Genomic DNA, 56,921 nt, shown 5'->3' with positions numbered 1-56,921 from the left:
ATCATGCTCGACTGCCGCCAACTCACGCGAACCTACAGCGAAGGCCCGCAGGATCTCACCGTGCTGGATCACCTGGACCTGCAGGTAAGAGCCGGAGAGAGAGTGGCCGTCGTCGGGAGTTCCGGCTCCGGTAAGACCACGCTGCTCAACTTGCTGGGCGGTCTGGATCGGCCCAATGGAGGCGAGGTCGTCATCGGCGGGCAATCGCTGGCGGGGCTGAATGAGTCGGCGCTGGGCAGCTTTCGTAACCGTTATATCGGTTTCGTCTATCAGTTCCACCATCTGCTGGCGGAGTTCACCGCGGCGGAAAACGTCGCTCTGCCGCTGATCATTCGCGGGCAGAGCCGGAAGGTCGCCGTGGAGAAGGCCCAGAAGCTGCTGGACCGGGTCGGCATGGCGCCACGTGGTGCCCACAAGCCCGGTGAACTGTCGGGCGGGGAGCGCCAGCGCGTGGCCATCGCCAGGGCGCTGGTCACCGATCCCAGTCTGGTATTGATGGACGAGCCGACGGGAAATCTGGATCAGACTACCGCGGCCAACATCCTCGCGATGATGGACGAGCTGGCGGCGACCACCGACTGTGCGTTCGTGGTGGTGACCCACGACATGTCGCTGGCGGCGCACCAGGATCGCACCATGCGTCTGGACAAAGGCCGACTGACCGCCGTATGAGCTGACGCAGCGAGTTGTCGCATGGCCTAAAGCTGACGCCGCTCTGGACGATCAACAGTCCAGGGCGGCGTTTTTTTGCGTCAGTGCGAAATCGCCAGAGGGGTCGGAGGCCGAAACGGTCGGAAACGACAGTCGAGCCGGCCGTCGGTTGGGGCAGTCGGGTCAGTCGATGGCGAGTTTAATGTTGTTGCCGGCGCTGGCGGCGTTTCGCGCGTCGCCGCCAGCTGCGGTAGATCTGGAAGCGCCAGATGAGCCGTACCAGAACGTTGCTGACGAGGGCCAGAACCAGGCCAACGAGCACCGAGCCGACCGCCAGCGGCAGAACGATGTGCGCCATCTGTTCGGCGATCCACATCGTGGTGATGTGATCCGGCACCTTGCGGGCCGGGTAGTCCAGCACCCATGCCCCCACGCGGTAGTTGAAATAGAAGACTACCGGCATCGTCAGCGGATTGGTCAGCCAGACCAGGCTGACGGATAGCGGCAGGTTGCCGCGAAAGTAGTAGGCGCCAAAGGCGGCCAGCAGCATCTGGCACGGGATCGGCAGCATGGCGGCGAACAGGCCGACCATGCAGGCGTTGGCAACGCTATGACGAGATAGCACCCACATCGCCGGATCGCCCAGCATATGGTGCATGAAACGCAAAGAGCGAGTGCGCTGCAGCCTCTCCTGGCTGGGAATGTAGCGTTGTAACCATCGACGAGACATGAGGCCGCTCGCTGAACGAAGAAGGCCCATTATCCATACAACTTCAAGGCCCCGCCATGTTAAGTCCGCTTATCGGGAATGCCGACGTTGATAGCGACTGATGCCGCGAGTCGGGTCGCCGTGCTGGCGAGACGCCCCGGCTGGGCGATGCCACTGGCACTGGCGGCGCTAGCCGGCTCGTTCGTCGGGTATCGAAGCGGGGGTGGGGAGTCGCTGTTCGGAATCCTGTCTGTCACGACCGCCGCCTCGCTGCTGGCGGTTGCGCTGTGGCGACGCTCGCTGTGGGGCGCGCTGACGGTTCTGGCCTTCCTGAGCTGCGCGCATCAGGTTGGCCAGCAGCGTGCGGGAGAATTTCCGGCATCGCTCGCCGGCCACGACTTCAGGCTGACGGGCCGAATCCATGCGCTGGATGTCGATCCGCGTCGGACGCGCTTTCGCTTCGAGGTGGATTCCTGTCGCCCCAGGGCTTCCGGCGACGTCTGTCCTGCCAGCACCCAACTGCGGCTGTCCTGGTATGACGCGCCTGCGCTCCACGAGGGAGAGCGCTGGCAACTGACCGCCCGTCTGCGTCAGCCGCTGGGATTCGCCAATCCGGATACCTTCGATTACGGCGGTTGGCTCTGGCGCGAAGGGATACAGGCGCTGGGTTACGTCCGCGACGACTCGCCGAAGCGGATGGCCACTGCTCTTTTTTCTCTACGGCAGGCCGCCCTGGATCGACTGGACGACGCCGACATCTCGCCGCTGGGCAAACGCTGGCTGGCGGCCTTGACGCTGGGCGCCGGCGAGCGTCTCGACGACGATGACTGGGACTTGCTGAACGCGACCGGCACGACCCACCTGATGGTCATCTCGGGGCTCCACATCGGTCTCGTGGCAGCGCTCTGCCTGTGGCTGTTGAGGCGCGTGGCGCGTCGGGTGCAGCCGTTGTCCTGGCGGATGACATCCTGGCCGTGGCTGGGAGCCGGGCTGGCGGCCTTCGCCTACGCGGGATTGGCGGGCTTCGAGCCACCGGCGGTACGGGCAGCGATCATGGCTGCAATCGGCCTGTGGGCGGCGAGCGGTCGTCATGCGCCCGGCTGGTGGCAGGCCTGGTGGCTGGCGCTGGGGCTCGTGGTGGTTGCCGACCCGCTGGCGCCGTGGCGTCCCGGGCTCTGGCTGTCGTTCGCGGCGGTTGCCGTGTTGATCCTCGCCTGGTCGGGCCGGCCCCGACCTTCGGGAGGGCGGGGGTGGTGTCTCGCGCTGCTGCGCAGTCAGTGGCTGCTGGCCCCGATCATGGCAGCGGCGGTATTGCTCGCCTTCGGACGGTTGTCGCCGCTGGCGCCGTTGATCAACCTGGTCGCGGTTCCGCTCGTGAGCAGCCTGATGGTGCCGCTGGGATTCGTCGGCTGGCTGTTCGCGATCTGGCCGACGTTGGCCGGTTGGGCCTGGTGGCCCTTCGATCAGTTGGCCAATGGGTTGGCTGGTGTCCTCGCGCAGGCCGCCGACAGTCTGCCGCTCTGGACGCCAAGCCCCTGGTGGCGCTGGCCGACCGCTGTCGCGCTGCTGCTGTGGGGGCTGCTCTGGCTGCTGCCGGGCGTGACACGACTGACGCGAGCGTGGGCCTGCCCGTCGCTGCTGGTTCTGGTGCTGCTGCTTCGGCCGCCCAGCCTGGACCGGGGGGAATTGGTCATCACGGTCTATGATGTCGGGCAGGGGCAACTGGTCGAACTTCAGACACGTGACCGACGCGTGCTGGTCGACACCGGGCCGCGCTTCGGATCGGGCTTCATGCCGGCCAGCCTGCTGTGGCCCGCCGGGCAGCGATTCGACGATGTCATCGTCACGCATAGCGACACCGACCATTCGGGCGGCATCGCCGCGCTGCGCCAGGATCATCGGGTCGAGCGCTGGTGGGCGCCCCGCGGCAACGATCTGCAGTTGCCATCGCGGCCTTGCGAGGCAGGCGGCGGCTGGCGGGACGAAGGCGTCTCCTGGCGGTTCCTGTCCCCGCCTGTCGGCGATATTGCCGCGAATGCCAATGACCGTTCCTGCGTATTGCTGGTCACTCAGGGCAAGCGCCATGTTCTGATTACCGGTGATGCCGGGGTGAATCGGGAGCGCGAGTTCGTCGAGACACTCGCGAGCGGGCCGCTCGAACATCGCCGGCTCGACGTGCTGGTGGCCGGTCATCACGGCAGTGCCACCAGTTCGTCCCAGGCGCTGGTGGCGGCGACGCGGCCCGCCGAGGTCATCTTCAGCAGCGGCCGCGGCAACCCGTTCGGTCACCCGGCGCCCTCTGTCGTCCAGCGGTTCATCGACGCCGGCAGCCGGGTCTGGAATACTGCCTATGATGGCGCTGTCCGGGTCACGCTGACCCCGTCCACGCGGGACGTTCACGCACAGCGTCATCCCGGTTGGGAGCGTCGGCTGGCTGTCGATGGCGGGGATGTTGGGGTAGAATCCAGCCCCTGAAAGCGCCCGCGCTGCACGATGACGAGCCGGCATCGATACCGCTTGCTCGACGCCTCGCCCGCGCGGCAGGCGCAGCGCCGGGAGCCAGACCCTTTTCCAGTCGAACGGAGTTACCGTGTCACAAGCTTCCAGTCTGGCGCTCTATCGACGTCTCCTAGAATACGTCCGCGTGGAATGGCGTTCCTTCGCCCTCGCCGTGGTCGGCTATGCCATCTATGCCGCCTCGAGCACGGCACTGGCGGAGATGATGAAGCGGCTGATCGACGGGATTCAGCAGCCGGATGCCGCCTTTCGCTACTTTCTGCCACTGTTCGTGATCGGCATGTTCGCGGCTCGCGGCATCGGTACCTTCCTGGGCACCTACTTCATGAGCAACGTGGCGCGTAACGTGGTGCACAAATTGCGCTGCAACGTCTTCAACCACATGCTGCACCTGCCCGGTCGCTTCTTCGACATGCACTCCAGCGGTCATCTCATTTCGCGAGTGACCTATCACGTCGAGCAGGTGACAGGGGCGGCCACCAACGCGATCACGATCATCCTGCGGGAAGGCCTGTTCGTGATCGGTCTGATCGGCTATCTGTTCTGGACCAACTGGTTGCTGACGCTGATTTTCATGGGCGTCACGCCGCTGATCGGGCTCGTGGTGCGCTACACCAGCAAGCGTTTCCGCAAGATCTCGCGGCGCATCCAGAATTCCATGGGTGACGTGACGCACGTCGCCTCCGAGGCGCTGACCGGTTATCGGGTGGTGCGCACACACGGGGCGGAAGAGTACGAGAAACGCCGCTTCGAAGCCGCGAGCAACTACAACCGTGAGCAGAGCATCAAGGAGGCGATGACCAAGGCGACCAGCACGCCGGTCATTCAGCTGCTGGTGGCGCTGGCGCTGGCGGGGCTCGTGTGGCTGGCGATGGCGCCGGAGCTGATGAATGCGATGACGCCCGGGGAGTTCGTCGCCTTCATCACCGCCGCGTCCCTGATGGCCAAGCCCATCCGGTCGCTGACCGACGTCAACAGCATCATCCAGAAAGGGCTTTCGGCCTCGCAGGAGCTCTTTGGTCTGCTGAGTCGGCCGACGGAGAAGGACGAGGGCGAGTACCTGCCGACTCGCCTGGAAGGGCGCGTACGCTTCGAAGGCGTGCGGTTTGCCTATGACGAAGATCAGCCGGAAGTGCTCAAGGGCATCGATCTGGACGTGCCCGCAGGCCAGATGGTCGCGATCGTGGGGCGTTCGGGAAGCGGCAAGTCGACCCTGATGGGATTGCTGCCGCGGTTCTACCAACCAACCGCCGGACGCATTCTGATCGACGATATCGATATCCAGGAGTACCAGCTGTCGCCGCTGCGCCAGCAGATCGGGCTGGTCTCCCAGCAGGTGACGTTGTTCAACACCACGATCGCCGACAACATCGCCTACGGCGTGCCCGATGCCAGTCGCGAGCAGGTCGAATCCGCGGCGCGGGCCGCCTACGCGCACGAGTTCATCGAACAACTGCCGAAAGGGTACGACACGCTGGTCGGTGACAACGGGGTCATGCTTTCCGGCGGCCAGCGCCAGCGCCTGGCGATTGCGCGAGCCATCTTCAAGGATGCGCCGGTACTGATTCTGGACGAGGCGACCTCGGCGCTGGACACCGAATCCGAGCGCTATATCCAGCGGGCGCTGGAAGTCGTCTGTCGTGACCGCACCACGTTTGTCATCGCCCACCGCCTGTCGACCATCGAGCGCGCCGATCGCATTGCGGTGATGGATCAGGGCAATCTCATCGAGAGTGGCACCCACGCCGAGCTGCTGGAAAAGGGTGGCGCCTACGCCTCCCTTTACCAGTTGCAGTTCCAGGAGGAGGCGTGACGCCGATCGAGCGCGCCTGGTATCGCGGATCGCGATGGCTGACGCTGCTGGCGCCGCTGGAAGCGCTTTACCGACAGATCGTCGTGCGTCGCCAAGAGGCCTACCGCGACGGTCGCCGCGAGGTCTGGCAGTCGCCGGTCCCGGTGGTCGTCGTGGGCAATCTGTCGGTGGGTGGCACCGGCAAATCGCCGCTGGTTGCCTGGCTGGTGCGCTGGCTGACGGACAACGGCTGGCGGCCGGGCATCGTCTCTCGGGGGTACGGCGGCAAGGCCCCATCCTATCCGCTGGCGGTGACGAGCCAGACGTCCGTGGCGCTGAGCGGTGACGAACCGTTGATGCTGGCACAGCAGACCGGCGCGCCGCTGGCCGTCGATCCCGATCGGCCGCGGGCGGCACGCTGGCTCATCGAACATTCCCGTTGCAACATTTTGATCGCCGACGACGGTCTGCAGCACTACGCCCTGGGGCGATCGCTGGAACTGGTCGTCGTCGACGGCGTGCGAGGATTCGGCAATCGCCACTGCCTGCCGCGAGGCCCCTTGCGGGAACCGTTGCAGCGCCTGGCCGACGCCGACGCGCTGATCGGCAACGGCGGTACGGCATCGCTTGCCAGCACCGACGGTGAAGGCGTCCCGCGCTTTTCGATGACCCTCGTGCCGACGGCGTGGCGCCACCTGGTCAGCGGCGAGCGCTACCCGGTCGAGCAGCCGCCGTTCGGGCTCGATCGCCCCGTTGCGGCACTGGCGGGAATCGGGCATCCGCAACGATTCTTTGACACGCTCGAGGCGCTGGGCGTGCCTCATGAAGGAATCGCATTCGGCGATCATCACCAGTTTTCCGTCGCCGATTTGCCCGCTGCCCCGAGAGTCGTGGTCATGACCGCGAAGGATGCGGTCAAATGTACCGGCTTCGCCGATGACCGTTGCTGGGTGCTGGATGTCGAGGCAGAACCCGAACCGGCCTTCGCCGAGTGGTGGGCCGAGCGAGTCGAGGGTTGGGCGCGATCCTAGGTGCTGTCTGAAAAGTCGACGAGCGAAGGCCAGGCAAGGCAAAAATCGGCGAAAGCGCGGAGTTTACCGGGTGTAAATGAGCATTTTGACCGGGCTGGCGCTCCAGCCGATTTTGAACGCCGCATGGGCGAGCGCAGTACTTTTCAGACAGTGCCTAGGGTCTGTTGACGTTTCATGCACGGCCGCGCCGGAGCCAGTTTTTGTGCGGGGCAAGGCGTGAGGAGCGTAGTTTGGTCATTCCAAATGAACGACGAATAACGCAGCACCGTGAAAAAACTGGCCCGGCCCTTCTGGTTGCGCGGCAAATGGCGCCATGCGGCGTTGCGGGATTGGAAAAGGGAACCACCCTTCTCTGCATCCCGCGCCTGGCCTGGCGCCATTTGGCGCAGCAACGCGGTTCGCGCTGAAACGTCAACAGACCCTAGATACCCTCTCTTCTCTGCCATGTAAGCCTCACTGGCATGGAAGCCCCTCTGGAATGAAAGCCCCTCTGGCATGCAGGCGTCGATGGCGCGATCATGGTCGCAGATTTCCGCGGGTCGTTTTCGTCTGGCTCGTGGTGGCGTACACAGGCATCGTTGATAAGGAAGAATCATGGATAAGGAATTGATGGCAATGCTGATCTGTCCGGTCAGCCACAGTGAACTGACCTACGATCGCGAGCGTCAGGAGCTCAAGAGTTCGGTCAGCGGGCTGGCCTATCCGGTTCGGGATGGGATCCCGGTGATGCTGGAAAACGAAGCCCGTGTGATGTCGACCGAGGAGAAGCTCGGCAAGGCAGCGCCGGCACCATGAATGATTTCGTGGTGGTGATTCCTGCTCGGTATGGGTCCAGCCGCCTCCCGGGCAAGCCGCTGATGGACATCGATGGCTTGCCCATGGTCCAGCACGTGTGGATGAGAGCCAATGACAGCGGCGCCTCGCGCGTCGTGATCGCGACCGACGACGCCCGCATCGAGCAGGCCGCCCGGGCATTCGGCGCCGAGGTGGTGATGACTCGCGATGATCACCCTTCGGGCACCGATCGCCTGGCCGAAGTGGCCGCCAGGCTGCAATTGCCTGACGAGACCATTGTCGTCAACGTGCAGGGTGACGAGCCGCTGCTGCCGGCCAGCGCGATCGACCGTGTCGCCGTGCGGCTCGCGGCGGACGGCCGGGCGTCCGTATCGACGCTGGCCGAGCCGATCCATGACGTGGATACGCTGTTCAACCCGAACGTGGTCAAGGTCGTCACCGACCTGACGGGGCGGGCGCTCTATTTCTCGAGGGCGCCGATTCCCTGGGATCGCAACGCCTGGAAGACGCAGCCGCCGACGCTGCTGGAGACGGATGCCTGGTTGCGCCATATCGGTCTCTACGCCTATCGCGCCGGATTCCTGGCCGAGTATGTCAATTGGCAGCCGGCACCGCTGGAGCAGCTCGAACAGCTCGAACAGTTGAGAGCGCTGCAGCACGGTCATCTCATTCAGGTGGCAACGGTCACGTCGTCGCTGCCTGGCGGTGTCGACACGCTGGAGGACCTGGAGCGCGTGCGTCAGCATTTTGCGCGACTAAGTGACGAGAAGCGGAGCGAGGCATGAGCGATTCGCGTCCCGAATGGCGAATCCTGTTCGTCTGCATGGGCAATATCTGCCGTTCGCCTACGGCCGAAGGCATGCTGAGGAAGCGACTGGAAGATGAGGGTATCGCCGACCGCGTGGCGGTGGACTCCTGTGGTACCGGCGCCTGGCACGTGGGCCAGCCGCCGGACCCGCGCGCGCTCCGGGCCGCCACCGACCGGGGCATCGACCTTCGTGAATTGCGCGGGCGCCAGCTGACCGTCGAGGACTTCGAGCGGTTCGACGAGATCCTGGTGATGGACAGCGACAATCTCGCGGGCGCGCTCGCGCTGCAGCCGGCTGGCAGCCGGGCTCGCGTATCGCGCTTGCTGCATTACGCCGGGCAGCCCGATGAGGACGTGCCGGACCCCTATTTCGGCGGCGAAGCCGGGTTTCAGCAGGTATTGGACCAATTGGAAGACGCCGTGGAAGGGCTCGTGGCATCGTTGCGTCAGCGGCTGGGTATCCTCTGATGCGGGAAGCCGAGGTTGACGGTCTGGAGGTCGATCATGATCTCTCCGATGCCAATACGCTGGCGTTACCCAGCCGGGCAGCGCGTTTCTGGCGCGCCCGGACCGAAGGTGAGGTCGTGCAGGGGCTGCAATTGGCCAACGAGCACGGGTGGGAGATGACGGTGCTGGGCGGCGGCAGCAATGTGCTGTTGCCACGCCGTATCGAGGGGCTCACGCTGCGTGCGGATCTCGAAGACGTGTCGTTCGCGTCGGGTCGCGGCGATGCGGTTCATGTCGAAGTCGGTGCCGGGGTCGGCTGGCACGCGCTGGTCGAATCCTGTGTCGAGCGCGAGCTATGGGGAATCGAGAATCTTGCCTTGATTCCCGGATTGGCCGGCGCTGCGCCGATCCAGAATATCGGCGCGTATGGTGTCGAGATCGCCGACGTGCTGGATTGGGTCGAGCTCGTGGACCGGCGGGACGGCAGGCGGCATCGCCTGGATCGCGACGCTTGCGAGCTGGGCTATCGCGATAGTGTGTTCAAGCGCGAGCTGGCGAATCAGGTCGTCATTACCCGGCTTGGTCTGACGCTCTCCTCGCGTCCCGCGCCCAGGCTCGATTACGGGGTGCTGAGTGAGCATGTGACCGCGCCTGCAAGCGCGCGGGATGTCTTCACGGCCGTCTGCGCCATACGTCGTGAGAAGCTGCCCGATCCTGCACGTACGCCCAATGCCGGCAGCTTTTTCAAGAACCCGTTCGTCTCCGAGGCCCAGGCGTCTCGCCTGCTGTCACGGATGCCGTCGATGCCGCACTATCCGCAGCCGGATGGGCGGGTGAAGCTGGCCGCAGGTTGGCTGATCGATCAGTGTGGACTGAAAGGGTACCGGCAAGGCAGTTTTGGCGTTCATGATCGCCAGGCCTTGGTACTGGTCCACTTCGGCGGCGGGACGCTGGAAGGGCTATTGGCCTTTGCCGACCAGATCGTTGAGGTCGTTCATGCCCGGTTCGAGGTGGCGCTGGAGCGCGAGCCGCGCTGGGTCGGGGAGCGCTCGGCCGGGTAGCGAGCGTGATGACAGAGCAAAATGGCCGAGAGAGGTAACGTCCTCGAAGAGGCTAATCTCCCGAGACAGACGCTGGCGAGCGGCCAAGAAAAAGCCCAGACAATATTGTCTGGGCTTTTCGCTTTCTACGGCAGCTGTCGTGACCGATCAGCTATCGTTCTGGCCGGACTCGCGACGACGCATTTCACGCGGGTCGTTGTGGGCCCGACGACGACGTGGCCGACGTGGCTCGCTGCTGCCTTCTTCGCCGGAAGCGTCGGCACTCGGCGTCTTGGCTGCCGACGCAGACTCGCTGGATTCAGCGTTGTCGGGTGTCGCATCTGCCGCTTGGTGGTCGCCGGCTTCGACCTGGCTGGATGCCGTGTCCGGTGTCGTCGGCTCGGTTGCTGCGGCGCTGGCGGTCTCGGAAGCCGGTGCCTGCTCCTGGGCCTCGGATGAAGCCGGCACGGCAGACGACAGCATGGTCGTGCCTGCAACCGGCGTTGCTGGCGCTTCCTGAGCCTTTTCTACGCCAGCTTCGCGCTCGGCCGCTGACTTCGCCTTCGCAACCGGCTCGTCCTTCTCGCCAGGAATTGCGCCTTCAGCGGCCGCCGCCGGTGCATCCGCGGTCGGTACGTTGTCGGCGGTCTTGGATGCCGGCTTTTCCGGTTGCGGCGCGCGATCACGCTTCTGACGAGACGATTCTTCGCTAGACGGCTCTTCACGAGACTGTACGGGCTCGGGCTCGGCTGTCGTCTCCGGCAAAGAGGATTCGCTCGCTTGAGCCGCCGTTGTCTCCTGGCGGGGCCCTTCGGCTTTGACGCCGTCATCGGTCGTCCTGGTCGCGACATCGGGCTTACCGTCGCTTGGCGGCGTGGCAGGCGCTTCCGCGGGACGCTCGGCGGATTCCGCCGTCGTCTCGGCAACATCGGCGGCTGCGCTCATCGGCTGGCTGGCGGTCGGGGTGGCGTCCGCCTTGCCGACGTCTGCTTCCTGCCGCTGGGCAGTCTTGCTCGGCGCCGTGTCGGTCTGGTCAGCCTGGGGCTTCTCGGCGGCCAGTGGCTTTTCGGCAGCTACCGGCTTCCCGGCCGACTGCTCAACAGGCTTCGTATCCGCATTCGTATCTGCCTTGGGAGCCGCGGGCGTGGCCGTGGGCTTGTCGTCCTGTACCGACGGCTGCGGTGCCGTGGAGGCCTTGGTCTCGACGTTCGTCTTCGCCTCGTCGGTCGCCTTGGCTTCACCGGTTGCCTTGGGCTCAGCAGCCGTCTTTGCCTCGCCGGCCGTCTTGGCTTCGTCAGTTGCCTTGGCTTCGACTGCCTTGGCCTTGGCTTCAACCGAGTCGTCGGCTGCGGTCGGTGTCGCTGCCTCGGCCGCGCTGGTATCCGTCGGCGCCTCGGCCTGCAGACGCTGCTGCTCTTCGACCGCCGCCGGATTCAGCGCATGCTTGCGCGAGCGATTGCGCGGATTGTTGCGCGTGCGCTTCGGCTTGCTGTCGACGGCTTCCGTCGCGGCGGCTGGTGCCGTCTCGCGGGTCTCGGTGCGCGAAGGCTTGACGTCGCTGGACGGCTTGCTGCTGTCGGGCTTCGAGGTGTCGTTACGCCGATCGTTAGCTGTTTTATCGGCTTTTTCGGCCTTGTCGGCTTTTTCGACCTTATCGCTACTGCGGTTATCCGGGCGGCTCTCCTGCCGATTATCCTGGCGCGGCTGACGAGGCTGGCCCTGACGGTCGTCCTGGCTGCGGCGCCGGCGGTTATTACCTTGCCGATTGCCGTTGTCGTTGCGACTGTTGCCGTCGTTCCGGGAATTGCTGTCGCTACGAGCGTTGTCGGCGGTTTTGGCGTTGCCGTCGTTGCGCTTGGCGCCGCCGTCACGATCGTTCTTCTGGGAAGGCGAGCGCGACGGGCGTGAATTGCTCGCGCCGTTGCTGCCGCTGGCGCCGCCACGGGGCGTGCTCGTCGATTGGCCGCCGCTATTGGCGCTTTGGCCTCGCTGGCTGGCTGTGCCATTCGGCTTCGAAACTTCTTCGTCGGCACGGTGACGTCCGAACAGACCACGGAAGAGCTGCAGCAGGCCGCCGGAACTCTGACCCTGCTGAGAAGTCGCGGTGGACGGCGTTGGCGCACTGGGTGCACTCGGTACTTCCGGTACCTTCTCCGGCTCCTGGTGGAGCGAGTCCGGGGCAGGTGCGGTGTGCTGAACGGTCTGCACGGCGGCCTGAGTGCGCTGAATCGGCTTGGCGAGCGTCGTCTCCGGCTCCTTGAGCAGTTCGCTGTCGACGGAAAGTTCGAAGCTCGACTTGGTGTCGTCGCCGTCTTCGGAAACGTGATCATCGCGGAAACGCTGGACTTCGTAGTGCGGCGTATCCATTTCCGGATTCGGCAGCAGCAGAACCTTGACGCCCTGGCGGCGCTCGATGTCGGAGAGCACGTTGCGCTTCTCGTTGAGCAGATAGGTCGCCACGGGTACCGGCAGGATGGCGCGAATCTGGGCGCTGCGCTCCTTCATTGCCTCTTCTTCGATCAGGCGCAGGATCGACAGTGCAATGGAACGTACGTCGCGGATGGTGCCCTGACCATCACAGCGGGGGCAGACGACGCCGCTGGTCTCGCCGAGAGAGGGGCGCAGACGCTGGCGCGACATTTCCATCAGGCCGAAGCGCGAGATGCGGCCGATCTGGACGCGTGCGCGATCGAGCTTGAGTGCATCACGCACGCGATTCTCGACTTCGCGCTGATTGCGCGCGGGCGACATGTCGATGAAGTCGATGACGACCAGACCGCCAATATCCCGCAGACGCAGCTGGCGGGCGATCTCGTCGGACGCTTCCAGGTTGGTCTGCAGGGCGGTCTCTTCGATATCGGCACCGCGGGTAGCGCGTGCCGAGTTGATGTCGATGGAAACCAGCGCTTCGGTGTGATCGATGACGACCGAGCCGCCGGAGGGCAGTTTGACTTCGCGCTGATAGGCCGTCTCGATCTGGGATTCGATCTGGAAGCGCGAGAACAGCGGTACGTCGTCGGTGTAGAACTTGATCTTCTGCTGGTAGGACGGCATGACCTGGCGAATGAAGCTGAGGGCTTCTTCATGCACGTCCTTGCTGTCGATCAGCACCTCGCCGATATCCTGGCGCAGGTAGTCGCGCATGGCGCGAATGATGACGTTCGACTCGCGGTAGATCAGGAAGGGGGCCGGCCGCTTGACCGCTTCGGTCGTGATGGCGTCCCACACTTGCGCCAGGTAGTCGAGGTCCCACTGCAGCTCTTCCGGCGAGCGGCCGATACCCGCAGTGCGCACGATGACGCCCATCTTGTCGGGAAGCGTCAGTTGGCCCATGGCCTCCTTGAGCTGGCTGCGCTCTTCACCCTCGATACGACGAGAGATGCCGCCGGCGCGAGGATTGTTGGGCATCAGGACCAGAAAGCGGCCGGCCAGGCTGACGAAGGTCGTCAGCGCCGCGCCCTTGTTGCCGCGTTCTTCCTTGTCGACCTGGACGATGACTTCCTGGCCTTCCTTCAGGACTTCCTTGATGTTCGGCCGGCCTGACGGCTCCTTGGAGAAGTACTCGCGAGAGATCTCCTTGAGCGGCAGGAAACCGTGACGTTCCGCGCCGAAGTCGACGAAGGCCGCTTCCAGGCTGGGTTCGACGCGAGTGATCTTGCCTCGATAGATGTTGGCTTTCTTCTGCTCCCGGGCACCGGATTCGATGTCCAGGTCGTAAAGGCGTTGTCCATCGACGAGTGCGACGCGCAGCTCTTCGGGCTGTGTCGCGTTGATGAGCATTCTTTTCATACGGTCTCGCTAATTGAGCGTGCCGGTGGAAGGCGTGCTGCAATCGGCGACGACGAACCGCTAGCGGTCGTGCTGTGCTCGCGCACATGGGTGGAGCGACCCGGCAGGGCAAACAAGCGCGGCGTGTGTCAGAACGGGTTCAACGTGCAACACGTGCGAAACCCGCGTCAGGGACTCGAGGAGGAGGTCCGAAAATCGCTTGTCATGTGGCACGAAATGCCCATTGATGCGAGTTCGAGTCGACGCTCGTCGAGCCCAGTAACGTGCCTGCTCATTGCCATTACATCTTTGCTGTCGTTACCTGCTTTTATCGGGTGCTACACGAACATGGGTCGAGTACGAAACGGTGGCAGGACATGTCACGGTGCGCTTTTTCGTTGGCGCATCCGGTCCTGCAGACTGCCGTCTATATCACTTGGCATTGTTCGGTTCGGCGACGCCTTCCACTGGTACCTGTGGATTTTCCCGCGAGTCTGGCGAGCTGAGACTGTCAGTCGCGCCGTCGAGTCGAGGGTCTGGCGTTCCAAACGTGTTTTGATCATTCCAGCAGCCGTGAGCGGTAGGCTTCGTTAACTCTCTGGAAGATCGAGACATTTTTTCACTTCGGCCAGCGTATCCAGTGGCTGGCGCCTGAATGGGCAGAGCCCACCGAGTGAGCTCGCAATATAACAGTAATGCCGAGGCAGCGGCAATTGAGCTCGCGCTGCCGGTGCGGTGCGTTAGAATGGCGCCCGGCGGCGCGCGGGTGTCGCCATGGAGCGCTGTCGAGGGGAGTCAAGCATGGCCGAAGGCCAGGAAGTTCAGTTCATCGAGGTCAGCGAGTCGCAGCATGGGCAGCGAATCGACAATTTCTTGCGCACGCGGCTCAAGGGGGCGCCGAAGTCGTTGATCTACCGCATCGTTCGCAAGGGCGAGGTGCGCGTCAACAAGAAGCGCATCAAGGCGGATTATCGCGTCCAGGCCGGCGATGTCGTCCGTGTGCCGCCGTTGCGGCTGGCGCCGGAAAGCGCCGTCAAGGAAGCCAGCGAAAGCCTGCGTAACCTGCTGGCCGGCAGTGTCGTCATCGAAGGCCCTGACTGGCTGGTGATCAACAAGCCTTCCGGGCTGGCGGTACATGGCGGGAGCGGGGTCAAGATCGGACTGATCGAGGCGCTGCGCCAGGTGCGGGAAGACCTGGATTTTCTCGAGCTCGTTCATCGTCTCGACCGCGATACCTCGGGCTGTCTGCTGCTGGCGAAGAATCGTGAATCGCTGCTGTCTCTCAACACCGCGCTGCGCGAGCGTCGCATGGAGAAGGGCTATCTGGCGCTGGTCCAGGGGCGCTGGCCGGCGCGTCGCGATTACGTCAGTGCGCGGCTGGAACGCTATGACGCCGGTAACGGCGAGCGACGAGTGCGGGTGGATGACGGCGGCAAGGTGTCGCGGACGCGCTTCGCCGTGCGGGAAACGTTCCCGAAGGTCACGCTGGTCGAGGCGGAGCCGGTCACTGGTCGCACTCATCAGATTCGTGTTCATGCCGCTCATGCCGGTCACCCGCTGCTAGGCGACGACAAGTACGGCAGCGCCGAGGGAGCCTATCTTGCACGCTCCCTGCGCCTGGATCGGCTGTTCCTCCATGCGCTGACGCTGACTTTTCCTGACCCCAAGACCGGCCGTCTGGTGCAGGCGAGAGCGCCGCTGGAACCGGGATTGGAAAAGGTGCTGGAGCGTGCCCGTCATGGCGGTTGAAACGAGCGCGGTCGAAATGCTGCCGGGCCAGGCGTCCCGGCGCTGCCGTTATTCGCTGGTCATCTTCGACTGGGATGGCACTCTGATGGATTCCGCGGCGCGTATCGTCGCCTGCATGCAGGCCGCTGCGCGTGAACTGCAATGGCCGGTGCCGGATGATGCTGCCGTTCGCGACATTATCGGGCTAGGGCTGCCCGAAGCGGTCGCCGTACTGTTTCCGGGCGTGACGCTTTCGGAGCAGGATCGGTTGCGCGAAGTCTATGGTCACCAGTTTCGGGCCGTCGATCGGATACCGACGCCATTCTTTCCCGGCGTAGCCGAGGGTATCCGGCGCTTGCGGGATGATGCTGCATGCCGGCTGGCGGTCGCGACCGGGAAAAGTCGCCGCGGGCTGGATCGTGTCTTCGGTCACGAATCCTGCGGTAACTGGTTCGTTGCCAGTCGCACCGCCGATCTCACCCGCTCCAAGCCGCATCCTCTGATGCTGGAAGAGCTGGTGACCGAGTGTGGCGTGCCGGTGGCCGAGGCGGTCATGGTCGGAGATACCGAATATGATCTGGAGATGGCCAGGGCCATCGGCATGGATCGCGTCGCGGTGACCTACGGAGTTCACGAGCGTCAGCGGCTGATGCGTAGCGAGCCGCAATTCGTTGCCGACGACTTTTCATCGGTCGTCGAGTGGCTGCTGGCTTGAGAGCGTCGTTGTCGGTATCGAGGCGATACCTGATCCCGCCGGCATGACGGATGCCGGGTCGCCACCGCGTGGTGGCATTCAGCAAGGAGAGGATAATAGATGAGCGACGAGCGACGGGATGACTGGACGCAGGGGCCTGAGCTGAGCCGGGAGGAAGTCGAGCGACGCCGGGCGGCAGCGTCTTCACGCGGTGACGAGTCGGCCAATGCCGACTCGGTGCGATTGGCCGAAGTGCAGATGATGGATCGCTGGATCGGCGGCGTCCTGAAAGAGCAGCGGCGATCACGACGCTGGAAGATCTTCTTTCGCCTGCTGTTCGCGCTGATCGTGATCGCGAGCCTCTGTCTGAGCGCCTATGCCATGTTCCTGGCGCAGGGGGAGGGAGCGTCTGCCAGCCGTCGCCATCTGGGTATCGTCGAGGTCAGCGGGCCCATCGATGCGAACGGCCAGGCCAGCGCGGAGCGCATCATCGAGGGCTTGCAGCAGGCCTGGCGGGCCTCGGACGCCGATGCCGTCGTGCTGCATATCAATAGTCCCGGCGGCAGCCCGGTCCAGTCGCAACGAGTCTACGACGAGATTCGCTATCTCCAGGGGCAGGGCGATAAGCCGATTCTGGCGGTGATCGAGGATATCGGTGCCAGCGGTGCCTACTACATGGCTTCGGCAGCGGATCGCATCTACGCTTCGCCAGCCAGTCTGGTCGGCTCCATCGGCGTCATCAGTGCCGGGTTCGGCCTCCAGGAGGCGATCGACAAGGTGGGCGTCGAGCGGCGGGTCTTCACTGCCGGTGAAAACAAGGCCTTCATGGATCCATTCTCCGAGATTTCACCGCCGCAGCGCGACTTCTGGCAATCGGTGCTGAACACCACGCATCGGCAGTTCATCGATGCGGTCAAGGCTGGGCGTGGCGACCGCCTGAGCGACGATCCTGCACTCTTCTCGGGTCTGATATGGACCGGTGAACAGGCAAAAGCGCTGGGGCTGGTCGATGACATCGGCAATCTCGAGCAACTGTCTCGCGCACGCCTGGGCGAGGTGAGTCTGAAGGATTATACGCCGTCGCTGGACCCCTGGGCGCTGGTCTCCGACAAGCTGACCAGCGCTGCCGCTCACTGGCTGGGGCTGAGCAACGGCGCCTCGCCCGTACGCTATCAGTTGCCCTGACCCGCGAGGGGGTTCAGCCCTGCCTCTCTCAGAAGTTCGCAGAGCTTGATGAGGGGCAGGCCGATCAAGGTGTTGGGGTCGTTGCCTTCGAAGCGCTGGAACAGTGCAATGCCGAGGCCTTCCATGCGGAAGCTGCCCGAGCTGTCGTAAGGCTGATCGCGGGAGACGTAGCTTTCGATCTCCTCGTCACTCAGGTCTCGGAACCAGACGTGGTAGGTGTCGTGCACGACACGATGACGCCCGGCGCCGGTGTCGATCAGGGCGAGACCGGTCATGAAGCTGACCCGGTGGCCCGAAAATCGGCGCAAATTGGCGCAAGCCGTATCGAAGTCGCCGGGCTTTCCCAGAATGTCTCCCTCGAACAGCGCCAACTGGTCGGAGCCGATGATCAGGTGATCGGGATAGTCGGCCGCGACCGCCTGCGCCTTGGACAGCGCCAGGCGGTGCGCCAGAGTGACGGCGTCCTCGCCGCCGCGCCGGGCTTCGTCGATGTTCGGTGCAGCCCATTGATAGGAGAGATCGAGCCGATCCAGTAGCTGGCGGCGATAGCGAGAGCTGGAGGCGAGTACCAGACGAGACATGGGCTTCCTCTTTGGAGTCGGATGGCTGTCGCGCCGGGCTTCCGGCCCGAGACCCGCAGTCGGCGCATTCCGGCAACAGGATAGCGTGCTTCATGTGCTTTGACAGGGGCACGGTGAGTCCCTATTATGTCGCGCCTATGTTGACCAGACGACTTCCCCCGACCGTTGAGCCTTATCGAGCAGCGGCTAACCAAGAAATGATCGAGGGTCTTGTCGACCTCGAGAAACTGGTGCGCCTGCAGGACGAGATCGGGCCGCAGCAAGGCAGCGCTAGCGTGAGGCTGCAGTTCGACGTCGACACGCAGCGGCGTCATCTCATCGACGGCGATCTGGAAGCGGATCTCATGGTGCCGTGTCGGCGTTGCCTGCAGCCCATGGCGGTATCCGTCGCGAGCCACTTCAGGCTGGCCATCGTCAGTGACGATGCGTTGGCGGCGGAGGTGCCCAGCGACTACGAGCCGGTTCTGGTCGACGAAGAACAGCTTGACCTGCTGGGGGCGATCGAGGACGAGCTGATTCTCAGCCTGCCCCAAGTGGTCTATCACGATGAAGCGGATTGCGCGGTTTCTCGTGAGCAAATGAGCAGCGGTGATGCCCCGATTGAAGAGGTCTCCCGCCCTGACAACCCCTTCGACGTCCTGAAGTCGTTGAAGGGAAAACTCTGAATCTGAAAGACATTGACGTTGGAGTCGTATCATGGCCGTTCAACAAAACCGTAAAACCCGTTCCAAGCGTGGCATGCGTCGTGCACACGATGCCCTGACTTCTCCGGCTCTGTCCCAGGATCAGGAAACCGGCACCACGCATCGTCGTCATCACGTCGCGCCGGACGGCTACTATCGTGGTCGCAAGGTCATCGACGTTTAACGAGACCTCGAGCGTTTCGCTAGGCAATGCGCATCGCTATTGATGCCATGGGCGGGGACTTCGGTCCCCGCGCCACTATTGGTGGTCTGTTTCTGGCGTTGGCGCGCCACCCTGATCTCGAACCGTCGGTGTTTGGCCCGCAGGTAGAGCTTTCCGCTCTGGTTGCGGAGCTGGCCAAGGCCTCGGGGGAGCCGTCCCTCGCCAAACGCGTCAGGCTGGTGGATGCGCCGCGTGTGGTGCTCCAGTCCACGCCGCCGATGGATGTGTTCGACGACCCTTCTGCCACCAGCCTGTACGGCATGCTGGAAGCCGTGCGCGAACATGAAGCCGAAGCCGGTATTACCTGTGGCAATACCGGCGCGCTGGTCGCCTTGGCGCGGCGTGAGCTGGGGACGGTTCCCGGCATTTCGCGACCTGCCATCAGTACGGCGGTGCCGACCCGAAAGGGCGGGCGCTGTTATCTGCTGGACCTGGGCGCCAGTGTCGACGTCCATGCTCGTCATCTGTTCGACTTTGCCCATATGGGGGCGCTGATGGCGCGTGTCGTGGACGGCATCACAGTGCCCAGGGTGGCGCTGCTGAACATCGGCGTCGAGGCCAGCAAGGGGGTGGCTCGCGTGCGCGAGGCCGATGCGCTGCTGAGAGCTCGCGGTGGCAGCGACTTCGAGTACATCGGATACCTCGAGGGCGATGCCATCTTTTCCGGCCAGGCCGACGTGGTGGTTTGCGACGGCTTCGTGGGAAACGCCGTGCTCAAGGCGAGCGAGGGGGTCGCCCAGATGCTGCTCAAGCGTCTGCAGGAAACCTTCGAGTCCCACTGGTCGACGCGGCTGGTCACGGCGCTGGCAAGGCCGGCGTTGATGCGGCTCAAGGCGCAGCTGGATCCGGTGCGGCATAACGGCGCCAGCCTGCTTGGTCTGAACCGCATCGTGGTCAAGAGCCATGGTAACGCCAGCGCCCAGGCTTTTGCTTTTGCCATCGACCGGGCAATACGGGAAGTCGAAGTCGGGCTTCCGGAGCACTTCCGCGCTGCATGGTCTCAGGATGTAGCGACGCCTGTTATCTCGTCGACCGTTGCGAGCGGCCGAGTGGATAGCGGGTCTCGCGATATGACGAGTTCCGACGGTCCATCATTTCAAGGGTGAGCGCGATGACGCAATCACTGGCTTTGGTCTTTCCGGGGCAGGGTTCCCAGCAGGTCGGCATGCTGCGGGAACTCGCCGAACGTTATAGTGTCGTGCGCACGACATTCGATGAAGCATCGGAAGCGCTGGGCTATGATCTCTGGCATGTCGTTCAGGAAGGTCCGGAAGAGAAGCTCAACGCAACGGCCTGTACGCAACCTGCGCTGCTGACTGCCAGCGTGGCGATCTGGCGCGTCTGGCAGGAACTCGAAGGGCCGCGCCCCGACATGATGGCAGGACACAGCCTGGGCGAATATAGCGCCATGGTCTGCTCCGGCGCCCTGGGCTTTGCCGAGGGGGTGCGTCTCGTGCGTCTGCGTGGCGAAGCGATGCAGCAGGCGGTGCCGGCCGGCGTTGGCGCGATGGCCGCAATCCTAGGCCTGGATGACTCGGCGGTGGAAGCGGCCTGTCGCGATGCGGCCCAGTCGGAGGTGGTGTCGGCGGTGAATTACAATTCGCCGGGCCAGGTCGTCATCGCGGGGCATCAGGGTGCTGTCGATCGCGCCATTGCGCTGTGCCAGGAAGCGGGTGCCAAGCGTGCGCTGCCCTTGCCGGTTTCGGTCCCATCCCACTGTGCCTTGATGCAGCCCGCGGCCGAGCAGGTTGCCCAGGCAATGGCGACGATGGAATTCAAGCTGCCGCGTTACGCCGTCTACCAGAACGTCAATGCACAAGTGCCGCAGACGACGGAGGTGCTCCAGCAGCGTCTGGTCGAGCAGCTCTACCGTCCGGTACGCTGGACCGAATGCGTCAATGCCATGTTCGACGATGGCGCCGGCGTCTTCATCGAATGCGGGCCGGGCAAGGTTCTGACCGGACTGAACAGGCGGATCCAGCGCCAGGCCAAGGGGCTCGCAGTCAACGACCCTGATACCCTGGCTTCGGCGCTGGAGCTGGCGCGTGATGCGCTGGATGTACAAGAGCCTTAAAGGATGGATGACATCATGACCGAACGTAGAGTCGCGCTGGTCACGGGAGCGAGCCGGGGTATCGGGCGCGCGGTCGCGCACGAGCTGGGGCGGCAGGGGCGAATCGTCGTCGCCACCGCGACCAGCGAAAGTGGCGCTGCGAGGATCGACGAGGATCTCAAGGCTCAAGGCATCGAAGGGTTGGGCCTGGCGCTGGACGTGACGGATCAGGCCAGTATCGATGCCGTGTTCAAGCGCATCACCGACACCTTCGGGGCGCCGACCATTCTGGTCAACAATGCCGGTATCACGCGGGACAACCTGCTGATGCGCATGAAGGAAAACGAGTGGGACGAGGTGCTCGATACCAACCTGAAGTCGGTCTATCGTGTTTCCAAGGCGAGTCTCAGGGGGATGACGCGGGCGCGCTTCGGTCGTATCGTCAATGTCAGTTCCGTGGTCGCGATGATGGGCAATCTGGGGCAGGCCAACTATGCTGCCGCCAAGGCGGGCATGGAAGGCTTTACCCGTGCCCTGGCTCGAGAGGTCGCCTCCCGTGCGATCACGGTCAATGCCGTGGCGCCCGGTTTCATCGACACGGACATGACCCAGTCCTTGCCGGAAGCGCAGCGAGAAGCGCTTCTGGGACAAATTCCACTGGCGCGCCTGGGGCAGCCGGCGGAAATCGCTGCCGCCATCGGGTTTCTTACCAGCGATGCTGCCGGGTACATTACCGGCGAAACGCTGCAGGTCAACGGCGGCATGAACATGCGGTAATCCTTCCGCGACGCGGGTTGCGTCGTCTGGGGGCGGTCTATAAACTACCCGCAGCTTTTTAGCTGGCGGATTCGTACCACTAGGAGTAACGACATAATGAGCACCATCGAAGAGCGCGTGAAGAAGGTTGTTGCCGAACGCCTGAACGTCAAGGAAGAGGATATTCAGAACTCCTCGTCCTTCACCGAAGACCTCGGCGCGGATTCGCTGGATACCGTCGAACTGGTGATGGCGCTCGAAGAGGAATTCGACACCGAAATTCCCGACGAAGAAGCTGAAAAGATCACGACCGTTCAGGAAGCGATCGACTACATCGTCGCTCACCAGTAAGCTTGGCACACTCCGCCATGGCGGAGTGTTCTGGCTGGCTGAAATTGCGATGTTCGGAAAGCCGCTCTCCATGAGAGCGGCTTTCTGCATTTCAGGGTCTTTTCTCGAGATCGTGCCGACGCGCGAACAGAGAGGCCAAAGTCCCTGCTTGTGGCGCCCATCTCCCGGGATGTTCAGGTATAATTTGCGCCAATCGGGCCAGGCGAAGGTCGGGATCTCGTGATGTGATGGCCAAGGCCGACATTCACGGGGATTGCCTTCCATGGTCATCAGGAAGTTCGGAGGAGATTCGATGCCGCGCAGAAGAGTGGTGGTGACCGGGCTGGGGTTGGTAACGCCAGTGGGTAACACGGTCGAGGAGAGCTGGAAGAATCTCCTCTCAGGGAAGAGTGGCATCGCGCCGATCGACAGTTTCGATATCGCGGGTTTCAACACGCGATTCGGTGGTGCGATCAAGGATTTCGATATCGGCGAGTATCTCAATCCGAAGGACGCTCGCAAGATGGACTTGTTCATCCAGTACGGTGTCGCCGCCGCGACGCAAGCGATGCGCAATTCGGGCATCGAATGTACCGAAGAGAACGCGCATCGCATTGGTGTCGCGATCGGGTCGGGCATCGGCGGATTGCCGATGATCGAGCGTAATCACGACTCGCTCAAGAAGGGCGGGCCACGTCGTATTTCGCCGTTCTTCGTGCCGGGTTCGATCATCAACATGATCTCCGGCAGCCTGGCGATCCAGCATGGTTTCAAAGGCCCGAATATCGCCATTACCACTGCCTGCACCACGGGCACGCACAATATCGGCTACAGTGCCCGCACGATCGCCTATGGTGATGCCGACGTGATGTTTTGCGGTGGGGCCGAGATGGCGACCACGCCGCTGGGGCTCGGCGGGTTCTCCGCTGCCAGAGCACTGTCGACGCGCAATGACGATCCGCAGGCCGCCAGCCGCCCGTGGGATCGCGACCGCGACGGCTTCGTGCTATCCGACGGCGCCGGTGTCATGGTGCTCGAGGAGTACGAGCATGCCAAGCGCCGTGGCGCGACCATCTACGCGGAGCTGACCGGTTTCGGCATGAGCGACGATGCCTTCCACATGACCTCGCCACCCGAAGATGGCAGTGGTGCGGCGGCCTCGATGGCCAATGCGATTCGTGATGCCGGCATCGATCCTTCCGATATCCAGTACATCAACGCCCACGGTACGTCGACGTCGGCCGGGGACGTGGCGGAAAGCCGTGCCGTCGAGCGGGTCATGGGGGATGCGGCTCGTCGCGTCGCGGTCAGCTCGACCAAATCGATGATCGGCCACCTGCTGGGCGCGGCCGGCGCCGTCGAAGCCATCTTCTGTGTTCTGGCGATCCGCGATCAGGTCGCGCCGCCGACGATCAATCTGGATAACCCCGACGAGAATTGCGTGCTGGATTACGTGCCTCACACGGCACGGGACATGCCGATCCGCACCGCGCTGTCCAATTCCTTCGGGTTCGGCGGCACCAATGGTTCGCTGATCTTCACCCAGGTCTGATCGAGATGCGCGACACGGCGCTCCCGTTCGACGACCGCGGACTGGCCTACGGCGACGGTCTATTCGAAACCGTTCTGGTTCGGGACGGGCAGCCGTTGCTGTGGGAATACCACATGGCGCGGTTGCGACAAGGCGTCGAGCGGCTTTCGCTGCCGTTGCCGGACTTCGAGGCATTCGATCGGTTGCCGGCACAATGCGGCCCGGGGCTTCGCGTACTCAAGCTGATGGTGACCCGTGGCAGCGGCGGACGCGGTTATCGGCCTCCCGACTCCGCCGAGCTGCGCTGGCGCTGGACCGCGTCGGCTTTCCAGCCTGCGTCCCGGCGCTGGTTCGAGGGTGTCGATGTGCGGTGCTGCGAACTGCGTCTGGGCATTCAGCCGCGTCTGGCCGGTATCAAGCATCTGGCGCGGCTGGAGAACGTGCTGGCGCGTCAGGAGTGGCAGGACGATGCCATTGCCGAAGGGCTGCTCTGCGATAGCGAGGGCCATCTGGTCGAAGCCACGGCGATGAATCTGATCTGGTATCGGCAGGGACGGCTCGAGACGCCGTTGCTGGATCGCTGCGGCGTCACGGGCACGTTGTTGAGCGCCGTGAATGACGATATCGAGCTGCACTGGGTGCGAGCGGGGCTGGATTCGTTGTGCCAGGCCGATGCTGCCTGGCTGCTCAACAGCGTCCAGGGGGTCTGGCCCATTCGTCGGCTCGACGATGCCGCCGGGAAATGCCTCAAACGATGGCCGTCGACGTTCGCTTCCTCTCTTCAGCAAGTGGCTCACCGGCGTCTGGGTTACCCGCTGAACCCGAATGACTGACTTCAGTATTTTTGCCCGGATGCGCCATGAAGCGACATCCGGGACTGATTTCCGGGACTAAGGATAAACATGCGTGTCCTCAAGATTCTGATCCTGCTGTTGCTGGTCGCCACGATCGTGGTGTTCGGCGGTTTCCACTACTGGCAGAAACAGCTCGATGCACCGATCGCGCTCGACGAGACGACGGTCTACGAGGTGCCGCCCGGTGCGGCTTTCACCCAGGTCGTTCACGACCTCGAAAGTCGGGGCATCATCGAGGCGGCATGGCCCTACCGGATTCTGGCGCGCGTCGCTCCCAAGGCCACGCAGGGGATTCGGGCCGGGGAGTTCGAGATCGAACCGGGCATGAACGGCCGTCAACTGATCGCGCATCTCTCGAGCGACCAGGTCGTGACCTACCGCCTGACGGTGCCGGAGGGGTGGACCTTCAAGCAGATGCGCCGGCTGCTGGATCAGGCACCGAAGCTCGAGCATCGCACTAGCGAGATGAGCGACGAGGAGATCATGACGGCGCTGGGCCATGAGGGAACGCATCCCGAGGGGCAGTTCTTCCCCGACACCTACCGCTATCACAAGGGGGTTGCCGATCTCGAACTCCTGCAGCGCGCGTTCGATCGCATGCAGCAGACGCTGAACACGGTATGGAACGAGCGCGATGACGATCTCCCCATCGACTCGCCCTACCAGGCGCTGATTCTGGCATCGCTGATCGAGCGGGAGACCGGCGTCCCGGCGGAGCGCAAGGAGATCGCCGGCGTCTTCACGCGACGCCTGGAGAAGGGCATGCGCCTGCAGACCGACCCCACCGTCATCTATGGCATGGGAGACAGCTACGTCGGCAACATCACGCGAGCCGATCTCCAGCGGCAGACCGCCTACAATACCTACGTCATCGAAGGGTTGCCGCCGACACCGATCGCCATGCCTGGCCGGGGCGCGCTCGAGGCTGCGGTACATCCCGCCGATGGCGATACGCTCTATTTCGTCGCCAAGGGCGATGGTTCGCACCAGTTTTCACGAACGCTGCAAGAGCATAATGCGGCCGTCCGCCGCTATATCCTGAATCGCGATTGAAATCGCGGGCTTGCACCCGCAAAACCGACCATACCGACGAGACGACACCGCATGAGCGCAGGCGATATGGAACAGCGGGCCGGCCGCTTCATCACGCTGGAAGGCGGCGAGGGCGTGGGCAAGACGACCAATGTCGGCTTCGTCTGCGACTGGCTCACGTCACGGGGCGTCGAGGTCGTGCGCACCCGGGAACCGGGGGGCACGCCTGGCGCCGAAGCCATTCGCGAGCTGTTGCTGGACCCTACCCGTGAAGAGGCGTGGAGCGACGACGCCGAGCTGCTGCTGGTCTTCGCTGCGCGTGCCCAGCATCTGGCCGAACGCATTCGTCCGGCACTGGCTCGCGGCGCCTGGGTGGTCTGCGATCGCTTCACCGATGCCACGTTTGCCTATCAGGGCGGCGGGCGAGGACTGGATTTCCAGCGCATTCGCACGCTGGAGACCTTGGTCCAGGGCGACCTGCAGCCCGATCTGACCGTGCTGCTCGACGTGCCGGTGAGCGTGGCTGCGCAGCGCGTCACCCAGCGAGGTGCCCAGCTCGATCGATTCGAGCGTGAGCGTGAAACGTTCTTCGAAGCCGTGCGCGAGGCTTACCTGGCACGTGCCGCCGAGGAAGCCAGATTCGCGGTCATCGACGCCTCGCCCGGGCTGGAAGCGGTCCAGAAATCCATCGAGCAGTGCCTGACTGAAAGGCTGGCCGCATGGTTATGACCCCGTTGCCATGGCAACTCGATCGCTGGCGCAAGCTGGTCGAGCTGCAGGACGGCGGCCGTCTCCCGCACGCCTTGCTGCTGTCCGGCCCGCGCGGGATCGGCAAGCAGCCGTTGGCCGATGCGCTGATCGCGCGGACGCTGTGTCGCACGCCGGCAGACATCGCCTGTGGCGAATGCCACGGCTGCCGAATGCTGGCGTCGGGCTATCATCCCGATCTGCTCAGTGTGACGCCGGCCGAAAAGTCGCGCCAGATTCGTGTCGATGCGATTCGTCAGGTCAACGGCTTCGTCTCCCAGACCGCGCAGCAGGGCGGTTATCGAGTCATCCGTATCGAACCGGCCGAGGCGATGAACGTCGCGGCCTCCAACGCGTTGCTGAAGAGCCTGGAAGAGCCGGGTGAGCGCACCCTGTTCATCCTGGTTTCCGATGTTCCCTCGCGGCTGCTGGCGACGATTCGTTCGCGCTGTCAGCACTGGAACCTCGCCGTGCCGCCGCTGGAGGCAGCCGAGCCGTGGTTGCGCGAGCGTCTGGGAGAAGGAGAAGAGGCGCGATTCTGGCTGCGTGTCGCCGGTGGCCTGCCGTTGCTGGCCGAAGAGCTGGCGGGTGCCGATGCCCGGAATCTGCGTCAGGACCTGCGCGAGCTTTTCGACGCGCTGGTGCGCGGCGGCGAACCCGTGGGAGAAGCGGCAAGACTCGATGCCCAGGCGCTCGACCGCATACTGTGGTATGGCATCGCCTGGCTCGAGGATCTGATCCGGCTCGGCTTGTCGGGGGACCCCCAGCGGGTGCGCAACAGCGACCTGCTGCCGCTGTATCGCCAGGCCGTCAAGAATGCCCGAGTCCGCGACTGGTTCCGCTTGCTCGACTACGCTCGCGAACAGCGACGGTTGCTGGCGGCGGGGGGAAATCCCAACCCGCAACTGGTGCTCGAGGCCTGGCTGGTCCGCTGGGCGGCCCTGTTGCGCTCTTGAGCCGGCGGCAACGAGTCGAACGCTGATGCGGCGACTAACGGTAAAGGTGAAAGCTGATGAATGCCCAGAAGGCCCTGTCGTTGACCATCCGCGACGATGAGACTCTGCGTAGCGCCTATATGTCGTGGCTCAAGCATGGCGGGTTGTTCGTGCCGACCGAGCAGGACTATCGAATTGGCCAGTCCGTCTATCTGCTGGTGACATTGCCCGGCGAGAGCGAGCGCTTCCCCGTCGCCGGAGAGGTCGTATGGCTGACGCCGACCGGCGCCGGGCAACGCGTTGCCGGCATCGGGGTCCATTTCAGTGCTGAGGATCAGGCGCTGCGTGAACGTATCGAGGCGCGGCTGGCATCTTCTCCCGGACGAGGGGAGTCGCTCAGTCATACCCTGTGACGGCGCTTTCGGTTTGTCGGCATGAGTGGTCTGCTCGCCATGCTCGTGCCATGCCGGGCGCCATGTTTGTCATTCTCTACCTGGAATTCGCATGTTCGTCGATTCTCACTGTCATCTCGATCGCCTCGACCTGTCGCCCTACGAAGGCGACCTCAACCTGGCCCTGGAGGCTGCACGCGGCCGTGGTGTCCATCGTTTCCTGGCGATTGCGACATCGTTGGAAGGGGTTCCGAACCTGGCGGAGATCGCGCGGCAGCATGACGATGTCGATATCAGTGTCGGCTTGCATCCCTTGCATGAGGTGTCGGCGGAGCCGGACAGCGAAGCGATCCAGGCGTGTGCCGATCGTTACGGGGCGGTCGCCATCGGCGAAACCGGCCTCGATTTTCACTACGACAGCGTGCCGCGGGACATCCAGCGGCAACGTTTCGTTGCGCACCTTCGCGCCGCTCGCGAACTCGAGCTGCCGGTGGTGATCCATACCCGTGAGGCGCGCGACGAAACGCTGAACCTGATTCGCGAACACGTCGACCCCAAGGTGGGCGGCGTGCTTCACTGCTTTACCGAGGATCTCGCCATGGCGCGGGAGGCGGTCAGGTCAGGCTTCTACATTTCGTTGTCCGGGATCGTCACCTTCGCCAGCGCCGGCGCCCTGCGCGAGGTCGCCCGGCAGGTGCCGCTGGACCGGTTGCTGATCGAGACCGACAGCCCGTTTCTCGCCCCCGTTCCCCATCGCGGCAAGTCCAACGAGCCGCAGTGGGTCGTCGAGGTCGCCGAATGTATCGCGAGCGAGCGAGGCATTACCGTCGACGAGGTGGCGATGCAGACGCGGGCCAACTTCTATCAGCTGTTTCCCGGTTGCGCGCCCGGCGGCCAGTCCGACAATCCATTCGTGTAGGCACGTTCACTGCATGGATGCCCCTCTGCGAGAGGGCATCGTCATACGGGGGCACGATGAAACTCGACACGTTGTTTCAACAGCTCGATGCGCAAGCCATTCCGCCGCTCGAACGGTGGGATCCGCCTTTCTGCGGCGAAATGGATCTGCGTATCGCGGCCAACGGCGAGTGGGTCCACGAAGGCACGCCGATCCGGCGGCCGGCGCTGGTCAACTTGCTCAGCCGCGTGCTACGGCGGGAGGCCGACGGCGACTATTACCTGGTGACGCCGGGAGAGAAGCTGCGTATCGGCGTCGAGGATCTACCGCTATGGGTCACGGATGCCGATCAGGCCGGTGCCGACTGGGTCGCGGTGACTGCCTGCGGTGACCGCGTACCGCTGGACGTGTCACACCGGCTGTCCCTGTTGGCGACGCCGGATGGCGATCTCTTGCCGGCGCTGCCCGTTCGTCACGGTTTGCAGGCGCGCCTGCATCGTAATCTGTACTACCGCTGGATCGAGCTCGCCGAGCAGCAGGGCAACGAGCTCGGGCTGTACAGTGGCGGGGCATGGCACCCGCTGGGCCGCCTCGACGACGGTGCGAGATGAGCGAGCTGTTGAACGCGGCGCTGCCCTTGGATATTACCGCCGACAGCCTGACCGACGAGCAGCGCGCCGTGGTCGGTCATCGCGAAGGGCATGCGCGGGTCGCGGCGGTAGCCGGGGCCGGCAAGACCACGACCCTGGTCAGACGGGTGCTGCATCTGCTCGCCAATGGCGAAAACCCGCGCCGCATCCTGGTGTTGATGTTCAACCGCGCGGCGCGGGACGACTTCCGGGCCAAGCTGGTGCGAGAAGCGCCCGCCGAGGTCGTCTTGCCCGAGGTGCGTACCTTCCATTCGATCGGTCACCGCCTGACCCAGAGCCTGACCCGCTGGGGCTATCTGCCGCCGCGCCAATTGCTGCAGGCCGACTGGCAGCGTGAGCGGCTGCTGCGTCAGGCAGTGATGCAGAGCCTGGAATCCGCCGATGGCGAGACCCGCGAGGCAGCGCTGGACGCGGACCGGCTCGAGGCATTCGGCCAGTTCTGCGATCTGGTCAAGGCCGAAGTGGTGGCACCCGCCGAGCTCTTCGAACGGCTCGGCTATACCGACAGCGAGCGCCACTTCATCGAGGCCTTCGACGTGGCGGAATCGCTGCTCGATGCCTCGGCTTCGATGACCTACGCGGACCTGCTCTATCGGCCGCTGCAGTGCCTGGAACGCCATGCGGAGGCGCGGCGCCGGGTCGAGGGCTTTCTGGGCCATGTCATCGTCGATGAATATCAGGACATCAACGAAGCCCAACTGCGACTGCTCAAGATCCTGGCCGGTCATCAGGCGCAGGTCATGGCCGTCGGTGATGCCAACCAGTGTATCTACGAGTGGCGGGGCGCTCGGCCCGACGCCATGCTGGCGCGCTTCGACGGCCTGTTCGGCCAGGCAAGCGAGTATCCGCTCTCCTTCACCTTCCGCCACGGCCACGCCCTGGCATTGGCCGCCAACCACGCGATTCGCAACAATCGCCAACGCTGGGATCAGCTCTGCCTGGCGGCGCCCGGCAACCCACTGACACTGCTGCGGACGGGCGTCGGTGCTGGCGCGTTGCTGGAGATGCTGCAGCGCTGGCACGCCGATGGCCGGCGCAGCGACGAAGCCTGTGTCCTGGTGCGTAGCTGGTCGCTGTCGGTCTCGGTACAGCTCCAGCTATTGCGGGCCGGCGTACCGTTTCGGCTGGCACAGGAAGAGCGCTTCGTGTTTCGGCTGCCGCTGGTGCAGGCCTTGGCGGGCTATCTTCAGCTGGCCCGTGAGCCGCAGCGGCTGCACGATCCCGGCCATCTCGTCCTGCTGTTCTCGCAGCCGACGACATTCGTCGCCCAGGAGCGCCTGCGTCGGCTGGTCGAGGAGCTCGCACGCACGCAGCAATGGCCGGCGCGCGAGGCCCCGGTCCTGGCGGGGCTCAAGCCGGGGCAGCGCCGCCATCTCAAGCGGCGCTGGCAGCTCCTCTGCGAACTGCCCAAGCTATCCGCCTGGCCGCCGGCGAAGCTGCTCGAGCATGTCGTCGATGCCATCGATGCGGAGAAAGTCCTGCGCCGCTCGGCAGCGCGGCGGGAGAAGGGGGACGATGACGTGCGTCTGCTCGACGTGCTGATCGAGCAGGCCGGCGAGCTGGCCAACGATCCCGAGGCTTTCATCGAGCTGCTGCGCAACCCGGTGGAGAACCGGCCCGATGGCGTCTTGATCAGCACGGTACACGGCGCCAAAGGGCTCGAGTGGCCGCTGGTGGCGGTATGGGGGCTCAACGAGGAGGATTTTCCCCATTACAGCCGTGACAATCCGCTGTCGCCGGAGCGCTTGGAAGAAGAGCGGCGGCTTTACTATGTCGCGATCACACGGGCGCGAGAGCGGCTGCTGCTGGTTCAGGATGGCGGCGACCATCGGCCGAGTCGCTTTCTCGACGAGACGGCGGTGGAGGATTGCCGTCGGATCGACCAGGCGATCCAGGAGCGCAGCGAGGCCGCCGTGGCGGTTCGCGAGCCGGACATGGTCGGCGCCTACCTGCAGCGTGTCGGGCTGGAGCACGTCGGACGGGGCCTCGTGCCGCGAGCCAGAGAGACGGAAGCGCCCGTCGCGGAACGCGGGGCGAAATCCGGAGCGAGCTGGCAGGTCGGTGATCGAGTGCGGCATGCCAGCTTCGGCGACGGCGAGGTACTGGTGGTCGAAGGCAACGAAGCCAATCCGGTCATCGACGTGCGTTTCGAGTCGGCCGGCCGACGTCGCCTGATCGCGGCGCGGGCGCCCCTGGCGAAACGGCATTGATCGGTCAGACTCTTTCGACCGACGATCTTTCTCGGCCACGATTTTATTCGGCCAACAGCGACTTTGCTCGATCGACGACCTTTCTCGACCGACACCTGTTTCGGCTGATAAAGCACCAAGGAGGCAATGATGAACGAATCCGTGCTCGTAACGGCAGAGGAGCTGCGGCAAAGCCTGGCTGGCGATCGACCGCCGCTGGTGCTGGATTGTCGTGCCCGCTTGGACGACGCCGCGGCAGGAAAGCGGCTTTGGCAGGAATCGCACATCCCTGGCAGTTACCACCTGGATATGGACCGGGATCTCTCGAAGCCGCCTGGCGATGGCGGTCGTCATCCGCTGCCGTCTCGTGAGGTCTTTACGACGACGATTCAACGTCTCGGCATCGAGCCGCAACGCGCTGTGGTGGTTTATGACGATAGAGGTGGGCAGCTATCGGCAGCTCGCGCCTGGTGGATGCTGGCTTGCTGGGCGGGGCATCCCGATGTGCGGGTGCTCGACGGTGGCTTGCCCGCCTGGCAGGTTGCTGGCGGCGAGCTGGCGACGGATGAGTCGATATCGCCGCTGATCAGCCGATGGCAGCCGGATTTCGACGATACGATGATCATCCCGGCACGAGATCTGCTGGAAGAGGGTGGCTTGCTGGTCGATGCCCGAGGCGAAGCTCGCTTTCGTGGCGACGAGGAACCCATCGATGCGGTTGCGGGACATATCCCCGGCGCAGTCTGTCGGCCCAGCAGCGCCAATCTCGAGGCGGATGGGCGTTTCAAATCGCCTCAGCGGCTGGCGGAAGAGTTGCCCGGGGCCGATAAGGTGACGGCATACTGCGGCTCCGGCATCTCGGCCTGCCATGATATCCTGGCCTATGCCGTGGCGGGTCTGCCGCTGCCGCGACTTTACGCGGGATCCTGGAGCGACTGGATTCGTGACCCATCGAGGCCGATCGCGACCGGCGAGTAAGCCCGGGCTTCGCTCGGGAGCTTTAAGTCACAAGCTTTGAACTGGAAGAAAAAACCGCCCCAAGTGCTTGCCGTGGGGCGGTTTGCTTATGCTGTCTTCGAGCTTCGAGCTTCGAGCTTCGAGCTTCGAGCTTCGAGCTTCGAGCTTCGAGCTTCGAGCTTCGAGCTTACATGTTGGGGTAGTTGGGTCCGCCGCCACCCTCGGGAGCTACCCAGGTGATGTTCTGGGACGGGTCCTTGATGTCGCAGGTCTTGCAGTGGATGCAGTTCTGGAAGTTGATCCGGAACTGCGGTTCTCCTCCTTCCTCGACCACTTCGTAGACGCCGACCGGGCAATAGCGCTGCGCGGGCTCGGCGTATTCCGGCAGATTTCTGGCGATGGGAATGTCCGGATCGCTCAGCTTCAGATGGCAGGGCTGGTTCTCGTCGTGGTTGGTGTTCGACAGGAACACCGAAGACGGCTTGTCGAACGATAGCTTGCCATCGGGTTTGGGGTAATCGATCGGCGTCGACTCCGCCGCCTTCTTCAATTGATGGTCCGGCGTGGTGTCATGCTGCACCGGCAGCTTGCCGCCCAGCAGCTGGTCGACGAAATTGAAGGCGCCGCCGCCCACGGTGCCGAACCGATGGATGGCCGGACCGAAGCTGCGACTGGCCTGCAGCTCCTGCCACGCCCAGCTCGACTCCCAGGCCTGGGTGAAGGCGGTAAGCTCCTGACCGCCCTCGTCGCCGGAAGCGATGGCCTCGAACACGCTCTCCGCCGCGACCAGCCCCGATTTCATCGCGGTGTGAATGCCCTTGATCTTGGCGAAATTGAGCGTGCCGGCGTCGCAGCCCAGCAGCAGGGCGCCGGGCATCGTCATCCTGGGCAGACAGTTGGCGCCCCCCTTGGTGATCGCGCGGGCACCATAGGCAACACGTTTGCCGCCTTCGAGATGGCGTTTCAGCAGCGAGTGATGCTTCATGCGCTGGAATTCGTCGAACGGCGACAGATAAGGGTTGCGGTACGCCAGGTCGACGATCAGCCCCACCATCACCTGCTGGTTGTCGCCGTGATAGAGAAACCAGCCGCCATGGCTGTCGCCGCCATGGTTCTTGTCATTCAGGGGCCAGCCGGAGCCGTGCAGCACCAGGCCGGGCTCATGCTGCTCGGCGGGCACGTCCCACAGCTCCTTGAAGCCGATGGCGTAATGTTGCGGGTCGCGGTTCGCATCGAGATCGAAGCGCGAGATCAGCTGCTTGCCGATATGGCCCCGTGCGCCTTCGCAGAACAGGGTGTACTTGGCACGCAGTTCCATGCCGGGCATGTAGTTGGCGGTCTCGCTGCCGTCGGCGGCGACGCCCATGTCGCCGGTGATGATGCCCCGCACGATGCCTTCGTCGTCGACGATCGCTTCCTGGGCGGCGAAGCCGGGAAAGATTTCGACACCCAGCCCTTCGGCCTGCTCGGCCAGCCAGCGACAGAGGTTGCCGGCGCTGATGACATAGTTCGGATTGTCGGTGCCGTTCGAGCTGGCGTGGCCAGCATTGTGCATCGACTTGGGTACCAGCGCGTTGGGCAGCTTCTGGGCCTTGTCGGCATCCTTCAGCAGATAGAGCTCGTCGCGCAGTACCGGCGTGTTCAACGGCGCGCCGCGCTCGGCCCAGTCCGGGAACAGTTCCGACAGCGCGCGCGGTTCGAACACGGCCCCGGAGAGGATGTGCGCGCCGACCTCCGAACCCTTCTCGACCACGCAGACGGAGAGCTCCCGTTCGGCCTCGTTCGCTTGCTGCATCAAACGGCACGCTGCCGACAGGCCGCTGGGGCCCGCCCCTACGATCACTACGTCGAAATCCATGGATTCACGTTCCAAACCCGATCTCCTCGCTTGCTGGCAGGATGCGTGCCGCCATGCCTGCCCGGTCCGTTCGTCGACGACTGATGGCCGCCATTTTTTATAGCCTAACGTGAGTCAGCTGCCTGATGTTATGCCAACAGGCGCTTTTCTTATGCGAAGGTGCTGCTTCGGCAGCACCCCTTTGATGCGCTATCATCGCATTTTTCGCTCGTTCCTGTCCCGATGGCGCACCAAGCTGGGGCAGGAGGGAGCGCCGAGTTGACCCGAGCTGGCGTCGGCGTGATTCTGTCTCCGCCGACGTTTTTGTTGCCCGGCATTTCCGTCACGCTGACGATCGCCATAGTTCGATCGTCGATGCCGACCAACGCCTGTGGGGTCGGTTTGTCACTAGTCTGCGAGGACACCCATGAAAGTACTCGTCGCGGTCAAACGCGTCATCGATTACAACGTCAAGATCCGGGTCAAGCCGGATCACTCCGACGTGGATCTGACCAACGTCAAGATGGCCATGAACCCCTTCTGTGAAATTGCGGTGGAAGAGGCCGTTCGTCTCAAGGAGAAGGGCGTCGCCACGGAGATCGTCGCCGTCTCGGTCGGCCCCAAGGCCGCCCAGGAACAGCTGCGCACGGCGCTGGCGCTGGGTGCGGACCGCGCCATTCACGTCGAGACCGACGAACGCGTCGAGTCGCTGGCGGTAGCCAAGCTGCTCAAGGCCGTGGTCGATGAAGAGAAGCCCGACCTGGTCATTCTCGGCAAGCAGGCGATCGATACCGACAACAACCAGACCGGCCAGATGCTGGCGGCGCTGAGCGGTATGGGGCAGGGCACCTTCGCCTCGGAGGTCGCCTTCGGCGATGGCGTCGAGGACGGCTACGTGCGCGTCACCCGCGAGATCGATGGCGGGCTGCAGAGCGTCGCGCTCAAGCTGCCCGCGGTGGTGACCACCGACCTGCGCCTGAACGAACCGCGCTACGCCAAGCTGCCGGACATCATGAAAGCCAAGAAGAAGCCGCTGGACAGCCGGACGCCGGAAGCACTCGGCGTAACCGTCTCCAGCGGGCTTGAGCTGCTCAAGGTCGAGACGCCGGCCGAGCGCAAGGGCGGGGTCAAGGTAGGCTCCGTGGACGAGCTGATCGATAAACTCAAGAACGAAGCCAAAGTGCTGTGAAAGGAGCTGATCGCATGAGTATTCTGGTTCTGGCCGAACACCATGAAGGGCGTCTCTCCGCCGGCACGGCTCATGTCGTCGGCGCCGCCCGAGCCATTGGTGGCGATATCGACATCCTGGTAGCCGGCGAGAATGTGGCGGCCATTGCCGAAGCGGCCGCCAAACTCGATGGCGTTTCCCGCGTGCGGGTGGCCGACGACGCGGCGTACGCGCATCAACTGGCCGAGCCGCTGGCGGATCTGCTGGTCCAGCTGGCCGGCGACTACAGCCACGTGCTCGCCGCGGCATCGACCGATGGCAAGAACGTGCTGCCGCGGGTCGCGGCACTCAAGGACGTCTCCCAGATCTCCGAGATCCTGAGCGTCGAGAGCGCCGATACCTTCAAGCGTCCGATCTATGCCGGCAACGCCATCGCCACGGTGCAGTCCAGCGATCCGCTCAAGGTGATCACCGTGCGCACGACGGCGTTCGACCCGGTGAGCGAAGGCGGGGCCGCGACCATCGAGTCCGTGGATGGCGTCGTCTCCAACGCGCTGTCGCGCTTCATCGGCGAAGAGCTTGCCCAGAACGAGCGCCCGGAGCTGGGTGGCGCCCGCGTTGTCATTTCCGGTGGCCGTGGCATGGGCAACGGCGACAACTTCAAGCTGCTCGAAGGCATTGCCGACAAGCTCGGCGCCGCCATCGGTGCCTCTCGCGCCGCGGTTGACGCTGGCTTCGTGCCCAACGACATGCAGGTCGGGCAGACCGGCAAGATCGTCGCCCCCGAGCTTTATATCGCCGTCGGTATCAGCGGCGCGATCCAGCACCTGGCGGGCATGAAGGACTCCAAGGTGATCGTGGCGATCAACAAGGACGACGAAGCGCCGATCTTCCAGGTGGCCGATTACGGTCTCGTCGGGGACCTGTTCGAGATTCTGCCCGAGCTGGAGCAGAAGCTGTAGACGACTCGCCCACGCGATTCCCGATCCAGAAAGCCGGTACCTGCGGGTGCCGGTTTTTTTGTGCCTCGCCGTTCAGTGGATGTCGCGGGCTGTCACTGGGGCGCCAGGTTATACGGATTGATAATTGTTCTTGTTTGTATTAGCGTATCGCGTCGAATTCAGCTTCGTTACACCGCTGGTCAGCGGTGCTTGTCACCAGCTTGTTGTTACTGCTCACTCGCAAGGAGATAGCGTGGTGCATGATTTCCTGCGGAAACGGGGAAGCGGGCGTCTGTTGGCGTCCTTCCTCGCCGCCATGAGTCTGGGCGCTGCCGGTTCGGCAGTGGCTCAGGACTCGCTCAGCCAGGCCAGCATCCAGGCCCAGCAGGCCCAGGCCGAACTTCAAAGCCGTATCGACAACGCCGACGACGCCACGCGGGAAGCGCTGCAGCGCCTGCGCCAGGCCAGTCAGCAGGCCGACCGGCTCGAGAGCTACAACGCCGAGCTGGCACCGATCGTCGACAACCAGGCCAAGCGCATCGCTTCCGAGCAGCAGGCGTTGACGCAGATCTCCGTGACCCGCGAGGGACTGCCGGGGGAGATGCGCGAGATGGTCGAACAGTTGCGCGCGATGATCGAAGCGGACATGCCGTTCCTGCGTGACGAGCGTCTGGCCCGCGTCGACGACCTGGAGCAGATGCTGTCCCGCGACGATGCCTCGCAGGCCGACAAGCTGCAGCGAATCTTTTCCGTCTGGCGTACTGAGCTCGCCTACGGGCGGGAAATGGACCAGTGGAGCGGCCCGCTCGAGGGTGCGCAATCCGACGCGGCGAGTCAGGGTAGCCAGCTCGCGCGGGAAGTCGACTATCTACGGGTCGGAAGAACGGGCTGGTACTACGTCACGCCCGACGATCGCGCTGGCGGTGTCTGGAGCGTCGCCAACGGCGAGTGGGAAGCGTTGGACGGCGATCAGATCGACGAGGTCCGTCGCGGCATTCGCATCGCACAGGATCAGAGCGCGCCGGCCTTGTTGCACCTGCCGGCATCGCTGGTCGTCGAAGACGGACAGTCAGCGACGGAGGGGCAGTCATGAGAGGGGCAGTCATGAGACGGACAGTCATGAAGCGTCATGCATGGTGGTCAGCGCTCTCTTTCATGGCGATGACGCTATTGCCCGTCGTCGCCAGTGCCCAGTCCGGCGACGCGTCGGGTAGCGGGTCGACATCGATGCAGCAGGTGCTCGAGACGTTCCGGGCCGACAGTCAGGCCGCGGAACAGCGCGATACCCAGCGGCTGGAGACGCTGCTGGAGGATCGTCAGGCGTTGCAGCAGGCGGTCGCGGAGGCTGAGCAGCGGCTTGAGGATGCCCAGGACAGGCGCGACCAGCTGGAATCGCGCCAGGCGGACCAGCAGCAACAACTGGCGGCGCTACAGCAGCAGCGCACGGAAGAGGCTGGCGATATCGGCGATATCTCCGGAATCGTCAAGCAGCAGGCCAGCGAGCTTCGGGATGCGCTGGGCGAGAGCTGGCTGACCGTCGGCGGTGATGCACGGTTGCCTCCACGGCTCGACGATCGCGGCCTGATCGACCTGCAGACGCTGGACCGGGTGCGCCAGGATCTGGCGGGCCTGATCGCGGAAAGCGGCCGGGGCGTGCGGTTCCAGGCGCCGGTTGCCGGGCCGGACGGCGACGTCGCCCGGCGCCCCGTGATCCGTCTGGGAGATACCGTCGCCTTCAGCAACGGCGATCTGCTGCAGCGAATCGGCGAAGAGGGCCGCCTTTCCGTCGTGGCGGCAACGCCGGGCGATGCTCGCCAGGCCTTGCAGGCTTTCCAGCAGGGCGAGGGCAACCAGATCGTGGTCGATCCCACCGACGGCGACGTGCTGGACGCGCTCGCCCAGCAGCCGAGCCTGTGGGAGCGGTTCCAGCAGGGCGGCTACGTCGGTTACGTGATCGTCGCGCTGGGGATCATCGGGCTGCTGGTGGCGCTGATGCAGTATGTCTACCTGCTTCGGGTCAGCGGGCGCATGCGTCGGCAGATGCGGGCGCCGGAGTCCCTCAGCGACGACAACCCGCTGGGGCGCGTACTTCAGCGCTTCGCTGCGCTGGGCCGCGATCACGCGCCGGAAGCGCTGGAGGCTCGGCTCGACGAGGCGCTGCTGGCAGAGCAGCCGCGGCTGGAGCGGGGCCAGCCGGTCGTCAAGCTGATCGCTGCCGTCGCGCCCTTGCTGGGGCTGCTGGGCACGGTGACCGGGATGATCGTCACCTTCCAGTCGATCACCGTGTTCGGCACCGGCGATCCGCAACTGATGGCCGGCGGCATCAGCCAGGCGCTGGTGACCACCGTGCTGGGCCTGATCACCGCGGTTCCGCTGCTGTTCGTCAATACCGCCTTGAGCAGCCGCAGCCGACGATTGATCGGCCTGCTGGAAGGCCGTGCCAGTGCGGTGCTCGCCGAACATCTCGAGGCCGAGACGGCCGCTGTCGCCCACGCCGAGGAGCGCCGTCATGGTGCCCACGCTTGAGCCGATCCGCTGGCTGATCGGCGCTGGCGGTGAGGTGCTGGTGGTGATCATGCTGGTGGCGATGGCGCTGTTCGCGATGTCGCTGGAACGGCTGTTCTACTGGCAGTTCACCCATCGACGTGCGCGGCGAGTGCTGATCGAAGCGTGGATCCAGCGTCGCGATCACTCGAGCTGGAGCGCGCTGACCCTGCGCGAAGTGTGGACGAGCGAACTGATCGCCCGGTTACGCCTGCCGTTGCCGTGGCTCAAGCTGCTGATCGCGGTCTGCCCGCTGCTCGGTCTGCTGGGGACGGTGACGGGCATGATCCAGGTGTTCGACAGCCTGGCTCTCACCGAGAGCAACCAGGCCCGCGCCATGGCCGACGGCGTCGCCCAGGCCACGCTGCCCACGCTGTGCGGCATGGCCGTCGCCGTGGTCGGCCTGCTTTTCGTCACTCGTCTGGAACAGATCATTCGGCGCGAGGACCAGCGGTTGCATGACCGCATGGCCCGCGCCGTGGAGGACTCTCATGCGTAGGCGCCGCTTGCGGGAAGCCAGTGACGATTCGACCGGCATCGACCTGACGCCGATGCTGGATGTCGTTTTCATCATGCTGATCTTCTTCATCGTCACCACCAGCTTCATCAAGGAGAGTGGCGTCGAAATCCAGCGGCCCGAGTCGAGCGAGGCCACGGCGCGCCAGGATACCCAGGTGCTCGTCGCCATCACCGGCGAAGGCGCGGTCTGGGTCGACGGCGAGGCGGTGGATGCCCATCGCGTCGGTGCCCGTGTCGCGCAGCTGGTTTCCGGCGATGGCAGCGTCGTGGTGCAGGCCGACAAGAACTCGACGACGGGCTTGCTGATCGAGGTCATGGATCGCATTCACCAGGCGGGCGTCGATAACGTCGCCGTGGCCGCCAACCGGGATGCCGGCTGATGCGTAGAGTGGCAGGCCTGGTCGGCGGCGCGCTGCTGGCGCTGCTGCTGTTCTATCTGTTGGCGCTGCTGGTGGCTCCGCCGGAACCGGATCGCACCCAGATCGTGACGCCGACGGCGATCTCGATGGTCGACGCGCCGGAGCAGGAGCAGGCGCAACCGACGCCGACGTCGCCGGCGTTACCGACACCGCCGAGTGCGCCACCGCCGCCCCCTGCGGCGGCGCCCGTACCAGCGGCGGAGACGCCGAGCCCGGTGGAGATTCCGGAACCGCAGACGCCGCCCATGGAGGCACCGGACGTGACGCTGGATGAATCGCTGCCCGAGCTGAGCGAGGCGCAGCCGGAGCCGCGTCCTGAACCGCAACCCGAGGCTCAGCCGGAACCGCAGCCAACGCAGGAAACCGTGGCGGAAGCGGCGCCGCGGCCGGAATCCGAGCCTGGCCCGCCGCAGTCGGAACCCGCACCGCAGCAACCGCCGCGAGGAACGCAGGCATCGCCGCGCGATGTCGGCCAGTTGCAGCCCACCAGCCGGGTCAATCCGTCCTATCCGATGCGTGCGCGCCGGCGCGGCCTGGAAGGATACGTGGAGGTGAGTTTCATCATTCAGCCTGATGGACGCGTCGATACCGACAGTCTGCGTGTGATCGACGCCGATCCCGCCAACGTGTTCGACCGTGCCGTCGAGGAGGCGGTATCACAGTGGCGATTCCCGCCGGCCGATGACGTGCGGCGGGCCACGCAGCGTATCCAGTTCCAGTTGGAGGGCTGACCGTGAGTTCAATGACGGTTCGTCGCCTGAGCAAGCGCTGTCTGTCGCTGGCGCTGGTGGGCCTGATCGGTTGCGGCGGTATCTCGCTGGCCCGGGCCGAGGGTCCGGCGCTGCGCGCGGACATGATCCAGGCGCTGCAGTCGATGCAGTCGCAGCTCGAGGCCGGCGACGACGCGGCGGTGGCTACCCGCGCTGCCGACTCGGCCTCGCGCCTCGGAGGCGGCAATGCGGCCGATCGCTGGGCGCGCGCCCTGTTCCTGCAACTGGCGGCATCGGCCAATGCTCATCAAGGAAACAAATCCCTGGCTGCGGATCAATTGGCCGAGGCAAGGCGCATCGACGATATCCCTGACGCACGCCGTCTCTCGTGGCTGCGTCAGGAAGCGCGGCTGCGCTTGAGTGGCGGCCAGACACGACAGGGCGCGGATCTGCTCACCCAATGGGTCGAGCGCAGCGGCGGAGACGACGCTTCGCGCTGGTTGCTGGTTCAGGCGCGGGCGTCGCTCGAAGAGTGGTCGGCCGCGGCCAACTCGCTCGATCGGCTGAGAGCGTCCGGCACCGAGGGCTGGAGCCAGTCGCAGCGGCAATTGGCGAGTACGGTCTACCAGCAGGCGGGACGTTTCGATGACGCCCTGACGCTGCTGGGCGACGATGCGAGCTCACCAGACGTCTGGCGCCGGGCCGCAGGGCTTGCCCAGCAAGCCGGTGATGACGGTCGTGCCGCAGCGATCTGGGAAAGCGGCTGGCGCCGAGGTGTGCTGACGTCGGATGAAGATCTGTTGCAACTGGCCAGACTGCACATTGCCGGGGGAACGCCGGCGCGTGCCGCCGAGCATCTGGGAAACTGGCTGGATAGCGGTCGGCTGGATTCCAGCAGCGCCAACCTGCGCCTGATCGCCCAGGCCTGGACGGCCGCTCGCGATCATGAAAACGCGCTGTCGGCCTGGCAGACGCTGGCCGACAAGACCGGCCGGACAGAGGATTGGCAGCAGTTGGCCGAGCTCGCTTACGGTTGGGGCGAGTGGCAGACGACACGAGACGCGCTTTCCCGTCTGCGTGAGGCAGGCGGCGAGATTTCCGGACGGGACTGGTTGTTGCAGGGCTTCGCCTCGCTGCAGCTCGGCGATCGGGAGGCGGCCCGCAATGCCTTTCAGCAGGCCAGGGCAGCGGGCGTCGAGCAGGCGCAGCAGTGGCTGGATTCGCTGGGATCGGCGTAGCGGTGGTTCGCTCACGCGATGGTCGGTTTTGGTAAGGTGGCGAATTGTGGCGTGAGCCGTTCTCCACTGACCATCACCAGTGGTCCTTGTCAGCATTTTTGTTTGTTGGTCAATAAAGCCGGGACACTGGGATTTGCCGCCGAATGACGCCTTCCAGACGGCGCTAAACGACGGTCGCCCGTGCCGGGTCTGGCGTCATGGATGACGCCAGAGGCGCGTAGGGCAGGGATGCCCTTTCGCGCCGACCCGAGCGCGGGCGATTGGCGTTTAGGGTTTCGCCGTCTGTGGCGTCAAAAAGGGGAGCGCGAGGGGCTTGCCCCTCGCATTAACGAGCAGAAGGAAAGTTGATGCTCGGTCAGTGGTAAGTTCGTCCTGCTTGAACCTGTCGCCATAGTGAACTTGTCGCCATAGGAAACGAAACTCACGCTAGCTCGAATTCACTCCACACCGGGGCGTGGTCGGATGGCCGTTCCATGGCGCGCAGGTCATAGTCGATACCCGAGCGACGCGTGGCGCGGGCCAGCGGTTCGGTGACCAGGATGTAATCGATACGCAGGCCACGCTTGGGCTCGCGATCGAAACCCTTGGAGCGATAGTCGAACCAGCTGAAATAGTCGCTGCTGTCCGGGTGGCAAAGTCGATAGCTGTCCTCGAGCCCCCACGCCTTGAGGCGCTCCAGCCATTCGCGTTCCTCGGGCTGGAAGCTGGTCTTGCCTTCGCGCAGCCAGCGCTTGCGATTGTCCTCGCCGATGCCGATGTCGATATCCGCCGGGGAGATATTGAAGTCGCCCATGATCGCGACGCGCTCCGAAGGCTGGTGCTGCGTTTCGAGAAGCGCGTTGAGACCGGCGTAGAACGCTCGCTTGTTGGGGTACTTGGTAGGGTGAGCGATGTTCTCGCCCTGAGGAAAGTAACCGTTCCACACCGTCAGCGGTTTGCCATCGTCAATGTCGAGCGTCACTCCGATCAGGCGGCGCTGCGCCTCCTCGCCATCGTCGGGCAACCCATAATGAACGGATGTCGGTGCTGCCCGGGTCAGCATCGCGACACCGTAGTGGCCTTTCTGGCCATGAAAGTGAACGTGATAGCCCATGGCTTCCACCGCGTCGCGGGGAAACTCGCTATCCTGGACCTTGGTCTCCTGCAGACCGATGACGTCCGGCGCGTGGCTCTCGATCAGCGCCTCGAGCTGGTGCAGACGAGCGCGGATGCCGTTGATATTGAAAGAGACGAGTCGCATCAATCGGAGCCCTCATCCTTCGAGGCGTCGCTATCGGTGCTGGCGGAATGCAGCGGCAGCGGCGGGGCGCTCTGACGCTGGCGCTTGCGCTCGGCCTGCAGTTTTCGCTGCTGGGTCTTCTTGTCGACGTAACGACGCGATGGAGCGACTTCATCGGGATTGTCATGGCGCCAGCGGCGATAGTCCTTGCGCTTGCCGGTACGGATCGTCACCTTGTCGGCCAGCGACCGGGTCTTTTTTCTGCGAGTCATGCGCGCAACCTGTCAGTATTCAGCGGGAAATCCAGCGATATAGCGATATGGGCATCGGCATTGGAAACTCTCGACCGCCAAGGCGGTGTTCCCGGAGCCAACGATAGCCCACATTCTAACAGGGGAAGGGGGCTCTGCCATCGGCTAGCCGCGACGTTGAACCACTGGGCTCGCGACGTTGGACCACTGGGCTCGCGACGTTGGACCACTGGGCTCGCGACGTTAGCGGGCCAGAACTGGTACAATGTGTTCGGCTCGCGCCGGGCCTGGCCCCGGCGAAGTCGATCATCGTCGCGTCGAGGGTTCGTCCTTGAAGGCGTGAATGCCGGCCCGCCGCGCCGTAGATGGCGCCGCCGAGCAGGACGCCAGCCGTCGCGAGTCAAACCGTCAATCGATTTCGGACATTCGTCATAACTATGAGTGAGTCTGACAACACCCAGCCCCCGGCACAGAACCGCAGACCCAAGCGGCGTCGGCGCAAGCCACGTAAATCGCAGTCGCGGAACACTTCCAACTGGTCGCTGAAACAGTTTCAGGTCGAGCCCGTTGCCGGACGCTGGCGGTTTCATGATTTCGACCTGCCGACATCATTGATGCGCGCGATCCAGGCAGAAGGTTTCGAATACTGCACGCCGATCCAGGCCGAAGCGCTGAAGCATACGTTGCTCGGCGGCGACGTGGTCGGCAAGGCACAGACCGGCACCGGCAAGACTGCGGCTTTCCTGATCTCGATGCTGGCCTATTTCCTGGAAGAAGAAGCGCCGGATGGCCAGAAGCCGGGAACGCCGCGGGCGCTGATCATCGCGCCTACCCGCGAACTGGCGCTGCAGATCGAGAAGGACGCCAAGGCACTGGCCCGTTTCACGTCATTGCATGTGGCAAGCGTCGTCGGCGGCATGGACTACCAGAAGCAGCGGGATCAGCTGAGCAAGAACCTGGACATTCTGGTGGCCACGCCGGGGCGTCTGCTCGATTTCCAGCAGAAGCGCGACATCGATCTCTCCCAGGTCGAGGTGCTGGTGCTGGACGAAGCCGATCGTATGCTGTCGATGGGCTTCATTCCGGACGTCAAGCGCATCATCCGCTATACGCCCAAGCGCGAGGAACGCCAGACCTTCCTGTTCTCGGCGACCTTCACGCCGGATATCCTCAACCTCTCCGAGCAGTGGACCCAGAATCCGGCCCACGTCGAGATCGAGGTGACCACCGACAACGCGGCCAATATCGACCAGCGTGTCTATCTGGTCAGCGACAGCGAGAAGCGCAAGCTGCTGTTCAATCTGGTCAGCCAGGAAGCGATGGAGCGGGTGATCGTGTTCGGCAACCGTCGCGATCTGGTACGCGAACTGGACCAGATGCTGCGCGACCAGGGCGTCAACGCGGCGATGCTCTCGGGCGACGTGCCGCAGAGCCAGCGAATCAAGACGCTGGAGCGTTTCCGGGAAGGCGAAGTGACCGTGCTGGTGGCGACCGATGTTGCCGGTCGTGGCATCCATATCGAGGATGTCAGCCACGTCATCAACTTCACGCTGCCGGAAGATCCTGAAGACTACGTCCATCGTATCGGGCGGACCGGCCGTGCGGGCGCGAAGGGTGTGTCGATCAGTTTCGTCGGCGAAGAGGATGCCTTCTCGCTGCCGGAGATCGAGAACTACATCAACGGCAAGCTGCCCTGCGAGCATCCGCCCGAGTCCATGATGTCGTGAGCCGATGCTTTCCTGAGCGGCTGACAACGTCAACGGTTCGGCTCTCTCGATCGTCCACCGTCGGTGGGCGATCTGTTTCTGACCTTCCTTCCCCGGAATGCGCATGCTCGACGAACCCCTCAAGCAAGAGATCCAGGAGGCTTACCGGCGCGTGCTCGAAGGGTTGGAGCTCACCCCGCGTTACGGTCAGCGTCTGATGATTGCGGAGATCGCGCGCACGCTGGCGTCGATCGAGCGAGATGATCAGGGTCGACGGACGTCCAACGAGCACGTCTGTGTTCTGGAAGCGGGTACCGGTACCGGTAAAACCCTTGCGTATCTATTGGCGGCGTTACCCGTCGCCAAGGCGCGCGGCAAGCGGTTGGTCATCGCCACTGCCACGGTGGCACTGCAAGAGCAGGTATTGAATCAGGACCTGCCGATGCTCAAGGCGCACAGCGGGCTCGATTTCGAATACGCGCTGGCCAAGGGTCGGGGGCGTTACCTGTGCGTGGCCAAGCTGGATCAGGCGCTGGAAGGCGCCGAGCCCAACCCGACGCTGTCGCTGTTCGAGCAGACCATCGCCACGGACGCCGGCGGTGACTTCCCGCAGCTGATCCAGGAGATGGCCGATACCTATGCCTCCGGCAACTGGGAAGGGGATCGGGATAGCTGGCCGGTCGCCATTGATGATCGCGACTGGCGACGGCTGACCGTGGATCATCGTCAGTGCACCAATCGGCGCTGCGGCCATTTCGGCGCCTGTGCCTATTTCCGCTCGCGCCGGCATCTCGAGCAGGCCGACATCATCGTCGCCAATCACGATCTGGTGCTGGCGGACCTCGCGCTGGGCGGAGGCATGGTGCTTCCGTCGCCCAAGGACTGTATCTACGTCTTCGACGAGGGGCATCACCTGCCGGACAAGGCGCTGGATCATTTCTATCATCGCTTCGGAATCAACGGCACGTTGCGCTGGCTGCGGACGTTGAAGAAGTCGCTGACGGAGTTGAACACCGCGCTCGGCGCCCAGCCGACACTCGGCCGCTTGCTGGCGACTTTTCCCGAACGCATCGCGGCGCTGGAGCCAAGGCTCGGCGACGCCTACGCCATGGGACATCAGATTGCCGGACTCGGCTCCGGGGCGGGCGAGGAGACGCAGCATTTCCGCTTCCCCAATGGCCGGGCGCCGGAGCCGCTGGTCGATCTGGCCCAGCAGCTGGTCATTCCGTTCGCCGAGCTATCGCGCGATCTGGAAACGATGAGCGATATCCTTCGCGAGAGTCTCGACCCGGACAAATCCACCGGTCTCCCGCGGGAGCAGGCGGAACCGTGGCTGCCGCTGACGGCGCTGCTCCACGGCCGCGCGCTGGAAGCGCATGCACTATGGTCCGCCATGGCCAAGCCGGACCCGGCGGGGCAGGCACCGCAAGCGCGGTGGTTGACGTTCCAGAACTTCGGTGGCGAGCCGGAGCTGACCTTTTCGGCCAGCCCGGTATCGGCGGCGGAGACGCTGGCCCGACATCTCTGGGGAACCTGCTACGGGGCGGTGGTGACCTCGGCGACGCTGACGGCGCTCAATCGTTTCGAGCGGCTGCAGGAGCGGGCCGGCCTGGCCAACCGCTATCGCTACCAGCGCCTGCCGAGCCCTTTCGACTATTCCCGAGCCATCCTCAGTGTGCCGCGGGAAGCGGTCGAGCCCGGCGACGCCAAGGCGCACGACCGTTCCATCGTCGAGTTCATCGAAGGGTTGGAAGACGACGAAGCCGTGCTGGTGCTGTTCTCCTCCCGCAAACAACTGCGCAGTGTGGCCGATGCGTTGCCGGAACCCTGGGCGTCGCGCCTGCTGTCACAGGATCGGCTGCCCAAGCGCGAACTGCTGGAGCGCCATCGCGCTGCGGTCGATGCCGACAGCGGCAGCTTGATCTTCGGGCTGGCGAGTTTCGCCGAGGGGATCGATCTTCCCGGTCGCTACCTGACCCACGTGGTGATTACCCGGCTGCCGTTTTCGGTGCCGGACGATCCGGTCGGCGCCACGCTCGCCGAGTGGATCGAGAGCCAGGGCGGCAACCCGTTCATGCGGATATCGGTGCCGGACGCGTCGATCAAGCTGGTGCAGGCGTGCGGGCGGCTGATCCGCAAGGAGAACGACAGCGGCCGCATCTCGCTGCTGGACCGGCGTGTGCTGACCCGGCGCTACGGCAAGGCGCTGCTGGACGCGCTGCCGCCGTTTCGGCGCCAGATCGAAGGGGGGGAAGCGGGCGAGCCGGCCAGGAACTGACGCGGGCCGCGTTGCCGCTGCCAACGAAAACGCCCGGTGCCGTGGATGCGGCACCGGGCGTTCTGCTTGAACGGTCGTCGTCCCGGGATCAGTCGTCGGAACGCTGACGCGACTGGAGCACGGGCTTCAATTGCTCGGCCATCTGGACAAGCGTGCGCTCGGTAGTCGGCCAGTCGATGCAGGCATCGGTGATCGAGACGCCGTATTCGAGCTGACTGCGGTCTTCGGGAATCTTCTGGCTGCCCCAGCCGATGTTCGATTCGATCATCAGGCCGATGATCGAGCGGTTGCCGTCGAGGATCTGGTGCGTCACATTCTCCATGACCAGCGGCTGCAGCGCCGGGTCCTTGTTGGAGTTGGCGTGGGAACAGTCGACCATCAGGTTGGCTTTCAGCCCCGCCTTGTGCAGTTCCTGCTCGGCCAGGGTGACGCTGACACTGTCGTAGTTGGGCTTGCCGTTGCCGCCCCGCAGGACGACGTGGCCGTAGGCGTTGCCCCGAGTCCGGATCACCGCGACCTGGCCCGCCTGGTCGATACCCAGGAAATTGTGCGGGCTGGCGACCGACTGCAATGCATTGACCGCCACGTCCAGGCTGCCGTCGGTGCCGTTCTTGAAGCCGACCGGGCCGGAAAGACCGGAAGCCATTTCACGGTGGGTCTGGGATTCGGTGGTACGAGCCCCTACCGCGGACCAGCTGATGCAGTCCTGCAGATATTGCGGCGAAATCGGATCGAGCGCCTCGGTGGCCAGCGGCAGGCCGATTTCCGCCAGATCCACCAGCAGCCGGCGAGCGATATGCAAGCCTTCCTCGATCTCGAACGAGTCGTTCAGGTGCGGATCGTTGATCAGGCCCTTCCAGCCGACCGTGGTACGCGGCTTCTCGAAGTAGACACGCATCACGATATACAGACTGTCGCTGACGGCATCGGCGAGCTTGCGAAGGCGCCTGGCGTAGTCGCGTGCGGCTTCCGGATCGTGAATCGAGCACGGGCCGATGACCACGAGCAGGCGAGGATCCTCGCGATCGAGAATGCGCTGGATGGTCTGGCGTCCTTCGATGACCGTGCGCTCGGCGGATTCCGAAAGCGGAATGTTCTGTTTCAACGCTTCCGGGGTAATCAGGACATCCTGGGAAAGAACGTTGAGATTGTTGACCTGCTGTTCCGACATGCTGGGGCCCGTTGACTCTGATAGTGACTGCGCGTGGAGCGCGTACTATGGGGGCTGCAAGGTGCAAAAATCAACTTTCCGGCCCGGTTGTGCCCTGCATACCGGGGAAATCGGCGCCGAGGCGCGACTTGATGAGGCGGGCTAAAACAGGAACACTGGCCGGCTTCGCGTGCTAATCCATCGTTTCTGTTATAACTTGCACGCCTGTCATTGAATCGTGAGCTCAAAGGGCTCCAGGTGGGATCATGAGCGTATTATCTCCTAGTCACCACACTCGTCATCGCTGTGTCATTTCCCTGCTCCAGGTCCTGCAGCTTCCGGTGCCCAGTCGTACGGGGAGGCGTTGAATGGGTGTCCGAGAGACCGATCAGCAACTCGTCGAACGCGCCCAGAAAGGGGACACCCGAGCTTTTGATCTTTTGGTCAAGAAGTATCAGCACAAGATTCTCGGTCTGATCAGCCGCTATGTTCAGGACCATTCCGAAGTTCAGGACGTTGCCCAGGAAGCCTTCATCAAGGCGTATCGTGCCCTGGGCAGCTTTCGTGCCGAAAGCGCCTTCTATACCTGGATGTATCGCATCGCCATCAACACGGCGAAGAACTATCTGGTATCGCGGGGGCGTCGTCCTCCCGGTAGCGATCTGGATATCAGCGATGCCGAGATCGTCGACCAGAGCGGGCGTCTGTCGGATATCGAATCGCCGGAGGCGGCGATCGCCCGCGATCAACTGGAAGCGGCCGTGTTCGAAGCGATCGAACAGCTGCCGGACGATCTGCGCACCGCGATCACGCTGCGTGAATTCGACGGGCTTTCCTATGAGGATATCGCCACGATCATGGAGTGCCCGGTGGGAACTGTCCGATCGCGGATCTTCCGGGCGCGCGAGGCAGTCGACAAGCATATCGAACCGTTGCTGGAGCACGGTGGGCGAGACGCGATCAACGACGCTTGAGCGATGCAGGGCCATCGGATCCGGGCGCTGACGGCGGATCGAATCGAGAAAGATGAATCGAAAATGAACTGTCATCGATTTCTGTCGTCATAGTGGGGCAGGTAATAGCCAAGCCGTCGTCGGCTGGAGACAATCCGGCGACGACGGGCCGGTGACGCAGGTAGCGGGCAAGGGCATTGCGGCCTTCGAGGATCGCAATGGCATGCCCCCAGATGTCGCCCTGAGTGTCGCCGTCATTCAACACGTGGCAAGCCGCAAGGCGAGTGTGAGGGTGTGACTATGAAGCAGGTACACGAATCGTTCTCCGCATTGATGGATAACGAGGCCGATGAATTCGATCTGAGGCGAGCGCTCAAGACGCTGGGCACGTCGCCGCAGGAATCCGATACCTGGCGTCGATATCACCTGGCCCGCAGCATGATGCGGCGCGAGCGGGATGCGATCGTCGATATCGATATCTCCGGCGACGTGATGGCGGCGCTGGCGGACGAACCCCGGCCCGTCGCTGAACCGGCCAGCGAGCCGGTCAGGCGCCACTCGTTTTCCATGATGGGCGGCGCTGCCGTGGCGGCGGCGGTATCGCTCATGGTGATTACCGGCGTTCAGGTCTACAACGGCCGCTTCGGTGGCGACACCACCACGTCCTCGGATGTGGCGGCCGCCACGGGTACTTCTGCGGTCAATGAAAGTGCCCGTGCCTCGCTGGCCTCCGGAAGCGTTGCCGACGATCAGAGCGGGGCGATGCAGGCTTCCATGCAGGCGCCGGTCTCCAGCGGGCTGCCCTATTCGCTGGGCAGCGGCAGCTTTGGCGGCGGAAGTCTCGGCGCTGGCAATAACAGCGGCCTGATGACGGTCGGCGAGCAGGTGATGCAGCCGATGTTCCTGTCGCCGAGCACGCGCCAGTCCCCCAACGTCGATATGGAGCAGGCGCAGACGCTGCAATCCTATCTGGAGCGTCACTCCGTCGGGGCTGCCTACAGCACTGGCGACAACTGGATGCCATTGCTGCGCACGCCGGGCGCATTGTCCGCTCAGGTCGACGGTGTCGGAGCCACGGAAGCGCGTTGATGTTTCGGTTTTCTCCCCGGGCCTCCCTGGCTGCGATACTTCCTCTGCTTGCGGTTTCCGGTACCGCTCAGGCTCAAGCGTCCGCCGACGAGCGGGCGGTGCCGGAGACTTTCGATTGTCGCGACCTGGCCGCGGCGAGCGATAGCGATATCTCCCCCGAGGCGCTGTTTCAACGCAGTCTCTGGGCCAGCCACTGCTATAACTTCAGTGCACGGGCCGTGCGTATCAGTTTCGATGGCGTCAGGACCCTGGCGCTGACGCATAGCGTGCAGCAGGGGGTGGAGACCGAGGCCGCGAGATTTCTGGATGGCCCGCCCGTCGCTGTGGAAAAGCGGGGTAGCGTGAGCCAGGATGCCGCGGGCCAGGGAATGCTGGATTTCACTGCCGGTCTCGCGCCTGGCGCCTTGACCCGGCAGATCGCCGGGCATTACGACCTCCAGCCGATGGAAATCGAGCGAATTGCCGGACGCGCGGCATGGCGTCTCGACATCGAGCCGCAGGACGAGCTCCGCTACGGTTACCGTCTCTGGCTGGATCGCGAGACATCGCTGCCGCTCAAGCGTGAAATGATCGGTATCGATGGCCAGATTCTCGAAACCTTTCAGATAACCGATCTGCGTGCCCCCACGCTTTATCCTGATACGCTCCGTCTCGGCCCTGGCCAGTCACCGGCGAATTCTCCGTGGCACGCGCAGTGGCTGCCTGCCGGATTTACCTCCCAGCCGATCCCGCCTGATAGCCCTGATCAGAGCGCACGGATAGAGCACCAGCTCTACAGCGACGGTTTGACCAGCATCAGCTTGTTCGTCGAACCCATTACCAGTAACCGGCGTTCCTTGTTGCCCGGCATGCATCGACTGGGTATCTCCTATGCAGCGGTTCGTCATGTGAATCATGAGGGCCGGCCCATGCAGATACTGGTATTGGGCGAGGCACCGGCCGAGGTTCTGGCACGTATCGCTGCGCGAGTGACCTGGCACGAAGGCGATGTCGGACCGTCCGCCGATATCTCCGGAGCTCGGGACGAGCCTGAAGCGAGTGCTCCCGCCGCCGGTTCCTAGGGACTGTTGACGTTTCATGCACGGCCGCGCCGGAGCCAGTTTTTGTGCGGGGCAAGGCGTGAGGAGCGTAGTTTGGTCGTTCCAAATGAACGACGAATAACGCAGCACCGTGAAAAAACTGGCCCGGCCCTTCTGGTTGCGCGGCAAATGGCGCCATGCGGCGTTGCGGGATTGGAAAAGGGGACCACCCTTCTCTGCATCCCGCGCCTGGCCTGGCGCCATTTGGCGCAGCAACGCGGTTCGCGCTGAAACGTCAACAGCCCCTAGTCTTTCGCCTTTTCTCTTTGGTCAGTTCTTCAGCCAGTTTTGCAGTCAGTCGGTGACGGGGGCTTTTCGCTCTTCAGCGCAAAGAAACTTTACATCCCGTTGAACTCTTGGCGTATTTTCGCATCAATGAAAGTGGTCGCCGTGCCTTGACCGGGCGCGGCGACGATTCGATGGCGTGAGGTTCGTTATCGCCGATTTATCCCTTATGAACATCGATCTATCTACGTGCGACTCGCCAGAGTCTTCATCGAATGTTTAGGAGTGTTTAATGGAACGCATGACAAGATGGTTTGCTCCCTGGCTATTGATGGCCGTCACGTTGCTATCTTTCCAGACGGCGCAGGCCCGCGATTTGCCGGACTTCACCGGATTGGTCAAGCAGGCCGCTCCCGGCGTGGTCAACATCGCCACCACCAGTAGCGTCAGTGCGCCCAATGGGCCCTATGGTCAGCAAGACGTCCCCGAGATATTCCGCCGGTTCTTCGGTGATCAGATGCCACCGATGCCTGGCGCGCCGCAGGGCGAGGAAGAGCGCAAGTCACTGGGCTCCGGGTTCGTCATCCGCAAGGATGGTTACATCCTGACCAACGCCCATGTGGTCAAGGATGCCGACGAGATCATGGTGCGTCTCAACGATCGGCGGGAGCTGCCGGCCAAGCTGGTGGGCGCCGATGCGCGAACCGACGTCGCCTTGCTCAAGGTCGATGCCGACGATCTTCCCACGCTCAAGATCGGCGACTCCGATGACCTCGAAGCCGGCGAATGGGTCGCCGCCATCGGTTCTCCGTTCGGTTTCGATCATTCGGTAACGGCCGGCATCGTCAGCGCGATCAACCGCACACTGCCGAGCGAGACCTACGTACCCTTCATCCAGACCGATGTGGCGATCAACCCGGGTAACTCCGGTGGCCCCTTGTTCAACCTCGACGGTGAAGTCGTGGGGATCAATTCGCAGATCTACACGCGTAGCGGTGGTTTCATGGGGCTGTCGTTCGCCGTGCCGATCAGCGTTGCCATGAACGTTGCCGATCAGCTGCGCACCGAAGGTCATGTGAGCCGCGGCTGGCTGGGCGTGGTGATTCAGCCGGTATCCAAGGATCTTGCCGAATCGTTCGGGCTCGATGGCACCGAGGGAGCACTGGTTTCCGATGTCAGCGATGACAGCCCGGCACAGAAGGCGGGTCTGAAGGCCGGTGATGTCATTCTGAGCGCCGATGGGGCCGATATCGATGACTCCACGACCCTGCCGCGTCTGATTGGCCAAGTGGCGCCGGGAGACGAGGTCACTCTGCAGGTCATGCGCGACGGTGACCAGCGCAAGATCGACGTGACCGTGGGTGATTGGCCGGAGCAGATGGCGGACGATGGCTCGCCGTCCAGCGGATCTACCAATGACCAGAGCAAGCTGGGAATCGCGATCAGCGATATCAGCGATCAGGAGAAGCAACAGCTGGACATCGACAATGGCGCCCTGGTGCGTCGCGTCGACCCGCGTGGCGCGGCGGCGGCGGCCGGCATTCAGCCTGGTGACGTCATCGTCAGTTTCGATCAGAAAGCGGTCGACAGCGCCGATCAATTGATCGATGCGGTCAAGCAGGCCGACGGCGATCGTGCCATTCCGGTGCGTATCGTCCGGGATGGAACTTCGCTGTTCGTAGCGTTGCGCTTGAAGGCCGGCGACTGAGTCGCGCCGGACGACGACAGGTCCGGGCCAAGCCCGTCACACAGCCTCGCTTTGCGAGGCTGTGTGCGTTCCGGTTGTCGCTGTCTTTGCCACGGCCATGTCGGTACAATGCGCCAAATTCGTAATCAACCGCGCGACTGGAAAACAACGGTGTCTCAGTACCGGCGCGGGCGAATCGCTGCGTCGTGCGCTGCTCGGCTGCTGACCGGACCTCGCGTCATGGCCGGCGTTTCCCGCACCGCGTGTCGCGCGTTTCATCCCGCTCGACGAATCAGTTGGTGTTTTCCTGGCTATGGCACATCGTGCGGACCGCGCGCGTACAAATTACCGGTAAGGTTTCAATGGCAGACGCTGCAAGCAACGAGCAACTGAAGTTCATCCGCAACTTCTCGATCATCGCCCATATCGATCATGGCAAGTCCACCCTGGCAGACCGAATCATCCAGTTCTGCGGTGGCCTGACGGATCGTGAACTCAAGGAGCAGGTGCTCGATTCGATGGATCTCGAGCGCGAGCGCGGTATCACCATCAAGGCGCAGTCGGTCACGCTCGACTATCAGGCGCAGGACGGTCATACCTATCAGCTCAACTTCATCGACACGCCGGGGCACGTCGATTTCTCCTACGAGGTGTCGCGCTCGCTCTACGCCTGCGAGGGGGCCTTGCTCGTGGTCGATGCCGCTCAGGGTGTCGAGGCGCAGTCGGTTGCCAACTGCTACACCGCCATCGAGCAGGATCTGGAAGTGCTTCCGGTCCTCAACAAGATGGATCTGCCGCAGGCGGATCCGGAGAAGGTGGCGCACGAGATCGAGGAGATCATCGGTCTCGATGCCCATGACGCGGTACGGGTGTCGGCCAAGAGCGGTCTCAACATCGATCTCCTGCTGGAGCGTCTGGTACGCGATATTCCGCCGCCCAAAGGCGATCGCGAGGGCAATCTTCAGGCCCTGATCATCGATTCGTGGTTCGATAACTATCAAGGCGTCGTGTCGCTGGTGCGGCTGTTCGACGGCACCTTGAAGAAGGGCGACAAGATCCAGATGAAGTCGACCGGTCGCGACTGGGAAGTGACCGACATCGGCTATTTCACGCCCAAGCAGAACTCCACCGGCATCCTCCGGGCCGGCGAAGTCGGCTTCGTCATCGCCGGCATCAAGGACATCCAGGGTGCGCCGGTCGGGGATACCATCACCCATACCAAGACCAAGGACGTACCGCGGCTGCCGGGCTTCCAGAAAGTGAAGCCGCAGGTCTACGCCGGAATGTTCCCGGTCAGCTCCGATGATTACGAAGATTTCCGCGATGCGCTCGAGAAGCTGGCGCTCAACGATGCTTCGCTAGATTACGTGCCGGAAAACTCCGATGCGCTCGGGTTCGGCTTTCGCGTCGGCTTCCTCGGCACGCTGCACATGGAGATCGTCCAGGAGCGCCTGGAGCGCGAATACGATATCGACCTGCTGACCACGGCGCCGACGGTCAACTACGAGCTGCTGATGGACAACGGCGAGTTGCTGACCATCTCCAACCCGTCGAAGCTGCCCGACATGGCCAACGTGGCCGAGATGCGCGAGCCGATCGTGCGGGCCAGCATCCTGGTGCCGCAGGAGTATGTGGGCAACGTCATCTCCGAATGCGTCAATCGTCGTGGCGTGCAGTTGAACATGCAGGTGCTGGGTAGCCAGATGCAGCTCGTCTACGAGTTGCCGATGGCCGAGGTCGTCATGGACTTCTTCGATCGGCTCAAGTCGATCTCCAAGGGCTATGCCTCCCTCGACTACAGCTTCGAGCGGTTCGAGGCGGCCAAACTGGTTCGCCTGGACATTCTCATCAATGGTGATCGCGTCGATGCACTGGCGTTGATCATTCATCGCGACCACGCCCATTCCCGGGGTCGAATCCTGGTCGACAAGATGAAAGAGCTGATCCCCCGTCAGATGTTCGACGTGGCGGTTCAGGCCGCGATCGGCGGCCATGTCGTGGCCCGTTCGACGGTCAAGGCACTGCGCAAGAACGTGACGGCCAAGTGCTACGGCGGCGACACGACGCGCAAGAAGAAACTGCTGGAGAAGCAGAAAGCCGGCAAGAAACGCATGAAGCAGGTGGGCCGTGTCGAAATCCCCCAGGATGCGTTCCTTGCCGTTCTCAAAGTGAACGAGTAGGAAAACACCTCATGGATTTTTCGTTGTTACTGGTGCTGGCTGTCGCCATCACGGGGCTCGTCTGGTTGCTCGACAGCCTGTTCTGGCGACGCTCGCGTCACCAGCGCCAGCAGGCCGCCGCAGAGACACTGGGCGGCGGAAAGTCGGTCGACTACAAGGACCCCTGGCCGGTCGACTACGCCCGCTCCTTTTTCCCTGTGTTGCTGGTCGTCCTGGTGCTGCGCAGCTTCGTGATCGAGCCGTTCCAGATCCCTTCGGGCTCGATGCGGCCGACACTCGAGGTCGGCGATTTCATCCTGGTCAACAAGTTCAGCTACGGTCTCCGTCTGCCGGTCGTCAACACCGAAATCGTGGATATCGGTGAGCCGGAGCGCGGCGATGTCATGGTCTTCCGCTTCCCGCAGGATCCGTCGGTCAATTTCATCAAGCGCGTCATTGGCCTGCCGGGGGATCACATTCGCTACGAAAACAAGCAGCTCTACGTCAATGGCAAGCCGGTGCCCAAGTCGATGACCGATCCCGACCCGGCAGAAGCACCGGGCGAAGAACTGTTCGAGGAGCACCTCGGTGACGTCGAGCACAGTATCTTCAACAACCCCCAGAGCCCCGGGCCCCAGATGCGGGAGATCGTCGTTCCCGATCACGAGTATTTCATGATGGGCGACAACCGCGACCACTCCAACGACAGCCGTTACTGGGGTTTCGTCCCGGAAAAGAACATCGTCGGCAAGGCGTTTGCGGTCTGGATGCACTGGGATGGTGGATTGCCTAGCTTCAGCACGGTACGCCAGATAAACTGATTCTTATATAGCTGGTGAATTCAAGCGTGTCGGCCGCCGGCTCTGGCTGCGGAACCATGACGGTCCCGTTCTTTAAGCAGCGGCAAGACACGCAACTCGCAAAGCGGGCGACGGGCTATCCCGCGCCCGCTTTGCTTCAAAGACAACGATTCTTTGTTTCAAAGATAACGACTCAATGGGAATGACGTGAGTGATCCTCTGCAAGGCTTCAGCCGCCGAATTGGCCACGACTTTCGTGATCCGGCGCTGCTGGAACTGGCGCTGACGCACCGCAGCGTCGGCGGCGCCAATAATGAACGGCTCGAGTTTCTGGGCGACTCGATCGTCAATTTCGTGATCGGCGAGGCGCTGTTCAAGCGCTTTCCGGCCGCGCGGGAAGGGCAGTTGTCCCGCCTGCGAGCCGGGCTGGTCAAGGGGCAGACGCTGGCCGTGGTGGCGCGGGAATTCGACCTGGGCGAGTGTCTCAGGCTGGGGTCCGGCGAGATGAAGAGCGGCGGTCATCGGCGCGATTCGATCCTGGCCGATGCGCTGGAAGGGGTGATCGGGGCGATCTATCTCGATGCCGGCATGGACGTGGCGCGCAGTCGCGTACTGGCCTGGTTCGGGACCCGTCTGGAAGCGATCGACCTGCACAATACGCAGAAGGATCCCAAGACGCGCCTGCAGGAGTTTCTGCAGTCACGTCAGCAGGCACTGCCGCGCTATGAAGTGATCTCGGTGGAAGGCGAGGCCCATGCCCAGACCTTCAGCGTCGAGTGTCACGTGGCCATGCTGGGCGAGTCACCGACGCTGGGAGAGGGGACGAGCCGACGTTTTGCCGAACAGCAGGCCGCCGAGCTTGCGTTGTCCAAACTCGAACCATCAAAGGGCAAACGCCAATGACACAGAGCTGTGGTTTCGTCGCTATCGTCGGGCGTCCCAACGTGGGTAAATCGACCCTGATGAACCGCAT

Annotated in this window: 53 protein-coding genes (2 of these 53 running past the window's edge); 45 read left to right on the top strand and 8 right to left on the bottom strand. The window is 63.8% G+C overall.

Features of this window, described 5'->3' with window-relative positions:
* Window positions 1–672 carry the 3' portion of an ABC transporter ATP-binding protein gene (locus tag R5R73_RS10920; RefSeq protein WP_071233082.1) on the top strand. Its footprint begins 45 nt before the window's first position, so the window shows 672 of its 717 coding nt (coding positions 46–717); the start codon falls outside the window, past its left edge; its stop codon occupies window positions 670–672.
* A gap of 178 nt (window positions 673–850) precedes the next feature.
* Here the strand turns inward: R5R73_RS10920 and R5R73_RS10915 are convergent, their stop codons facing one another.
* The gene (locus R5R73_RS10915; RefSeq protein ID WP_322527518.1) at window positions 851–1,381 is read right to left on the bottom strand and encodes a DUF2062 domain-containing protein; all 531 of its coding nucleotides are present in this window, start codon (window positions 1,379–1,381) and stop codon (window positions 851–853) included.
* Between the two features lie 87 nt (window positions 1,382–1,468).
* Here R5R73_RS10915 and R5R73_RS10910 point away from each other — a divergent pair, with 87 nt between their 5' ends.
* The 7 genes from R5R73_RS10910 to murB all read left to right on the top strand — a co-directional run bounded on the left by R5R73_RS10910 (window position 1,469) and on the right by murB (window position 9,811).
* Window positions 1,469–3,835: a DNA internalization-related competence protein ComEC/Rec2 gene (locus R5R73_RS10910; RefSeq protein ID WP_244179767.1), complete on the top strand. Its 2,367-nt coding sequence runs from the start codon at window positions 1,469–1,471 to the stop codon at window positions 3,833–3,835.
* Window positions 3,836–3,950: 115 nt separating this feature from the next.
* Window positions 3,951–5,690, top strand: coding sequence for a lipid A export permease/ATP-binding protein MsbA (gene msbA, locus R5R73_RS10905; RefSeq protein ID WP_071233077.1), 1,740 nt, complete (start codon window positions 3,951–3,953; stop codon window positions 5,688–5,690).
* Window positions 5,687–6,700: a tetraacyldisaccharide 4'-kinase gene (gene lpxK, locus R5R73_RS10900; RefSeq protein ID WP_322527517.1), complete on the top strand. Its 1,014-nt coding sequence runs from the start codon at window positions 5,687–5,689 to the stop codon at window positions 6,698–6,700. Before msbA ends, lpxK begins: the two co-directional genes overlap by 4 nt.
* A 594-nt stretch (window positions 6,701–7,294) precedes the next feature.
* Window positions 7,295–7,495: a Trm112 family protein gene (locus R5R73_RS10895; RefSeq protein WP_208625283.1), complete on the top strand. Its 201-nt coding sequence runs from the start codon at window positions 7,295–7,297 to the stop codon at window positions 7,493–7,495.
* Entirely contained in the window at window positions 7,492–8,280 is a 789-nt protein-coding gene (gene kdsB, locus R5R73_RS10890) for a 3-deoxy-manno-octulosonate cytidylyltransferase (protein ID WP_322527516.1), read from the top strand. Before R5R73_RS10895 ends, kdsB begins: the two co-directional genes overlap by 4 nt.
* Entirely contained in the window at window positions 8,277–8,771 is a 495-nt protein-coding gene (locus R5R73_RS10885) for a low molecular weight protein-tyrosine-phosphatase (RefSeq protein WP_110630804.1), read from the top strand. The genes kdsB and R5R73_RS10885 overlap by 4 nt, the downstream gene beginning before the upstream one ends.
* Window positions 8,771–9,811 carry a UDP-N-acetylmuramate dehydrogenase gene (gene murB / locus R5R73_RS10880; RefSeq protein WP_322527515.1) on the top strand — a complete coding sequence of 347 codons (1,041 nt, stop codon included), beginning with the start codon at window positions 8,771–8,773 and terminating at the stop codon, window positions 9,809–9,811. Before R5R73_RS10885 ends, murB begins: the two co-directional genes overlap by 1 nt.
* 147 nt (window positions 9,812–9,958) lie before the next feature.
* Here the strand turns inward: murB and rne are convergent, their stop codons facing one another.
* Window positions 9,959–13,579 (bottom strand): ribonuclease E, encoded by a 3,621-nt coding sequence (rne, locus tag R5R73_RS10875; protein ID WP_322527514.1) that lies wholly within the window; start codon window positions 13,577–13,579, stop codon window positions 9,959–9,961.
* 780 nt (window positions 13,580–14,359) lie between these two features.
* Between rne and R5R73_RS10870 the strand changes: the two genes are divergently transcribed.
* From R5R73_RS10870 to sppA, 3 genes are all read left to right on the top strand, one after another.
* The gene (locus tag R5R73_RS10870; protein WP_071233066.1) at window positions 14,360–15,307 is read left to right on the top strand and encodes an RluA family pseudouridine synthase; all 948 of its coding nucleotides are present in this window, start codon (window positions 14,360–14,362) and stop codon (window positions 15,305–15,307) included.
* Window positions 15,297–16,001, top strand: a complete 705-nt coding sequence (locus tag R5R73_RS10865; RefSeq protein WP_322527513.1) for an HAD-IA family hydrolase — start codon at window positions 15,297–15,299, stop codon at window positions 15,999–16,001. Before R5R73_RS10870 ends, R5R73_RS10865 begins: the two co-directional genes overlap by 11 nt.
* A 99-nt stretch (window positions 16,002–16,100) precedes the next feature.
* A complete protein-coding gene (gene sppA / locus R5R73_RS10860) occupies window positions 16,101–17,165 on the top strand; it encodes a signal peptide peptidase SppA (protein WP_071233065.1) in 1,065 nt (354 codons plus the stop codon).
* Here sppA and R5R73_RS10855 read toward each other — a convergent pair.
* Entirely contained in the window at window positions 17,153–17,746 is a 594-nt protein-coding gene (locus R5R73_RS10855) for a Maf family protein (protein WP_322527512.1), read from the bottom strand. The genes sppA and R5R73_RS10855 overlap by 13 nt on opposite strands.
* A gap of 137 nt (window positions 17,747–17,883) precedes the next feature.
* Between R5R73_RS10855 and R5R73_RS10850 the strand changes: the two genes are divergently transcribed.
* The 16 genes from R5R73_RS10850 to R5R73_RS10775 all read left to right on the top strand — a co-directional run bounded on the left by R5R73_RS10850 (window position 17,884) and on the right by R5R73_RS10775 (window position 31,997).
* Window positions 17,884–18,411, top strand: coding sequence for a YceD family protein (locus R5R73_RS10850; protein WP_416221238.1), 528 nt, complete (start codon window positions 17,884–17,886; stop codon window positions 18,409–18,411).
* Window positions 18,412–18,442: 31 nt separating this feature from the next.
* Window positions 18,443–18,613, top strand: a complete 171-nt coding sequence (rpmF, locus tag R5R73_RS10845) for a 50S ribosomal protein L32 (RefSeq protein WP_071233061.1) — start codon at window positions 18,443–18,445, stop codon at window positions 18,611–18,613.
* Between the two features lie 26 nt (window positions 18,614–18,639).
* Window positions 18,640–19,758, top strand: coding sequence for a phosphate acyltransferase PlsX (plsX, locus tag R5R73_RS10840; protein ID WP_322527510.1), 1,119 nt, complete (start codon window positions 18,640–18,642; stop codon window positions 19,756–19,758).
* A 5-nt stretch (window positions 19,759–19,763) separates the two neighbouring features.
* The gene (fabD, locus tag R5R73_RS10835; RefSeq protein WP_322527509.1) at window positions 19,764–20,726 is read left to right on the top strand and encodes an ACP S-malonyltransferase; all 963 of its coding nucleotides are present in this window, start codon (window positions 19,764–19,766) and stop codon (window positions 20,724–20,726) included.
* A 12-nt stretch (window positions 20,727–20,738) separates the two neighbouring features.
* A complete protein-coding gene (fabG, locus tag R5R73_RS10830) occupies window positions 20,739–21,482 on the top strand; it encodes a 3-oxoacyl-ACP reductase FabG (RefSeq protein ID WP_322529586.1) in 744 nt (247 codons plus the stop codon).
* A gap of 96 nt (window positions 21,483–21,578) precedes the next feature.
* Window positions 21,579–21,812, top strand: a complete 234-nt coding sequence (gene acpP, locus R5R73_RS10825) for an acyl carrier protein (protein ID WP_071233058.1) — start codon at window positions 21,579–21,581, stop codon at window positions 21,810–21,812.
* Window positions 21,813–22,104: 292 nt separating this feature from the next.
* On the top strand, window positions 22,105–23,343 hold the full coding sequence (gene fabF / locus R5R73_RS10820; RefSeq protein ID WP_071233056.1) for a beta-ketoacyl-ACP synthase II: 1,239 nt from the start codon (window positions 22,105–22,107) through the stop codon (window positions 23,341–23,343).
* Window positions 23,344–23,348: 5 nt separating this feature from the next.
* A complete protein-coding gene (gene pabC, locus R5R73_RS10815) occupies window positions 23,349–24,155 on the top strand; it encodes an aminodeoxychorismate lyase (protein ID WP_322527508.1) in 807 nt (268 codons plus the stop codon).
* Between the two features lie 69 nt (window positions 24,156–24,224).
* A complete protein-coding gene (mltG, locus tag R5R73_RS10810; protein WP_322527507.1) occupies window positions 24,225–25,229 on the top strand; it encodes an endolytic transglycosylase MltG in 1,005 nt (334 codons plus the stop codon).
* 51 nt (window positions 25,230–25,280) lie between these two features.
* A complete protein-coding gene (gene tmk / locus R5R73_RS10805; protein WP_416221187.1) occupies window positions 25,281–25,937 on the top strand; it encodes a dTMP kinase in 657 nt (218 codons plus the stop codon).
* Window positions 25,928–26,911, top strand: coding sequence for a DNA polymerase III subunit delta' (locus R5R73_RS10800; protein ID WP_322527506.1), 984 nt, complete (start codon window positions 25,928–25,930; stop codon window positions 26,909–26,911). Before tmk ends, R5R73_RS10800 begins: the two co-directional genes overlap by 10 nt.
* 56 nt (window positions 26,912–26,967) lie before the next feature.
* Window positions 26,968–27,303: a PilZ domain-containing protein gene (locus R5R73_RS10795; protein ID WP_071233048.1), complete on the top strand. Its 336-nt coding sequence runs from the start codon at window positions 26,968–26,970 to the stop codon at window positions 27,301–27,303.
* 91 nt (window positions 27,304–27,394) lie between these two features.
* Complete coding sequence (locus tag R5R73_RS10790; RefSeq protein ID WP_110630821.1) at window positions 27,395–28,201, top strand: TatD family hydrolase; 807 nt, start codon at window positions 27,395–27,397, stop codon at window positions 28,199–28,201.
* A 56-nt stretch (window positions 28,202–28,257) separates the two neighbouring features.
* Window positions 28,258–28,791, top strand: a complete 534-nt coding sequence (locus R5R73_RS10785) for a DUF1285 domain-containing protein (RefSeq protein WP_071233045.1) — start codon at window positions 28,258–28,260, stop codon at window positions 28,789–28,791.
* The gene (locus R5R73_RS10780; RefSeq protein WP_322527505.1) at window positions 28,788–31,040 is read left to right on the top strand and encodes an ATP-dependent helicase; all 2,253 of its coding nucleotides are present in this window, start codon (window positions 28,788–28,790) and stop codon (window positions 31,038–31,040) included. The genes R5R73_RS10785 and R5R73_RS10780 overlap by 4 nt, the downstream gene beginning before the upstream one ends.
* 129 nt (window positions 31,041–31,169) lie before the next feature.
* Window positions 31,170–31,997 (top strand): sulfurtransferase, encoded by an 828-nt coding sequence (locus tag R5R73_RS10775; RefSeq protein WP_110630825.1) that lies wholly within the window; start codon window positions 31,170–31,172, stop codon window positions 31,995–31,997.
* Between the two features lie 166 nt (window positions 31,998–32,163).
* Here the strand turns inward: R5R73_RS10775 and R5R73_RS10770 are convergent, their stop codons facing one another.
* Window positions 32,164–33,834, bottom strand: coding sequence for an electron transfer flavoprotein-ubiquinone oxidoreductase (locus R5R73_RS10770; protein ID WP_322529584.1), 1,671 nt, complete (start codon window positions 33,832–33,834; stop codon window positions 32,164–32,166).
* A gap of 406 nt (window positions 33,835–34,240) precedes the next feature.
* Here R5R73_RS10770 and R5R73_RS10765 point away from each other — a divergent pair, with 406 nt between their 5' ends.
* The 8 genes from R5R73_RS10765 to R5R73_RS10730 all read left to right on the top strand — a co-directional run bounded on the left by R5R73_RS10765 (window position 34,241) and on the right by R5R73_RS10730 (window position 41,352).
* Window positions 34,241–35,002 (top strand): electron transfer flavoprotein subunit beta/FixA family protein, encoded by a 762-nt coding sequence (locus R5R73_RS10765; RefSeq protein ID WP_071233041.1) that lies wholly within the window; start codon window positions 34,241–34,243, stop codon window positions 35,000–35,002.
* 14 nt (window positions 35,003–35,016) lie between these two features.
* Window positions 35,017–35,943 carry an electron transfer flavoprotein subunit alpha/FixB family protein gene (locus R5R73_RS10760; protein ID WP_322527504.1) on the top strand — a complete coding sequence of 309 codons (927 nt, stop codon included), beginning with the start codon at window positions 35,017–35,019 and terminating at the stop codon, window positions 35,941–35,943.
* 232 nt (window positions 35,944–36,175) lie between these two features.
* A complete protein-coding gene (locus tag R5R73_RS10755; RefSeq protein WP_322527503.1) occupies window positions 36,176–37,015 on the top strand; it encodes a DUF3450 domain-containing protein in 840 nt (279 codons plus the stop codon).
* Window positions 37,016–37,041: 26 nt separating this feature from the next.
* A complete protein-coding gene (locus R5R73_RS10750; RefSeq protein ID WP_322527502.1) occupies window positions 37,042–38,448 on the top strand; it encodes a MotA/TolQ/ExbB proton channel family protein in 1,407 nt (468 codons plus the stop codon).
* A complete protein-coding gene (locus R5R73_RS10745) occupies window positions 38,432–38,965 on the top strand; it encodes a MotA/TolQ/ExbB proton channel family protein (protein ID WP_276231557.1) in 534 nt (177 codons plus the stop codon). The genes R5R73_RS10750 and R5R73_RS10745 overlap by 17 nt, the downstream gene beginning before the upstream one ends.
* Entirely contained in the window at window positions 38,958–39,365 is a 408-nt protein-coding gene (locus tag R5R73_RS10740) for an ExbD/TolR family protein (RefSeq protein WP_071233036.1), read from the top strand. The genes R5R73_RS10745 and R5R73_RS10740 overlap by 8 nt, the downstream gene beginning before the upstream one ends.
* The gene (locus tag R5R73_RS10735; RefSeq protein ID WP_322527501.1) at window positions 39,365–40,135 is read left to right on the top strand and encodes a TonB family protein; all 771 of its coding nucleotides are present in this window, start codon (window positions 39,365–39,367) and stop codon (window positions 40,133–40,135) included. The genes R5R73_RS10740 and R5R73_RS10735 overlap by 1 nt, the downstream gene beginning before the upstream one ends.
* Before the next feature lie 11 nt (window positions 40,136–40,146).
* A complete protein-coding gene (locus R5R73_RS10730; RefSeq protein WP_322529583.1) occupies window positions 40,147–41,352 on the top strand; it encodes a hypothetical protein in 1,206 nt (401 codons plus the stop codon).
* A gap of 421 nt (window positions 41,353–41,773) precedes the next feature.
* Here the strand turns inward: R5R73_RS10730 and xthA are convergent, their stop codons facing one another.
* Window positions 41,774–42,592, bottom strand: coding sequence for an exodeoxyribonuclease III (gene xthA / locus R5R73_RS10725; RefSeq protein ID WP_322527500.1), 819 nt, complete (start codon window positions 42,590–42,592; stop codon window positions 41,774–41,776).
* Window positions 42,592–42,843, bottom strand: a complete 252-nt coding sequence (locus R5R73_RS10720) for a hypothetical protein (RefSeq protein ID WP_276231555.1) — start codon at window positions 42,841–42,843, stop codon at window positions 42,592–42,594. Before R5R73_RS10720 ends, xthA begins: the two co-directional genes overlap by 1 nt.
* Before the next feature lie 416 nt (window positions 42,844–43,259).
* On the opposite strand from R5R73_RS10720, the gene rhlB reads away from it, so the two are divergent.
* Window positions 43,260–44,549, top strand: coding sequence for an ATP-dependent RNA helicase RhlB (rhlB, locus tag R5R73_RS10715; RefSeq protein ID WP_303853565.1), 1,290 nt, complete (start codon window positions 43,260–43,262; stop codon window positions 44,547–44,549).
* 103 nt (window positions 44,550–44,652) lie between these two features.
* Window positions 44,653–46,806 (top strand): ATP-dependent DNA helicase DinG, encoded by a 2,154-nt coding sequence (gene dinG / locus R5R73_RS10710; protein ID WP_322527499.1) that lies wholly within the window; start codon window positions 44,653–44,655, stop codon window positions 46,804–46,806.
* A gap of 88 nt (window positions 46,807–46,894) precedes the next feature.
* Here dinG and R5R73_RS10705 read toward each other — a convergent pair whose 3' ends face one another.
* Complete coding sequence (locus tag R5R73_RS10705) at window positions 46,895–47,977, bottom strand: 3-deoxy-7-phosphoheptulonate synthase (protein ID WP_110632479.1); 1,083 nt, start codon at window positions 47,975–47,977, stop codon at window positions 46,895–46,897.
* Between the two features lie 347 nt (window positions 47,978–48,324).
* Here R5R73_RS10705 and rpoE point away from each other — a divergent pair, with 347 nt between their 5' ends.
* A complete protein-coding gene (gene rpoE / locus R5R73_RS10700) occupies window positions 48,325–48,930 on the top strand; it encodes an RNA polymerase sigma factor RpoE (protein ID WP_071233026.1) in 606 nt (201 codons plus the stop codon).
* Here the strand turns inward: rpoE and R5R73_RS10695 are convergent.
* Window positions 48,917–49,174, bottom strand: a complete 258-nt coding sequence (locus R5R73_RS10695) for a hypothetical protein (RefSeq protein WP_139284362.1) — start codon at window positions 49,172–49,174, stop codon at window positions 48,917–48,919. The two genes, rpoE and R5R73_RS10695, sit on opposite strands and share 14 nt — an antisense overlap.
* A gap of 35 nt (window positions 49,175–49,209) precedes the next feature.
* Between R5R73_RS10695 and R5R73_RS10690 the strand changes: the two genes are divergently transcribed.
* The 7 genes from R5R73_RS10690 to era all read left to right on the top strand — a co-directional run.
* Window positions 49,210–49,998 (top strand): sigma-E factor negative regulatory protein, encoded by a 789-nt coding sequence (locus R5R73_RS10690; protein WP_322527498.1) that lies wholly within the window; start codon window positions 49,210–49,212, stop codon window positions 49,996–49,998.
* Complete coding sequence (locus tag R5R73_RS10685) at window positions 49,998–51,059, top strand: MucB/RseB C-terminal domain-containing protein (protein WP_322527497.1); 1,062 nt, start codon at window positions 49,998–50,000, stop codon at window positions 51,057–51,059. The genes R5R73_RS10690 and R5R73_RS10685 overlap by 1 nt, the downstream gene beginning before the upstream one ends.
* A gap of 535 nt (window positions 51,060–51,594) precedes the next feature.
* Window positions 51,595–53,010 (top strand): DegQ family serine endoprotease, encoded by a 1,416-nt coding sequence (locus tag R5R73_RS10680; protein ID WP_322527496.1) that lies wholly within the window; start codon window positions 51,595–51,597, stop codon window positions 53,008–53,010.
* A gap of 341 nt (window positions 53,011–53,351) precedes the next feature.
* Window positions 53,352–55,169 carry a translation elongation factor 4 gene (lepA, locus tag R5R73_RS10675; protein WP_322527495.1) on the top strand — a complete coding sequence of 606 codons (1,818 nt, stop codon included), beginning with the start codon at window positions 53,352–53,354 and terminating at the stop codon, window positions 55,167–55,169.
* A gap of 11 nt (window positions 55,170–55,180) precedes the next feature.
* Window positions 55,181–55,969 (top strand): signal peptidase I, encoded by a 789-nt coding sequence (gene lepB, locus R5R73_RS10670; protein WP_071233016.1) that lies wholly within the window; start codon window positions 55,181–55,183, stop codon window positions 55,967–55,969.
* Between the two features lie 198 nt (window positions 55,970–56,167).
* Window positions 56,168–56,851 carry a ribonuclease III gene (gene rnc / locus R5R73_RS10665; RefSeq protein WP_416221237.1) on the top strand — a complete coding sequence of 228 codons (684 nt, stop codon included), beginning with the start codon at window positions 56,168–56,170 and terminating at the stop codon, window positions 56,849–56,851.
* Window positions 56,848–56,921 carry the 5' portion of a GTPase Era gene (era, locus tag R5R73_RS10660; RefSeq protein ID WP_071233012.1) on the top strand. Its footprint extends 826 nt past the window's final position, so only the first 74 of its 900 coding nucleotides appear in the window; the start codon lies at window positions 56,848–56,850; its stop codon lies beyond the right edge, outside the window. The genes rnc and era overlap by 4 nt, the downstream gene beginning before the upstream one ends.

This window comes from Salinicola sp. LHM, from assembly GCF_034479735.1.
Classification (GTDB): Bacteria; Pseudomonadota; Gammaproteobacteria; order Pseudomonadales; family Halomonadaceae; genus Salinicola; species Salinicola salarius.
The sequence above is the reverse complement of the archived record's forward strand: the minus strand, read 5'-3'. Positions and strand labels throughout refer to the sequence as shown.

Bases quoted from the DNA above. Each gene is read 5' to 3' on its own strand.
- R5R73_RS10915 (WP_322527518.1), bottom strand. From the start codon at position 1,381: ATGTCTCGTCGATGGTTACAACGCTACATTCCCAGCCAGGAGAGGCTG.
- R5R73_RS10895 (WP_208625283.1), top strand. From the start codon at position 7,295: ATGGATAAGGAATTGATGGCAATGCTGATCTGTCCGGTCAGCCACAGT.
- kdsB (WP_322527516.1), top strand. From the start codon at position 7,492: ATGAATGATTTCGTGGTGGTGATTCCTGCTCGGTATGGGTCCAGCCGC.
- R5R73_RS10885 (WP_110630804.1), top strand. From the start codon at position 8,277: ATGAGCGATTCGCGTCCCGAATGGCGAATCCTGTTCGTCTGCATGGGC.
- murB (WP_322527515.1), top strand. From the start codon at position 8,771: ATGCGGGAAGCCGAGGTTGACGGTCTGGAGGTCGATCATGATCTCTCC.
- rne (WP_322527514.1), bottom strand. From the start codon at position 13,579: ATGAAAAGAATGCTCATCAACGCGACACAGCCCGAAGAGCTGCGCGTC.
- R5R73_RS10870 (WP_071233066.1), top strand. From the start codon at position 14,360: ATGGCCGAAGGCCAGGAAGTTCAGTTCATCGAGGTCAGCGAGTCGCAG.
- R5R73_RS10865 (WP_322527513.1), top strand. From the start codon at position 15,297: ATGGCGGTTGAAACGAGCGCGGTCGAAATGCTGCCGGGCCAGGCGTCC.
- sppA (WP_071233065.1), top strand. From the start codon at position 16,101: ATGAGCGACGAGCGACGGGATGACTGGACGCAGGGGCCTGAGCTGAGC.
- R5R73_RS10855 (WP_322527512.1), bottom strand. From the start codon at position 17,746: ATGTCTCGTCTGGTACTCGCCTCCAGCTCTCGCTATCGCCGCCAGCTA.
- R5R73_RS10850 (WP_416221238.1), top strand. From the start codon at position 17,884: ATGTTGACCAGACGACTTCCCCCGACCGTTGAGCCTTATCGAGCAGCG.
- rpmF (WP_071233061.1), top strand. From the start codon at position 18,443: ATGGCCGTTCAACAAAACCGTAAAACCCGTTCCAAGCGTGGCATGCGT.
- plsX (WP_322527510.1), top strand. From the start codon at position 18,640: ATGCGCATCGCTATTGATGCCATGGGCGGGGACTTCGGTCCCCGCGCC.
- fabD (WP_322527509.1), top strand. From the start codon at position 19,764: ATGACGCAATCACTGGCTTTGGTCTTTCCGGGGCAGGGTTCCCAGCAG.
- acpP (WP_071233058.1), top strand. From the start codon at position 21,579: ATGAGCACCATCGAAGAGCGCGTGAAGAAGGTTGTTGCCGAACGCCTG.
- fabF (WP_071233056.1), top strand. From the start codon at position 22,105: ATGCCGCGCAGAAGAGTGGTGGTGACCGGGCTGGGGTTGGTAACGCCA.
- pabC (WP_322527508.1), top strand. From the start codon at position 23,349: ATGCGCGACACGGCGCTCCCGTTCGACGACCGCGGACTGGCCTACGGC.
- mltG (WP_322527507.1), top strand. From the start codon at position 24,225: ATGCGTGTCCTCAAGATTCTGATCCTGCTGTTGCTGGTCGCCACGATC.
- tmk (WP_416221187.1), top strand. From the start codon at position 25,281: ATGAGCGCAGGCGATATGGAACAGCGGGCCGGCCGCTTCATCACGCTG.
- R5R73_RS10800 (WP_322527506.1), top strand. From the start codon at position 25,928: ATGGTTATGACCCCGTTGCCATGGCAACTCGATCGCTGGCGCAAGCTG.
- R5R73_RS10795 (WP_071233048.1), top strand. From the start codon at position 26,968: ATGAATGCCCAGAAGGCCCTGTCGTTGACCATCCGCGACGATGAGACT.
- R5R73_RS10790 (WP_110630821.1), top strand. From the start codon at position 27,395: ATGTTCGTCGATTCTCACTGTCATCTCGATCGCCTCGACCTGTCGCCC.
- R5R73_RS10785 (WP_071233045.1), top strand. From the start codon at position 28,258: ATGAAACTCGACACGTTGTTTCAACAGCTCGATGCGCAAGCCATTCCG.
- R5R73_RS10780 (WP_322527505.1), top strand. From the start codon at position 28,788: ATGAGCGAGCTGTTGAACGCGGCGCTGCCCTTGGATATTACCGCCGAC.
- R5R73_RS10775 (WP_110630825.1), top strand. From the start codon at position 31,170: ATGAACGAATCCGTGCTCGTAACGGCAGAGGAGCTGCGGCAAAGCCTG.
- R5R73_RS10770 (WP_322529584.1), bottom strand. From the start codon at position 33,834: ATGGATTTCGACGTAGTGATCGTAGGGGCGGGCCCCAGCGGCCTGTCG.
- R5R73_RS10765 (WP_071233041.1), top strand. From the start codon at position 34,241: ATGAAAGTACTCGTCGCGGTCAAACGCGTCATCGATTACAACGTCAAG.
- R5R73_RS10760 (WP_322527504.1), top strand. From the start codon at position 35,017: ATGAGTATTCTGGTTCTGGCCGAACACCATGAAGGGCGTCTCTCCGCC.
- R5R73_RS10750 (WP_322527502.1), top strand. From the start codon at position 37,042: ATGAAGCGTCATGCATGGTGGTCAGCGCTCTCTTTCATGGCGATGACG.
- R5R73_RS10745 (WP_276231557.1), top strand. From the start codon at position 38,432: ATGGTGCCCACGCTTGAGCCGATCCGCTGGCTGATCGGCGCTGGCGGT.
- R5R73_RS10740 (WP_071233036.1), top strand. From the start codon at position 38,958: ATGCGTAGGCGCCGCTTGCGGGAAGCCAGTGACGATTCGACCGGCATC.
- R5R73_RS10735 (WP_322527501.1), top strand. From the start codon at position 39,365: ATGCGTAGAGTGGCAGGCCTGGTCGGCGGCGCGCTGCTGGCGCTGCTG.
- R5R73_RS10730 (WP_322529583.1), top strand. From the start codon at position 40,147: ATGACGGTTCGTCGCCTGAGCAAGCGCTGTCTGTCGCTGGCGCTGGTG.
- xthA (WP_322527500.1), bottom strand. From the start codon at position 42,592: ATGCGACTCGTCTCTTTCAATATCAACGGCATCCGCGCTCGTCTGCAC.
- R5R73_RS10720 (WP_276231555.1), bottom strand. From the start codon at position 42,843: ATGACTCGCAGAAAAAAGACCCGGTCGCTGGCCGACAAGGTGACGATC.
- rhlB (WP_303853565.1), top strand. From the start codon at position 43,260: ATGAGTGAGTCTGACAACACCCAGCCCCCGGCACAGAACCGCAGACCC.
- dinG (WP_322527499.1), top strand. From the start codon at position 44,653: ATGCTCGACGAACCCCTCAAGCAAGAGATCCAGGAGGCTTACCGGCGC.
- R5R73_RS10705 (WP_110632479.1), bottom strand. From the start codon at position 47,977: ATGTCGGAACAGCAGGTCAACAATCTCAACGTTCTTTCCCAGGATGTC.
- rpoE (WP_071233026.1), top strand. From the start codon at position 48,325: ATGGGTGTCCGAGAGACCGATCAGCAACTCGTCGAACGCGCCCAGAAA.
- R5R73_RS10690 (WP_322527498.1), top strand. From the start codon at position 49,210: ATGAAGCAGGTACACGAATCGTTCTCCGCATTGATGGATAACGAGGCC.
- R5R73_RS10685 (WP_322527497.1), top strand. From the start codon at position 49,998: ATGTTTCGGTTTTCTCCCCGGGCCTCCCTGGCTGCGATACTTCCTCTG.
- R5R73_RS10680 (WP_322527496.1), top strand. From the start codon at position 51,595: ATGGAACGCATGACAAGATGGTTTGCTCCCTGGCTATTGATGGCCGTC.
- lepA (WP_322527495.1), top strand. From the start codon at position 53,352: ATGGCAGACGCTGCAAGCAACGAGCAACTGAAGTTCATCCGCAACTTC.
- lepB (WP_071233016.1), top strand. From the start codon at position 55,181: ATGGATTTTTCGTTGTTACTGGTGCTGGCTGTCGCCATCACGGGGCTC.